Consider the following 57671-nt stretch of genomic DNA (forward strand, 5'->3'; position numbering starts at 1 on the left):
CGAGCCCGGTCTATGAGCAGGCGGACAGCGTCGAAGGACTCGATTGTCATACCTTCCGCGGCTGTATGGACGGGAGCTGCAAGAGGAGGCACGTTGTAGACCTGCTCCCCGAAGATGCCCAGAGGCTCCCGGCTCGTGGCCACAATCCTCAATCTCGCAGCTCGATCAAGGAGTCGGGCGGCCAGGACGGACACTGCATCGAGTAGATGCTCGCAGTTATCGAGAACGAGAAGGAGATGCYGGTCCTGGACATAGTCTGCGATCCTCTGCAGGGATGACCGGTTGGACTGGTCCGGCAGCCGCAGTGCAGCGGCTATGTGAGATCCAACCATTGCGCCGTCCTCCACCTCGGCGAGCTCCACGATGAAGACACCATCGCTGAATGCCTTGCGGACCCGAGAAACCAACTCCAGCGCCAGACGCGTCTTACCGACGCCGCCAGGACCCGCCAGAGTCAGAAGCCGGGAGCGTGACATCAGCTCACGGGCTTCAGTTAGCTCGCGACGCCGTCCGATGAAGCTCGTCAGATGATGGCCGTCGTGTGAACGGCCGACAAGTGCGTCGGTACTCATGTTCCTCCTGTGATGCACAAAACAATACAGGTATCAGATGGGGTCATCTGACCCGTTTCTGCTCCACCGAAAAAGACCACACTGGAAGCAGTTGCAAGGATGCAACAGCGGCCTCGATGGAAAGACTGATGAAACACATAGGGACCCTTAAGCGCCAATGCCCACGCCGAGTACACCTCCCAGCGGCGGTATGCCACACAGCACGGGCACATTGCGGGAAAGATGCAACCCGCTCTCACCAGGTAACCACGGGATACTGTCATGCAGCACACGTCTGGCCCTACGGAGCACATTCCCATGCTGCGGAAGTGCCTGAAGGTTGTGGCAGGCACTCGGCTTATCGCTGAGCTCAGTTCCGGGAAGTCGCCGGCTGATCATGACAGCGACGACGTCCATGGCCAATGCACTCGAAGCCAGTTCGCGCCGAAGACATGAACAGGGAGAGATCCTTGCAGGCCCCTGGTCGGAGTCGCGTGAGCGCTGAAGCTCGAATTATCGATCACCTATAAATGTCTCCCGCATCGGGGCACTTGTGCGATGTGTTCATCATCCGCGAACTGGTTAGGCGTCCCCACGTCCGGCGACAGCAGCGCGAACAACAGGACCGGCCCGATCCACGTAAAACGACCGAAGCCGCTGCTCGTGCCGCCATCTAATTCCTCGGACCGCTTTGTCCCCAAATTTTTCTACGAGCTAGGAGAACCCATGTCAGTCACTATTGAGCGACCAAATGAAGTCGATCGAATGCGCTTCTTCATCAACGGAGAGTGGGCCGAACCCAGCACTGTCCGCATCCAGCACCAGATAGAGGCGGCCACAGGCGAGGTCATCGGTGCCGCAGCGTTAGGCTCGGAAGCCGATATTGATGCGGCCGTAAAGGCTGCGCGGGGTGCCCTCGATAACGGTCCCTGGGGCAGGTCAACCGCCGCCGAACGGGCCGCAACGCTCCGCAAATTTGCCGAGGCGCTCGAACGCCGTGCCACTGATACGTCAAAGCTCGTCAGCAGGGAAAACGGCATGCCCATCGGGTTGTCGCAGATGCTCAATGGCGGTGCCCCCTCCGCCCTTCTGAGAATCTATGCCGATGTAATAGAAGCCCTCCCTTTGGAAGAGGTACGTCCAAGCCAGGCAGGTTCAACAATCGTCCGTCGCGAACCAGTGGGCGTGGTCGGTGCCATAGCACCCTGGAACTTCCCGCAGGCATTGGCGATGTTCAAGATTGCCCCTGCCCTGGCCGCCGGCTGCACTGTCGTTCTCAAACCATCCCCGGAAACCGCGCTGGACTCTTATGTATTTGCTGAGGCCGCCCGGGAGGCAGGACTGCCCGACGGGGTGCTCAACATTGTCCTCGGCGATCGTGATGCCGGCGCCGCACTCGTTTCACACCCACTCGTTGACAAGATCGCATTCACCGGATCAACCGAAGCGGGCAGGATCATCGGCGCAGAATGCGGACGCCTTATCCGCCGCTGCACACTCGAACTCGGTGGAAAATCGGCAGCCGTTTTCCTCGAGGACGGCAGTATCGAGACCTTCCTGTCCGGGCTGGACAATGCCTCGTTCCTGAACAACAGCCAGACGTGCACCACCCAATCCCGCATCCTGATCGCGCGTTCCCGGTATGAGGAGGTTGTGGATGCCGTTGCCAGTTTTGCCGACTCGTACAAGCTCGGGAACCCTCTTGATCCATCCGTAACAATGGGCCCGATGGCCACCCAAGGGCACCTCGAACGGGTTTTGGGCCATATCGAAACAGCGAAAAGTTCCACTGCCCGGCTCGTTGCTGGCGGCGGGCGCCCGGCCGCGTTGGACCGAGGTTGGTTTGTCCAGCCCACCGTGTTCGCCGACGTTGACAACAATGACCGTCTCGCTCGGGAGGAAGTCTTTGGGCCGGTTATGGCGCTCATCCCGTTCGATGATGACGAGGATGCCGTGCGAATGGCCAATGACAGCAACTATGGCCTCGGCGGGTCAGTGTGGAGCGCCGACGAAGATCGGGCGTTGTCGGTCGCACGAAGGGTGCGCACCGGGACGATCGGCCTGAATTACTACACCCTTGACCTCGGTGCCCCCTTCGGTGGATTCAAAGACTCCGGCATTGGCCGGGAGCTGGGCCCGGAAGGGATCAACGCCTACCTCGAATACAAATCGATCTATGGCTCTTCCAAGTACCTGTCTGCCTGAACAGCATCCATCAAATACCTGTCGTGCGCTACGGGCACAAGGTCCACTAAGGGAGTTCGAATCTTGATGACAAATCCGACCAAAGTTGTCGACGCCTACTTTGCGGGAGTGAAAGCCGGGGACGCCAGCGCCGTTGCAGCACTGTTTGCACCTGATGCCCTGCTGATCAACGCCAAAGGAACCATCCGGGGCGCAGACGCAATAAAGACGATGTACGAAAACGGACTAGCTCCAGGGGCGATGACGCCAAGCCCACGGCCGCCAGTGGTGAACGGCGACCACGTCGCTGTCGAAATAGAGCTGGATGCGAACGGGGTTCCTCTCAAACTCGGCGATTTTTTCACGATTAAAGACGGCAAGATCCAGACTTTGACCATTTACAGCCTCACCCCCACCGACGCCAGCCTGTTCGACAAGGTGGGAGTGGACCCGGCCCAGTAACCGGAGGCGGACACACGCTTTCACTGGAAACCAGCAGGTCCAGCTGCCGATACCTTCCAAAGCAGTTTCAGCAACATTGATGAGGAGAACACATGAAGGTCGCAATTTTCGGCCCTGAACGCAAAGTTGGCATCATACGGAGCGAATCCGTGGTCGATGTCAATGCCACCTATGCAAAGTATCTTGCAGAGACAACCGGGGCGGCGCGGGCGCAGGCACAAGCCGACCTTGTGGTCCCGCATGAGCTAAGTGCTTTCATCTCGGAGGGAACGCGGGCCCTTGAGGAAGCACAAACCGCCGTGGAGTATCTATGGTCCGCAGCAGAGGACGACCGCGGTCTGCTGGGCGAGCAGCTCTGCTTCAAGTTGGGCGAGGTGGAACTTCACCCCCCGGTCGCCAAGGAGGCCCGTATTTTCTGCGCCTTGGCGAACTTTTACGACCACATGGAAGCGGCGAGCAAAAACAGCTCGGCCGGAGACACTTCTGAAGTCCTGGAGCGTCTTGTCAAGGGCGGGCCGAAGTACTTCCTCAAGGATCACCGCGCGGTTTCCGCTGACGGACAAGAAGTACGCTATCCCGAGCGGACAAAGCGCCTGGATTACGAGGCGGAAGTTGCCATCATAATTGGCAAGCGCGGGCGGGACATCCGCAGTAATGATGCCCTCCCGTATATCTGGGGTTACACCCTGCACAATGACTGGTCTGTCCGAGACAACGTCTCTTTCGGTCCCGACTTCATGCACTCAAAGAATTTTGATACCTCCGCCACCATTGGTCCTTGGATTGTGGCGGGGGAAGAGCTCGACCCTCAGAACATCCCGATCGAGTGCCGTGTCAACGGCGAGATCAGGCAGAGCGGCAATACGAAATCGATGGTGCACGATTTCGCTGCGTTTATCCAGCATTTGTCGGCGGACACCACACTGTATCCCGGTGATCTTGTCAGCAGCGGCACGCCGAAGGGGACAGCTATCGATTCCAGCCAACAGCAGCCGGACGGATCTCACCCGGAAACACTGTTCGTAAAGCCGGGCGACGTAGTCGAAGTGTCCTCAAGCCTCATCGGGACTCTCCGGAACCAGGTCGTCAAGGCGGCCAACTAAATCTTCAGTTCACGCGAAGTGCCGGCACGCGCAGGCAAGCCGACGTGACCCCTACAGATGAAGGAAGACAAGAAATGACCCAGAAGAAACAACATTCGGTCGGCGGCGTCCTCTACGACCGACCATTCAAAATCCGCCGTCTCAACCACTTCGGCATCAGCGTGGAGGACACCGGCGCCTCGCTCTCGTACTACACCGAGCTCCTGGGGTTTTATCAGGCGGATGCCCTCGACCTTCAGAAGTACGACCCGGGAGTGTGGCTGGACGGTCTGTCTGACACGAACATCTATTTCCTGCGCCACAACAGCGATCACCACACGTTCGTCCTGATGCCGCGGCCCTGGGTTGAGCACATGGACTCTCCGGCACGTGGCGACCTCACCATCAACCAGATCACCTGGCAGGTAGGGAGTCTCCGCGAAGTTGTCGAGGCCCGCCTGTGGCTCGAGTCGTTGGGCAACAAAATTGAGCGGTACGGTCGTGACCCGGGTTCCAACTGGCACACATACTTTCCCGATCCCACCGGACATACCAATGAACTGGAATACGGGATCGAACAGGTCGGCTGGGACGGTCGTAGCAAACCTGAAGTCCTGTGGCCCTGGGCCAACGAGCACCCCTCACTGCCAACCAGCTCGGAGGCAACCGAGCTGGTTGCCGCTGAATCTGACGGAGTCGATCTGACTTCCGGCTACCGCTGGATGGACGAACTGCCCAAGACCTTTGACGTCGGCGGCGTCCTGCTTTCTCGTCCGTTCAAACCCGTTCGCATCGGCCCTGTCAGCATCTTCGTTGAAGACGTGGCGGCTGCTGAGCGGTTCTATACAGAGCGGCTGGGCCTGGTCAAAAGCGAAGAGACCACCGTCGAGGGACACCGGGTCGTGTTCCTGCGCGCCAACACGGAACACCACAGCCTCGGTTTATTTCCGCTGGAACTCCGCAAGGTGTTGGGGGTCAGCGAACATAGCACCTTGCTGGCCTTCGGCATCCAGCTAGGCTCCTACGAACAGCTCCGAGCAGCGCGAACTTTTCTCGAAGAGCGCGGAGTGAAACTCATTGACCTGCCACAGGAAGTCCACCCGGGCATCGACTACGTCATCCATGCAGTCGATCCGGACGGGCATGCCATGCAGCTGTACTACTACATGGAACAGATTGGATGGGACGGCCAGGCCAAGCCGGCGGCCCAACGGCGGACCGTGGACCCAGACAATTGGCCCGAGGCACTGGAGCCGTTATCCGACACATACGCGGGAGAGACGTTCTGGGGACCCCTCGGATAGGCCTTCAAGGCATCCTTGCGCTGCTGCGCCAGCAAGGCGCGGCTGAAAACCTGCGGCAGGAAGGTGTGATCTTGGAACACTATCCAGACTGGAAGCGGCTCATCGGGGCACACGTCGAAGTCCGCCGCCAGCAGCAACTTGTCAGGCATGGCGTCGTTGACGATGCCATGCCTGACTCCTCAATCGTCTGGCTCGCGGCCGACGGCATCAATCCGCGGACGATGTACGAGGCGGCCGAAGGCTACTCCGTTTGGGTCGAACCGCAACAGCTGAGCGGCGAAGCCAGCTATCGCATGACTTCATACCAGCTCCACCCGTAGACGCCTTGAACTCGGGTAGCCGTCCACCGCTATCCCGGAGTCAGGAGACTGGGCCTTGTGAGCACAGTCCCCTGACACCGCCCGGATAGCAGTCCCAAACCTGCAGGACAGGCTTCCCCGACCGCTTTTTACAGCGGAGGAGGACCCTGAAAATTTCGAAAAACTTCCACCTTGGCGGGCCGTCCAAGGTGCCTTTGAAAGGAACGGCATGAGCCGGATAGTCATTAGCGGAGCCTCAGGAGACCTGGGCCGCCGCGTCACGAAGCTGCTATTGAAGAACACAGCGCACGAAGACCTCACTCTCGTCACCCGCACGCCTGGGAAGCTGTCCGATCGGGCAGCGCAGGGCATTCGTGTCCTGCAGGGGGAATATCAGGACCGCGAATCACTCGACGCAGCCTATCTCGGCGCTGAGACGCTGTTTCTCATCAGCGGGCTCAACCTGGGCCGCAGAATCGCAGAGCACCGCAATGCCATCGCCGCAGCGCAGCGGGCCGGTATCCGCCACATCGTCTACACCTCGGTGAGCGGTGTCCAACCCAATAATCCAGCGATGTCGGCCAAGGACCACTACCAAACTGAACTAGACCTGCGCGCATCCGGCTTGAAATTCACTTTTCTCCGCAACGCGCTGTACTCGGAAATTGTCAGCAGCATCCAAATCGCACCGGCGGCGGCGTCCGGCCGGCTGGAAATGGCCACCGGCTTCGGCAGCCTCGCTCCCGCAGCAAAAGCAGATGTGGCAAGGGCAGCGGCGGCCGTACTTCAGGACCCCCAGGAACATGAAGGAGCTGTCTATGAAATCACGGGGCCCCAGCTGCTGAACTACGAAGACATTGCCCGTATCGGAGCGGAAATCTACGACGCCCCGATCGCATATACGCCGGTCACCCCGGAAGAGCGACAGGCGTTTTTCGACTCCATAGGGATGCCTCGAACCTACGATCCGAATATGCCCCTAAATCCAGACGGTCACCTTTGGGCCAGCGACGAACTCGTGACAGCAGACATGGCAGTTGCCCAGGGCTATCAGGCCGTCCTGTCCCAGCACGTGAAGCAGATTACAGGTCAGGAGCCTGAGACCCTGCGGTCAGTCATGGAGCGCGTGAAGTCAACGCGCTACGACCTCATCGAAGAACCGGTCTAAGAGCGATTTCCCGCTAGTACCCCCAACAATCAGGGCGGGCCCGACAACAACAGGCTACGCGCCAGGCCGACCGCTCAAAATACAGAAAGAAGTTTCATCATGGGAGACACCAACGGAACGCAAGGCGTAGCCGTCAACGACGTGCCGGCATACCCGGACGTTCCAACCTATCTGAATGTCCTGGGGAGCCTGCACATCTGGGAAGGGGACGGGTGGAAGGCTGAATCGCTGTCATGGAAAAAGGGCGCCTACATTGCATCCAACCTCAGCGGCCTCCCCGAAATCACTTTCAGTGGCCCCCACGCCCAGGAGTTCCTTTCACGCCTCAGCATCAACAACGTGTACAAGTGGCCGATCGGCACCTCAAAGCACCTTGTCATGCTCGATGAAAACGGATGCATCGCCAATCACGCCCTCACAGTCCGGGACAGCGAGGAGTCCTTCCGCCAATTCGCTTCCATGCCCTGGCCCATGTTCAAGGCTCCTGATCTGGGTATCGACGTCGATATCAGCCTCAGGAACATCTTCCTGTTCCAAGTTGCCGGCCCCACGTCGCTGCAGGTTCTGGAACGGCTTCTGGGCGACCAGGTACGAAGCCTCAACTTTCTGGACGTCAAAAAAGTCAGCGTCCCTGGCATAGATGAGGCCGTGGAAATCGAGCTGTCTCGAATCGGAATGTCCGGCACCCTTGCCTATGAATTGAGGGGCCCACTCGAGCACGGCCCGGCCATCTTCGACGCCGTCTACCAAGCGGGTAAGGATTTCGGACTCAAGCGCCTTGGCTGGCGGACCTACGTCGTCAACCACACAGAAGGAGGGTTCCCACAGCAAGGGTGCACCTTCTTACCGGCCGCCTATGCCGATCCCGCATTTATCGCCCACCCCGTATTCGGTGCCGGAACACCGGTTTCAAATACCCCCGGAGGTCTGCCAGGCAGCCTCAGTCCTTTGGATATGAGGGCGCGGCTGAGGACTCCATATGAAGTGAACTGGGGCTGGATGGCCAAGTTCGATCACGATTTCATCGGCCGTGAAGCCTTGGAGGCCGAGTCGGCGAATCCCCAGCGCAAAACCGTGGTGCTCAAGTGGAACAAAGAAGATATCCTCGATGTTTTCGCCTCCCAATTTGAGGTCGGGGAAGAGTACAAACACTTCGAGTTCCCAACAACACCCCAATCCCCCGCAGGGGGGCACGCTGACCTCGTCACCAAAGACGGTAAGCCCGTGGGAGTCTCATCGCTGGCAGTCTATTCGTACTACTACCGCGAAATGATCTCGCACACGACCCTGGACCTTGACCAAGCACACATCGGCAATGAAGTCATCGTGCACTGGGGCGACCACGGATCCCGGATCAAACCCATCCGTGCAACGGTCGAACGCTTCCCATACCTCGACCTGCCGACCAACAAGGACTACGACATCGACGCAATTCCGGCCAGCGTGCCTGTCCATGAGTAGAACAAGGTACCCCGGCTTCCAAACAACAAACCCTAGCAGTTACCCGCTGCACAGAAGGTAAGAGCAAAACAATGAAAACCTTGCCCATCAGTCGCCAGCCCGAGGCCCGATCAACGTCTGACGCAACTTTCGTGAAAAAGGAGACGGTTGGACGTCTCCTGATACAGTGCCCCGATCGACCTGGAATAGTCAGCGCCGTCAGCAGTATCCTGTCGGACTTCGGGGCGAACATCGTCTCCCTGGACCAGCACTCCACCGACCCGACCGGCGGAGTATTCTTCCAACGCACCGAGTTCCACCTGGAACACTTCGGCGCCAGGCGCGCCGAGCTGGAGGAACAGATACAAGCGAAAATTGAGGCGCCCTACACCGCGGAATGGCAGCTGACCAGCGCCGCACAACGAAAACGCGTCGCGATTTTCGTATCCAAGACCGACCATTGCCTCCTTGACCTGCTGTGGAAGCAACGACGAGGTGAACTCCAGATTGACATTGCGATGGTTATCTCGAACCACTCAGACCTTGCCGAGGACGTTCGCTACTTCGGGATCCCATTTGTGCACGTTCCTTCGAACGCCCAGGATAAGAGCGCCATGGAGCGGACGCAACTGGAACTACTTCGCGGAAACGTCGACCTCATAGTGCTAGCCCGGTACATGCAGATCATCTCCGACAATTTTCTTCAAGAAGTCGGAGTCCCGCTGATCAACATTCATCATTCCTTCCTTCCGGCCTTCATCGGGGCAGGACCCTATCAGAAGGCGAAAGACCGGGGAGTGAAGATGATCGGTGCAACTGCGCACTACGTCACGGCTGATCTCGATGAGGGACCCATCATCGAGCAGGACGCTATCCGTGTTGACCATGCGGATTCCGCTCAAGAGCTGATGAGAAAGGGCGCTGACGTCGAACGGCGTGTGCTCACCAGGGCTGTCGCATGGCACTGCGACGACCGCATACTCCGGCATGGTAACCACACCGTGGTCTTCTGATCCCGATAGCCTTCGTGCGGACAGAACGAACGAAATTCGCGCCAATCAAATGACTGAGTTCCCGAGGAGTGTGTCGCTAATTAATTTTCGGCACACTCCTGGGACCGAAGTTAACTGGAACTTAAAGCCCTGGCGATGTTGGGGAGCGGGAAACAAAGTGGYAAAGCCAACGCTTCCTGGTTACGACCGCGCACATAGTCCCCTAGACGAGTAGGGAGATTCCTTAAATGGGCGCGTGGCAGGCATCCTCGACGGGACTGACTCCTTGCTGAGAGGCGACAATGATTTATGAAAACGTTGAATTTCACGTCCGCCATGAAAACTTAGGCAATGTAGATACTTCCTTCGCCGCGACCAGACCCCTGCTGCTCGCGTCTGCCAAATGTCAAACGGCAGAGCTCTTTCAAAGTGTAAATGAGCCCGGGAGTTATCTACTTCGCCTAGGCTGGGAGAAGGCGGAGGACCGACCGGGCACGTTTCCCGGCCGTGTTCCAGCGACGGTGTTCACCCAGATGGTGACTACCTATGACATGTCACCACTACGGCAGTCAGTGCCTGGACCGGATCAGCAAGCGGCCGAAAGCTCCGGGAACGACACCATCCGCATAATGCCGTCAGCGAATGGCGAAGAAACGTGGGGCGCCCCCGCTCTGTCGCGAGTTCGAGAGGTTCTGATCTCCCTGGGGGAGGGCCATCTTAATCCAACCGAAGCCGAGAACTTCAGATATTTCTGCCGCCAACTTGCCCGTTACGATTCTACCCGCAGCAATCCCATCGTGAGCGTGGTGGACCATGTAGGCAATTATTGGCGCAACTGGCTTTTGATGATAACTCGCACAGGTCCTTACCGTCCTTCTACACTGCGGAAATTGCTAGCGGCCCTAGATCCGTCTCATCCCATTTCACAACGAATGCTCACACTCAACCTCAGAATGCTAGAGCGAGACGGCCTTATCGCACGCGATGTTATCGACGACGAACGTAGGCACGTGGAGTACTCATTGACCGTCCTTGGCCGAGGTTTATCCGACAGGCTCCTGTCGCTTATCGATTGGATAGACCAACACGCCGCGGAAATTGAAGCTTCCAACGCAGCATTCGGGGAATTACCAGTCGAAGCTTAGAGTCGCTTGATGACATAACAGCAGGCTCTACCCAACGAGGGACATCTCGTTGCGGCCCCCGTCTGATGGTCCGAACCGGAACTGCAGAAGCATAGTTCAGAAGCCCCTTCTGGAGCTCCTTCCCCTGCCCTTCTAAGGAGCCGATAATGAGGATTCCGTCAAGCTCCGGTGAAGTCCCGATGTGGCATAGCGAGGCCGGCTCACTCCAGCTTGGCGTGGCGCACATACTGGTAGACGGTCTCCCTGCTGATCCCGTAGTCACGGGCAAGGAGGGCTTTCGGAACACCAGTGCCAGCGCGCTGGACCAGTTCCGCGGCCCGTTCCGAAGTGAGGGTCTTTTTCCGCCCTTTGTAGGCGCCGCGCTGTTTGGTCAGGGCGATGCCTTCCCGCTAACGTTCCCTGATGAGGGAGCCGGCGAAGGCTCCCATTACGGAGAGCATGAGGTTGGCCATGGGGGAGTCCTCGCCGGTGAAGACCAGGCTCTCCTTGACGAACTCCACCCGTACGCCTTTGCGGGTGAGGCCTTGAACGAGGCCACGTAGGTCATCGAGGTTGCGGGCGAGCCGGTCCATGCTGTGCACCACTACGGTGTCCCCGTCCCGGGCAAACCGCAATAGCTCGGTGAGCTGGGGCCTGGCCGTGACCCGGCCGGAGGCTTTGTCAGTGAAGATCCGGTCCAGAACCTGGCCTTCGAGCGGGCGTTTCTCGTTCTGGTCCACAGTGCTGACGCGCACGTACCCGATCCGCTGTCCGGCCACCGATTGCCTCCAACCCTGAACCCGGCAGGTTGAGTTCTAGGCTCGTCTCAGAAAGAAGTCTAGATTAGCCTCGAATTTTGTCAGGTTGGCGTGTACCAACCTGACGTCAGAGACATCCGTAGATTTGCGGCGAAGTTGCGTGTTCCACGGGTACGGCCTATGTCAGGCAGGCACTACGACGACCCCTTCGCGATAGTCGAAGGCGCGGCGTGCACTTCCGATGGTTATCCATAGGACAGTCTTATCCTCGGTGAATTCGTCCACAGTGGCTGGATATCGAAGGGACGAGCTTTCGGCTTCAACGGATCCCGCGAAGCCGCACGGCGCATGGCCGGCGGCAACCGCGGCGGGGTTATCATCAACATCGTCTCCACTGCCGGATTCACAGGGACAGCCCCAGGCCTCTCGGCCTACGTCGGATCCAAGCACGCCGTCCGCGGCATGACGAAGCAGATGGCGCTCGAATTCGCACCCCTCGGAATCCGTGTCCTCGGCGTCGCACCCACCTTTGTACCCACCGAAGGCAACATGGCCGCCGCGGCGGGGCACCCGTCAACGGAAGAATCGAGCCAGACCATGGCGGTGATGACCAACAGCCTCATCGGCCGCGTCGGGACCCCGGACGACATCGCGCGGATTGTCCTCTTCTGCGCGAGCGATCTGTCCACCATCATGACCGGAAGCACCCTCCTAGCCGACGCAGGGCAAACTATCTGAGCGCAACCTTCCACCACGACCTCAGCCCCTGTTCTGGTGCAATCCCCGCTCGTTCAGAAGAGTCGATAGTGGATCTTCCGTCAACCAAAAACGCCCTGACATGCGTCAGGTGATCTGCGGCTCGGATACGGCACCACGGGCTTCAACAGTCGGCTGCGGAGTGGAGGACCCGTTTTGGAATCCGGGTTTGGCCTTTTGACTCATGTCATGTCAAAGGGCAGTGTTTTATATGCAGTTTCCCGGTTCATGTTCCAGCCGGCGACGAGGCCGGAGCCGATCATTTGGTCGCTGAGGCGGGCGAGGCGGTAGGCGGGGTCGGTGTCGAGGGCTAGTTGGAGGAATTGGTGGGCTTTGCTGCCTTTGCCTTCCCACCAGTTGATGTAGCCGATGGCGGTGAGGACGGGTGCTGCGTGTTCTGCGCTGGTGCGGGTGTAGGCGTGGAGGAGTAGTTGCTGGGCCCATTCGATGCGTGACCATTGTGGGGCTGTGTCGGTCTGGGCGAACAGGACGTGCTGCATGGGTTCGTCCACGCCTGGGATGTCTGCGATGAGTCGGTCGCGGATAGTGGGGAACTGCAGGTTTGCAACCAGGGCGTGGCAGTCGTCGTCGCTCGGGAAAGTCTTGGAATCGAGCATGTCGGCCCAGAGCCTCCTGCCTTCCTGCAGCGCCGTCTCAGACTGTTGGGACCTGATGGCTTCCATGTGGTGTTCGACGGCGGTGGCCTTGGCTTCTGCCTGGCTGGTGGTTGGGAGGGTTATGCGATCGGTGGGTTCGATGAAGCTGCCGCGGTAGATGAATTCTGCGTTGATGGCGCTGGTTTGGGTGGAGCTGACGGGTAGGGCGAGGCTGGTGCCTGGTTCGCCGTCGTACGGGGAGAAAGCTGTGTCTCCGACCAAGAGTCCGTCCCGGATTGTGATGCCTTGTTCTGCGAGGACCCCGGTGAGTGCGGCGATGGTGGCGGCGTGGGGTTTGGCTGACCCGAGCCTACAGGGTTCGCTGGTGTAGACGGCAAAGAGGATGGACGCGGCGGTGGTGTCGCTGGTGAGGTAGTGGGCGACGGTGCGTGCATAGGCGAGTTCCTGGCCCGTCTGGCGGGGGAGGTCGATGCGGAGGGTTGCGCCGATGCTGTTGTCGTTCAGGGTGATGCAGACAAGGCTTTCCTGGGGCCAGAAGCCGAGGGTGTGCCCGATGAAGCTGAGGACATCTGATGGTGTTTTGATGGTGAGCTTTTCCATGATCCGTAATTCCCCTTACCCGTGCGTTGTTGTGTTTTCTGCGGTTGGTCGTGGGTGCCGTTCTGGTAGGGGACCATCCGCTGGGCTGAGGGGCCGGAGTGCAACTTGGGGGACCGGCCCTGGGGCCGAAAACTTCCTGGTGGAGCGTGTGTCCTTCGTTCTGGAAGTTTTCGGTCGCCCGGGGTCGGCGCAGTAGCGCCCCGGTTGCGCGGAGGAACCGCCCAGCGATCATGGGACTTAGCAGAATGACAGGCAGAGGTGATGCGTTTGCTTATCCATCGCCGGGCAATCGGCAGACTGCATGACTCCTGGCCGGCCCTCAAGTACGTGAAGTCGGGCGCTCGCCGTGCAGGTCAACGGGTCCGATAAGAAGCCCTAAATTGTGTGCGTCTGATGACGCCCAAAGCAGAGAAAACGGCAACTAATGCGCCGATGACGGAGACATTTAGCAAAGGCGATCGAACGCGTCCACGGGAACGCACTGCGGACCGGAATAGCTCCCGTATTCCTGCGCTCATATCAGTTCCGGCGGTCGGGCTCTCTGGCTAGGCCCCTGTTAGGATCGACGGCGACCGCCCTCTCGGTTGTAGCCGACCCGTTGTCCGAAGAAGTTTCAAGCGGTGAAAACCAGCCTGTTGACAATGTCAACACCCTTCGCCCCTGACTGGGTCGAACAGCCCTCGGACTGCTTCGAATTCCGCATGTTCCTAGAGTTTCCAGTGTTCGCAAGGGCGGGAATGCAGTTCGAGTCCCACCTCGGGCACGTGTTTTCCCTGTTCAGGGGCTTGCGGGCCGCTGAATGTGTACAAATCTCCTTCTATGGGCCCCTGCGGGGGCCCATTTTTGTTGGTTGCGACTGGTCTGGCGGCTCCTTCTCTTGGCCGGGACGGCGGTGTTGCTCTGTACTCCTTCATGGCGGGGAGCGCCTGGAACTGCATGACTTGAGATCAAATCCTTGTGGCCATCCCTGTCGGGTATTGCGGGCGGGGTATATGCGAATCCCTGATACCTGTATCTGTATCGGATTTCTCGCAGCGCCATTGCGGGCGGATGGTGTCGCGGTGGGGGACCGGCTTGCGTGTGGCAGATTTAGCTGGAGGGGGCAGGCTGATCGGGGCGGGCCAAGTCGGCCTGGAGCGCGCGGATGAATCGGCGATTGGCCGACCGGGACGAGACGAAATCGGTCGGCCATGCCTCTCAAGGCATCTTCGGTTCCCGTCCCGAGGTCCTCTGACGGTGCGGGAAGGGTCTACTCTCGGACGTATGGGCAGCGATCCCGTGCCGGGGAGGAGGTTCCCGGACGCTCCGTCTTACGATGTGCACCGCCGCGTCGTGGAGACGTACGCTCGCGACCTCCTGAGTGGCAACAGCCTGCTGGACGCCCTCGCCAAGCGGACGAGCCGCGGGGGGCGCAAGGCCGAGTTCGATTTCACGGCCACTCCATACAACTTCTGCGAGGTCCTCTGCGTGGCGTCCCCGGAGACTGCCGTGGCCCTACTCGACGCGGGGATCACCACGGCGGACGAGGCCGTCGCGTTCCTCGAAGAGCAAGGGTTCGATGATCTCGTCGAGGACAACCACGACGCCGCGGAGGCCGCGCTCCGCTGGGCGGCGATGCCTTCGGAGGTGCTCGACCGCTTCCAGCACTCCCCACTGTCCTTCTATGAGGACCCGGAGGGCTTCGGGGAGAAGCTGGGGGAGGACCTGCTCGGCAAGCTCCGGAGGAACAAGACGGTTTGGGCCGCCGTGCAGGAGCGCAGGATCGATCTGCGAGACATCCTCCAGATCGGCATCTCACGGTTCCTCGACGCCGAGGACGACGAGGGTACCCTGAGTGGGCTGCTGGCCAGCCTGAAGTCGGACGCAGGCCAGCCAATCCGGGCCGAGGACATCAGCGGCTGGATCGAGCATTTCGGGATCGGCCCGGCAACCCCGAACGAGGTCAAGACAGGCGTCTACCGGCTCGCTGTACGGCACGGCGGCGACTTCGCCGCGCAGATCCCACGGGATGCCCGCACCATGAGGCTGGCCAACGGCCTCTCGCGTGCCGCCGACGGCGAGAGGCGCGGTCTCGACGTCGAGCGTCGCCTGATCCTATTCGGAGCGCAGGTCTTGGCCGGGGCCTCGCGTCCGGCAGGGCTGTCAGCCTTGCCGGACGAGCACGACCTGATGAGGCTTGTCGACGCGGGGATCACCGCCGAGCAGGCGGCCGAGGGGTACCTGAGGGGGATGAGCGCAGCCCAGATGGTAGCGGTGCACCGGGACGGCACAGTCCCGGGCGTCTCAGGCGGCTGGATCTGAAGCCATCCCCGCATGTGAAGGGGCCCGAGCGCCGTGCCCGGTGGTAGACAGGGGCCGCGGTGGGCACGTGAATGAGGGCTTCGAGCATTACATGCGCACGAAATAGTCGGCCGATGTCTACCTGACCCGGACCGGTCTGGACTGGTTGGTTGTCCGCCCCGGGCTTCTTCGCGACGAGCCTGGTGACGGCCGAGTCAAGGCTGGGCTAGCGGTCGAGTACGGCGATGTTCACCGGGACAATGTTGCAGCATTTATCGAGGCCGCGCTGAATAATCCGGCGCTCAACCGGACCATTGTTGAATTGATTGATGGGCAGACGCCCGCAGACGAAGCGGTCAGCCAGCTCGTGAGCGGGACCGCCCCGCGGCAAATCTAGGGATGCTCGGCAGGTTGAGGTGACAGTTCTGGAACCTGGGTACCCTCTTTGCCTATTTCTGCTGACACCCGTCCTGCAGCCACACGTTCAGTCGGACAAAACCCGTCCCGGGATGGGCGAGGACCAAGCCCGGAATCGAGGCCCGCCCAGCCTGGGCCCGACCACCGCCGCCCGTTACCCTGATCAAAGCATCACGACTACGGCCAAGGGAGTGAACGTGTCAGGAAGCAATCCAGACCCATATGAGGACAAGATCACTGGCTTGGAGCCGGGAGGCGGAGCCCCGCCAGGCGAGACCCCACCGGGCGAAGCCTCGACGGCCGGGCCGCAGGGTCACGATGAGAACGGTACGACGAAGGGTGCCCAGATTCTCTGGATGGCCGGGATCGCGGCCGTGGTCCTGTTGTCGCTACTGGACTTTGTCGGTTACATCGTGGGATTACTTGACTAGCGCGCCCTCGGGGCTGCCGGATCGATCACGGACAGATCACCCAGCACCGTGAAAGCGCCGATAATGGACCCTTCGACAACCTAGCTTGACGTAGTATCCGCTATCGGCCGCAGGAACGGACTCACAGACTCCGGTAGTGACAGACCCAGGTCCCTTTGTCAGGCCGGGAGAGCAGCTAAGCAGAACGATGGTGCAGTCAGTGCCTGCACAAAATGCCCCGTTCCTAACGGGGGGAGCGGTGCCGAGCATCAACTGTGAAGTGCGTCATTGGTGCGGTTAACGGGCTATGTGGTTATCGAACTTAAAACGGGCAAGTTCCAACCGGAGTACGCCGGCAAGCTCAACTTCTACGTAGCGCTCGTCGACGACACCCTTCGGCGCGGCCACCACAACGAAACCATCGGCATCCTCATCTGCGGCACCAAGAACAACCGCAGCGTCCGGTACAGCCTGGGACGCTCCACCTCACCCATGGCCGTCGCCACCTACACCTACGACAAGCTCCCGGCTTCCGAACAGCAGGCTCTCCCCAATGAGGGGCACTTCGTAGCCGCCCTGGAATGGGCAGAAGCAGGCTCTGACACCGACGACAGCCAATAATCGCTCACATTGGGAAACTCACACCCGCCACGGCGTGCTGACTCCGCCAAAGCAACATCAGGAATTGTCCAAAGCTCTTTGGACAATTAGGCCCGCGCCTACAGTACGAGGCCTTCCCCAGCGCCAACCACGCGACCGCGGAAATGAATCCTGTGCCCGTGATTCCAGCCCCGGCCGAAGTCCAGAATCCCGGTTTGGGACCAGACACCCAGGGCCGGTACGGCGAAGAGAGGTTGTAGCTTCCGACGGTCCAGCCCAATTGTCCAGACACAATCTGGACAATTGGGGCCGAATAGCCAGCAGTTTCCGGGGGAGAGGCCTGTCGGGGGTTTATGTTGGTCCCGGGGAGCCACGCCATCAAGACCGGTGCGGGTTTGGCCCGGCCAGGCTCCGGGCGGCCTCGGCGATATGTTCTGCGTCGATGCCTGCCCAGGACAGGAGCTCCTGCCCGGTTCCGGACCCGGGCATGCCGTGCACGGCCAAGTGCGTGATGGACAGGTCACCCGGCGGTGCCGTGAGCAAGGCATCCTTGACCGCTGATCCCAGGCCTCCCTCGGGGCGGTGGTCTTCGGCGACGATGACGCGGCCCTGTGTCTCGCCGGCGGCGGTGAGCAGTGTTTCTGCGTCTATGGGCTTGATGGAGTAGCAGTCGATGACGCGGGCCTGGATTCCGTCAGCGTCGAGGATGTCTGCCGCCTTGAGCGCTTCATGAAGGGTGACCCCTGCCCCGACGAGGGTGACGTCGTCGTTGCCGGAGGACCGCAGGAGCTTGGAACCGCCGACCGGGAACTGCTCTGAGGCGCCGTACAGGACGGGGTAGGCGCCGCGGGTGGTCCGGAGATAGCTGATGCCGGAAGTTTCCGCCATGCCCTGCACCAGGGCGGCTGTGCTGGTCGCGTCGGCAGGGTAGAGGACGGTCGAACCATGCACGGCCCGGATCATCGCGAGGTCTTCCAGCGCCATCTGGGAGGGGCCGTCGGCGCCGATCTCGACGCCGGAGTGCGAGCCGCACAGGCGAAGATCGGCGCCCGTGATGGACCCCATGCGGATGAAGTCGTAGGCGCGGGTGAGGAAGGCCGCGAAGGTCGACGCGAAGGCTTTATATCCCCGGCTGCTCAGTCCCGTGGCGGCGGCGATGAGCTGCTGCTCGGCGATGTACATCTCGAAGAACCGGCCGGGGAATGCCTTGGCGAATTCGTCCGCATGGGTGGAATTGCTGACCTCACCGTCCAAGGCAACAACGGCGGGATCGATGCCGCCGAGTGCTGCCAAAGCGTCGCCGTAAGCCTTTCGCGTGGCGACCTCTTCGCCCACTGCGTAGCTGGGGAAGGTTGCGCCGGGAGCGTCGATGCGTGCCTTTGACCCTTCTTCCGGAAGAGGGCCCCGCAAGGTCAGTGTCCGTTGACCGCCGAGTTCTGCAATAGCCTTCTCGGCCATGTCGGGCGGTAAGGGTTTTCCGTGCCAATCCGGACTGTCTTCGATCTGTGGGAAGCCTTTGGCCTTGATGGTCTTGGCGAGGATGACCACGGGCTTGCCTTCAGGTGCTTTCGCCGCAGTGGAAAAAGCCGTGTCAATCATGTCGAGATCGTGGCCGTCGATGATGATGGCCTGGGCGCCGAAAGCCTGGACCCGGCGGGCATAGGACTCCATGTCCCAGCCGAGTTCGGTCTCGCCCCGCTGTCCCAGCCGGTTTACGTCAACGACGGTGACCAGGTTGGTCAGGCCATAGTGGGAGGCCTTGTCCAGGGCTTCCCAAATGGAGCCTTCCGCCATTTCGCTGTCGCCACACAGCACCCACACCCGGTAGGGGAGCCGATCCAGGTATTTCCCAGCGAGGGCCACTCCGACGCCGTCGGGGAGTCCCTGCCCCAGCGAGCCTGTCGCGAAATCTACCCACGGCAGTGCCGGCGTCGGATGTCCCTGCAGGCGGCGGCCGATGCGGCGGTAGCCGGTCATGAGCTCATCGTCGGAGACGACGCCGACGGCCTTGAAGACTGAATACAGCAGGGGAGAGGCATGGCCTTTGGAGAAGATCAGGTGATCGTTGGTGTCCAGGTCCGGGTTGTCCCAGTCATAGCGCAGATGACGGCTGATCAGGACAGCCAGCAGGTCTGCGGCCGACATGCTCGACGTTGGATGGCCGGATCCGGCGGACGTGCTGGACCGGATGGAGTCCACCCGGAGCTGCGCAGCGAGTTCAGCGACCTGTGAGAGGTCCTCGCCGACGTTTTCGTGGTTTGCCGCGGGCATGGCGGTGTCCTTCGTCGATGGAACTTGCCGGATCCCTGCAGGGTCTCGCCGGAGGAAGAGTAAGTCAAGACTCTCCGCCCAACACCGGCGGGCCCCGCCGGCCCGGATGCGGCGGTGCATCCACGCAGATCGATCCCCCTGGCTGGACCGCGCGGTGCCATCCCTCCCGCCATGCGGTCAGGCAGGGCCACCCGGAGTGCAGTCAACGGGCCACTGCGCCATCAGGCCTACGACCGGCAAGCTCAATGCCGGGGCACCCTGGCCGTGCGCTGCTGCCCGTAACACCGTCAAACCCAACTTCTACGCCCGCCATATCAACGACAGACTGAAACGAGACCGGCGCAGCGACGCCATCGACATCCGCCTCCGCAAGGCCAGGAACGACCGCAATAACCAGCGCAGGCTGGGACGCCCCACCTCCCTCCGGGCGTCCGCCTGCGATAACCTTCCCGTCCAAGTAGCCAGTGCTGCGGGTCAGGCTGCCAGGACTGGCGACAGGGCCGCGGATACCGTGCGCGACTTGTTGGCGGGTTCTGCCCGGCGTGACTGCGGAACCTGGCCAACCGTCTGAACCAGCCGCTGCAAGCGGCGGCTTAAACCCCGGCGTTGCTCCGACTCCTTGACTTTGCCCCGGCAACGCCGCCGAATCTGATACCGCAAAGGGTACCTGGGTGCCGGGACGTGGGACAGAATGGGTCTATGGTCCGAATCGCAATCATAGGCGGCCACGGAAAAGTGGCTAGGGAACTCTCCAAAGTCCTGGCTGCGGACGGGCAGGAGGTCACCGCCATCTTCCGCAACCCCGAGCACGCGTCCGACGTCGCGGCAACCGGCGCCACCCCGGTCGTCCTGGACGTGGAGAATGCGACGACGGCGGAAATCGCCGAGGCGCTCTCGGGTCACGACGCCGTCGTATGGTCGGCCGGTGCCGGCGGCGGAAACCCGGGGAGGACCTACGCCGTGGACCGTGACGCCGCGATCCGCTCGATGGACGCCGCTGCCCAGTCCGGCGTCGGCCGCTATGTCATGGTGTCCTATCTTGGAGCCGGACCGGACCACGGAGTGCCCCGGGACAACCCCTTCTTCCACTACGCGGAGTCCAAGGCCGCCGCTGACTCCTACCTGCGCGGCACCAGCTTGGACTGGACCATCCTCGGCCCCGGCGCGCTCACGGACAAGCCGGGCAGCGGCCTGATAGACGTCCACGTCAACGAACCATGGCAGGCTGCCGAAACCGCCCGCGCCAACGTCGCCCTCGTCGCTGCGGCCGTCCTGGAGCTGCCCGCCGCAATCGGCCGGACTATCGGGTTCCGCGACGGCAGCCAAACCATCGCTGCAGCCCTGCAGGCGTTGGCCTAGCCCGTTCGGGGAAAGTGGGCACAAGGGGCGGCTGGCACTCATTATGGACTTCTGCTCGCCACGGTGGTCGCTGAAATGCATCACCGTCATCCACCACAACCTCATGGAGCCCGCGGAGAACGGCGCCTCAGGCTTGGCGATACGGCACGGTGATACGGCACGACGCAGGCAGCTTCGGCCGGGCACACAGGGTGGCTGTGTATCCGGCCGTGTACCGGATCCGCCCGCTGGCGGATCCGGAGGTGGCTTACGCCGCCAGCGGCATCGCCTCATGGCGGGCCTCGACGACGAGCGACTGCTCGTCGACCGAGACGGCCACTTGGCCGCCAGACTGAAGGTCCGACGCCACGAACAGATCCGCGATCCGGTCGTCCAGCTCGCGCTGGATCACACGGCGCATCGGCCGGGCTCCGTATTCGGGCTCGTAGCCGCGTTCGGCGATCCAGTCGACAGCCGTTTCGCTGACCTCGAGAGTGATGCCCTGGGACTGCAGGCGGGCTTCCGTCTGGTTCAGCATCAGCCGAACGATCCGGCGCAGCTGCGCCTGGTCCAGCTTGCGGAACAGGACGATCTCGTCGATCCGGTTGAGGAACTCCGGCCGCATCGTCTCGCGCAGCCGGCCCAGCACCCGGTCCCGCAGCGCCTTCTCTGAGCCGAAGCCGTTGCCCTCGTCGGCCTTGGATACAAAGCCCATCGCGCCGCCCTTGCTGGCCAGGAACTCCGAGCCGAGGTTGGAGGTCATGATGATCACTGTGTTGCGGAAGTCCACCATGCGGCCCTGTCCGTCGGTCAGCCGCCCGTCGTCGAGCACCTGAAGCAGAAGGTTGAACACATCCGGGTGGGCCTTCTCCACTTCATCGAGCAACACCACGGAGTACGGGTTTCGACGGACGCGTTCGGTCAACTGCCCGGCTTCGCCATAGCCGACATAGCCCGGAGGGGCTCCGACCAGCCGGCTTACGGTGTGCCGTTCGCCGAACTCGCTCATGTCGAAGCGCACCATTGCATTCTCATCCCCGAACAACGACCCGGCCAGCGCCTTGGCGAGTTCGGTCTTGCCCACACCGGTCGGGCCGAGGAACAGGAAGCTGCCGACGGGCCTGTCCGCGTCCCCCATGCCGGTGCGGCTACGCCGAACCGCCTTCGCGATCAGCGTCACGGCGTCGTCCTGCCCGACGATCCGCTGATGCAGTTCCTCCTCGAGCCTGGCCAGGCGTTCCCGGTCGTCTTCTGTGAGCCGGCTGGCTGGGATTCCGGTGGACCGTGAGATGATCCCTGCGATCTCCGCTTCGCTGACGACGGCCTCAGCGCCTTCGGAAGCCTCAGGTGCACTGGAAATCGAAGCGGAGAGCTTCCCGCTCACTGCGTCGATCTCATCCCGCAGCCGCGAGGCCTCTTCATAGCGTTCCGTGGCGACGGCGTCGTTCTTGGACTTTTCCAGGGTTGCGAGCTGTTCGCGAAGAACAGCCACGTCGGTCTGTGAGCCGAGTTTGATGCTCAGCCGCGCACCTGCCTGGTCGATGAGGTCGATGGCCTTGTCGGGTAGGAAACGGTCCGTCACGTAGCGTGCGGAGAGTTCGACGGCGGCGCGGATCGCCTCGTCGGTGTAGCGGACGCCGTGGTGTTCCTCGTACCGTCCGCGCAGGCCGTCGAGGATCTGTACGGCGTCTTCGATGCTCGGCTCGCCGACCTGTACGGGCTGGAAGCGGCGTTCCAGTGCCGCGTCCTTTTCCACCTTTCGGTATTCGTTCAGGGTGGTGGCGCCGACGAGATGAAGTTCACCACGGGCCAGGCGCGGCTTCAGGATGTTTCCTGCGTCCATGCCGCCTTCCCCCGCGCCGCCGGCTCCGACGACCGTGTGAAGTTCGTCGATGAACAGGATGATTTCCCCGGCGTGTGAACCGACCTCGTCCATCGCCTTGGTCAGGCGCTCCTCGAAGTCACCGCGGTACCGCGTTCCGGCCAACATGGCCGGCAGATCCAGGGCAATGACGCGCTTGCCGCGGAGCTGTTCGGGCACGGCGCCCGCGATGATCGCCTGGGCCAGCCCTTCGATGATCGCGGTCTTGCCCACGCCGGCTTCCCCGACTAGGACAGGGTTGTTCTTGGTGCGCCGGGCCAAGATCTCGATGGTCTGCTCGATCTCGGCGCTTCGGCCGATCACCGGGTCCAGGCTGCCTTCGCGGGCACGTGTCGTGAGGTCACTGCCGTAGGTGTCCAGGGTCGGGGTGTCAGACCCGGCGGCAGCTGCCTGCGGCCGTCCGGGCTCCGCGCCGGTCGGCGTGGCCCCACGCCGAGGGGACTGCTCGCGCGGACCGGACTGCAGGGACTCCGGCGTCACCCCGGCCGCGGCGAGCACCTGCCCGGCCGGGGCCTCCTGGTTGACGACGAGCGCGAAGAACACGTGTTCGGGATCGATGTAGGTTGAGCCGAATGCCCGGGCAACCTGGTAGGCGTCGAGTAGGGCGCGCTGGGCCGACGGTGTCAGGGCCGGCGTCGTTTCCGCCCTGGCGGTTGCCTGCTCCGGGAGACGCTCCTCGGCCGCCGCGGCGATGGCAGCAGGTTCCGCGCCTGCGTGCCGGATGTAGTCGGCGGCCGGTTCCGTCTCGACCATGACACGCAGGACGTGCAGCGCGTCCACATGGATGTGACCGTGCTGCGCGGCGAACTGTGCGGCACGCGCGAGCACGTCATGGGTGCGCCGGCTCAGCAGCCGGGTGATGTCCATCGGGTGCCCGGGGCCGGCCGTGCGCTGGCCCTGCAGGTAACGGGCAAGGAATTCGTCGAACGAGCCGTGGCCGGACTCGGCCGGTCCAAAAAATGCAGCCATGAAACCTCCGTATGAGAGTTGAGTGTACTTGACTCAACGCTGGGAAAACGGATTTATTCCCGGGTGCAGCAGTGGGCAGGGTACGGACCCGGGGAAATCGGGGCGCCCCGGTGCCTGGGCGCTGCTCAGCCTCAGGGCGAAACCCCGAGCGAGATCACTTCTGGCCATCGTCCCGGTGGGGAACGGCAGCCCTCCTGACCGGCCCCTTCGGCGGGTTGTTCGGACTAGAACATGCCTACTGGGCCATCTCCCCCTGGGTCCTGATCCCGCATCAGGGGCTAGCTCCGCCCCGCACTATCTGGCGTGGACTGGAACAACTGACCGGAACACGGGTGGGCTGGGCCCACGGCAATCGCCGAACCATCGCTTCGGCCGGCACCGCCCTCGCTGCCCTGAAGGCCGCCGCGGCCACAACAGCCGTCCTCAGAACGGCACGAACAATAGGCCGAGGAGCACGAAACAATGCTCTCTCCGCGACTGGGGGAGCACTAGAGGACGACTAGTGGTGCACTCTATACACAGGGAAGATATTCACGACTCGGCAGATACTCAACGTTGGTAGACGCCAGGCAGGAACTGAACAATGAGAGTGGGACTGCGGCTACAGGGAACCAGCTGCTGGACCGTTGTACTGGACGGGCGGACTGTAGTTTCCGCCGCTCGGGAGGTGCACGCGGGCAGCTTGTCGGATGCATTGGAGTCGTCCCTGTCCGGGCTCCGTCGGGAGTTCGGGTCAGGCATCACGGAGATCACTGCCGACGTCGGACGGGTCTTGGTGGAGCGGAAACTGGCAGACGTGGTCGCCATCCGTATTTCACCCCGTCCCCCCGCGGACGACTTTCACAAGACCGTGCTGCCAGCCCTTGTTGAACCGGCAGTGACCCGGACCGTGCATGTCCGCGGGGGTCACGACCTGCGGGGACGGCCTCTGGCCCGGTTGGACCTGGAGGCGTTCCTGGCCGATCTCCCCGGCATCCTTGCCGGTGACGTGCGGAACGTGGCCATCACTTCCGTCGGTTCGACAGCGTCAAAGGACCATGAAACGCGCATAGCCGATGCCATCCTAAGCAACGACAGAGATATGCGGATTAGTATTTCCAATGACTTCTATTCCAGCGTTTTCCGGGACCGCGACTACACGGCCATCCTTAACAGCGCCCTGATGGAAACGGGGGAAGAGCTGGCTGCCATGCTTGAGGAGGCAGGCCGGCGCCAGCTCCCGACCACCCTCTTGTCGTTTGCAAAGAACGACGGCGGCCGCGCACCTCTGTCACGGCTGGCCTTGGCGCCTGTGCACGGGTTGCGCGCCGAGCCCGCGATGGGAATCCTTGGCGCGGCCACGTTGGCGGGAATGCCCGAAGGGGAGGTCATTCTCTGCATGGAGGCCGGGGTCAACGTGGGCCACACCCGTGGAGGCCTGCCTGTCACCAGAAGCCTCATTCGCCAAGGATTTGACGCAAGCCTTGCCAGCAACGCCGCCATTCTGGAGCCGTACACCGTCCACCATCCGGTTCGCACCGACATCCCCTCCGTGATTGCCGACCTCCGCGAGTGGCAGCAGAGTGCGCTGCCCTTCGGGCTGGTGCCCACTCTGCCGGCGGTGCAGGACGCCGCACTGGAAGGATCTGCCGTGGCCCCGCTGACGGCGTGGATCGACAGGCTCGAGACCGTTAGCGGCCGGGTTGACTTGAAACGCGTGCAGAACCTCGCCGAAGAGGACGCCCACTCAGCGGCGGTCCAGTTGGGCGCCAGCCCCGGGCAGACCTACATCGTTGAATCGAACGTCTTTGCCATGCCCTACGGCAACCCCGGAATCGTTCGAATCCGGGTCCAGGCGGCAGGAGAAACGTCCGCCGCTGAGGAACACGTGCTGCCCGCAGCCGCGCGAGGAACCAACCCATGAGCACCGTACTCACTACCGAGGACGTCCGGAACCTCAGAACAGGTGCCCACTTCCTGGCCTGCACCATCGACCCGACGGCCATCTACGTCTACGCTGAGATGATCCAGCGGGCGATGGAGGACCGGTCATTGGAACTCATCACCGTCGACGAGCTTGCTCCCGACGATCTGGTTGTGGCGGTCGGAATGGTCACGCAGGGCCTTTTCATCGCCGACATGCCTCCCGTGGGCGATGAGTTCCTCGGCTGCATCAGTGCCATCGAGGCCAGTCTCGGCCGGAAGGTGAGGGCGATCTATCCGCTCGCCGCCGCCAACATCAATGGAATCGTCCCCCTCATGGTTGGGCTGCAGTCCTCGCTGCCCGTCATCGATTCCGACCCCATGGGCCGCGTTTTCCCCTTGATCAGCCAGACAACTCTGAACATTGGAAACGTGGCGATCGGCCCTATCGCGCTCATGGGGGTAACCGGGGAGCGGGCGGTGGTTGAGGTCGAAAGCCCACAGCGGGCCGAGACACTGGTGCGTGCACTGGTGACCGAACTCGGCGGTTGGGCAGCCACCGCCATGTATCCGTGTTCCGCACAACAGCTGAGGGAACATGGCGTTCATGGCTCCATCAGCCGGATGATCCGGATCGGGCAAATCCTCGACGCGAGCACCTCGGTTGATAGAAAGTTGTTGTTGCTCGCCGATCTCCTCGGCGCCACGCGCATCGCCCGGGCCCGAGTGAGCCACATCGAAAGCCTTTCCCGGCCCACCGATCTCGGCTTGCCGGCGCAGCCGTCCAGCGTAACGCTCGAAGACGAAACCACCGGACGCATCGTCCGTCTTGAACTCCAGAATGAGATCCTGCTGGTCCTCGTGGATGGTGAGATAACAGCCGCCGTCCCGGACATGGTGACGCTACTCAATTCCGAGCAGGGCACGGTGGTCAACCTCGACGACGTCCAGGTGGGCGACGTCATCGACATCGTGAAGATCACGGCAGCGGCGCAGTGGTATTCGGAGGAGGGGCTTGATCTCACCGAGCCCAAGGCCTTCGGCATTCCGATCGCCCACCCACGGCGGCGACATGCGTAGATCGAAAAATGAAACCCGGCTCGATGTCGCTGCGCTATTGGCGCACGGTTCCCTCCGTGGTGCCACGCCGCTATATCTCACTCCATCCAGCGGGTTGATAGAAAGTGTTGTTCTCGTCTCCCAGCTTGAGGCAATCCGGCAGGTGCGGCCCAACACTGTGGTGGTCCTCTCCTCAGAGATGGGATCAGGGGGTTGGCTGGTGTCCGCGGCGCTGCGCCATGCGTGGGAGCGGCGCGCCAGCGCCGTCGTCGTGGCCGGCAGCGCCTATGCAAGCGCGGCGGTCGGACTGGCGGAGCGGTTGGGCATCACGCTGCTGGCCACTGACGGGGAGCCTGCAGCGCTTGCCTTGGCACTGGCGGCCGAGATCGGCGCGGCCCTGTCGGTGGTCGATGCGGAACTGGCCAGGGTCGCCCGGACAGTCGCAAAGGACACCACCCTCGGTGACGTCCTCAAGACCATTTCCAGGGAACTGGACGGGGTCGGAGTTTCGCTGGAGTACGACGGCGTGGTTCTGGCCTCCGTCGGGCTGCCTCCACGGGAGACTGACGAAGTCATCAACGTGGAAGTCGGCGGGGCCAACAGCGTCGTCCGCTGCACCCTCACGGCCCGCGTGCCCACTTCCGGCATCCACAACCTGCGGCTAGTGCGCTCAATCCTTGAGGTGGCCACCCCCGCGGTGAAGGCTGCCTGGCTGTTGGAGGAGCTACTTGGTACTGCCCGGGCCGTTCCCACCGCGGCGATCGCCGGGTTGGATCAGGACCCTGCCGCGTCGGGCGCGGAGTTCGAGCAAAAACACCGCCATCTGCTGACCCAGTTGGGCTGGCGCGAAGGGGAGCCGTACGTGGCCGTGTGGCTCCGCAGCGGGCAGGTGCAAGACCACCGGCCCGAGTTGACGGCCGTGTTGCGCCTGCTCTGGCGCAAGGTCACAGCACGCAGCCCCTTGGCTGAAGTTCAAGGCGGTTGGCTGACGCTCGTACCCGCCGGGGATCAGGACGCCTCGACCCAGCTCGAAACCCGAATCAGGACACGTCTGGGGCCAGCTCTTGCCGAGCTTGGCCTGGTGGCGGGACTGTCCCGATGGCAGGAGGATGCCCCGGCGCTGGCGTTGATCGTGCGTGAGGCGCGGCTGGCTGGACAATCCGCCCGGTCAACGGGGCCCGGCACGGTTCTAGGCTTCGCCAGCCTCGGGGTGGTCGCGGCCACGACCTTCGTCGACATGGACGCCGTCGCGCTCGTGGCAGAACTATCACTGCCGCGACTGATGAATTCCCCGGACCGCGACGTGATCATTACGGCAGTGGCCGCCTTCCTCGATCACCGCGGCTCAGTCAGCCTCGCTGCCAAATCCCTCAACCTGCACCGGAACACCCTGCAGGCCCGGCTTAACCGGGCACGGGAACTCGGTGTCCCGCTTGATATCCCCTCTGAGCTGCTGTCCGTCCACCTCATCGTCAAAGTGCTGCGGCGATCTATGCGAGACAAAACGACTTCCGAAGACACCCTCGAAAACCAGAAAGAACTCCCTGAGTTCCCAGTCCGATTCCATCAATGATTGCGCCGAGGATTTCTGGCTTCGGCCAGCGCTTAAAACTGCCCCCATCGAACGCCGGGCACGAGCACGGCGCGCGTCTCCATCCGTCAGCAGTCAGTGACGGCGGTCCATGCCTGAGCCCGACCCCGGTCCGTGCCCCGGGCTGTTCCACGGACACGGACACGGGCCCAGACGCGGCAGGGCTAACTTATTTCGACGACAATCTTCCCTGACTGTTCGTTCGACTCCATGTAGCGGTAGGCATCAAGCACTTGGTCGACGTAGGTGCCGAGGGACTCTCCTCCGACAGGGTCGAAAGCGACCCGCACGCCCTTGCCATCGGTGGTGCGGTCGATGACCTCGCCGAGGTCGTCGACCCCCACGAGGGCTACTTCGTTTGCGCCGGCCTCGAGGAGGAGCGATCGCTTCTTCTCTGACCGTGTCGTCGCGACCACCTTCGCCCCAAGTGCGCGTGCGATCTCGATGGCACCAAGCCCGGCCGAACTGGCGGCGGCAGTGACGAGCACTGTGTCTTCGCATCCGAGATTGGCTGCCTCTGCGAAGGCGAAGTAAGAAGTGAGATATTGCATCCAAACAGAGCAGGCCTGGGCATCCGAAAGTTCCGGTGGAGCAAGGGTTAGGTAGTCTGCCGGTAGGACAGCTGTTGTTCCCTGCACGCCGTCGGTTGCGGTGAAGAAGGGAATGCTCGTGACGCGGTCACCGATGTTGAAGGCTGTGACGTTCTCGCCGATCTCGGTGACGGTACCCACTGCCTCGGACCCAATGCGCGAGGGGAACGCCGGGATGGTGTAGTGCTCTCCGTGGATGAACATTAGATCTGCCCTGTTGAGTGCGAATGCTGCGACGTTGATGCGGACATCGTTTTCCGCGACTTGACGTGGAGCAGCAGCTTCGACGGCCAGCACTTCGGGGCCGCCCAATCTGCGGAAGACAACCGCGGATTCCGGCCTGCTCATCGCTGGACCAGCGAGAGGTCGGGCTTGAGGGGGGACAGCAGTCCGATAGGGACATAGTAAGCGTGGGTCATCATGGGCTTGATACATAGGGTCCGTCTGGACATAGCCTTACCTCCGTTTTTGCTTGGTGCTATATGCCACGTTCGATTTTGATTGGGTTAGCCGGCGCTGATACCGCCGGGGTTATGGGAAGGATGCGGTTGCCCGTCCCCGCAGTGCTGGTGACCGCGGGGGTTCCCTCGCCTGCCTCGATCACGGAATGTCAAGGCAAGCGAGGGCATCGGGGTAACCTCCGGCCAAAGATGCCCTAGGGTGGAGGGGCTCTGTGACGCGCAAGCAGTCGGCGTGACGGGCAGTGCAATGTATTTACGAGGACACCGTGGTCATCGACACCATGTGCTTTGGCTCGAGAGCCGGGAAGAACCGCTGGCGTTCTTGGGCTGTGGGCCCGTCGTAGCCCAGGCGCTTGCTGTGCGTCCAACCGAACCGACGAACCGAATCAACGAGCTGCTCGGCGTGTTTGAGCGGGGCCACAGTCGCGTCGATCACGGGTACGCCAATTTCCTCTTGGACCGTTCGGAAGAATCCGAATTCGGCCGTGCAGCCGAGGATGACGACGTCTGCGCCGTCCTGCTCCACGGCCTTGCGGGCTTCGGTCATGATCCGCTTTTCCGTGAGCGCCGGGTTCTCCTGGAAGTCATCGACGCCCATCTCGAGCACGCGCCATGAGGCAAGACGCTCTGATGCGCCGCAACGATGGACGTTCTCGGCCATCTCGGGAATCCACTTTTTCCGTCCGACGAGAATGGAGAATCGCTCGCCCAGACTTCCGGCGATGCTCAGCGCCGAGTGCGCCGGGCCTACAACCACCATGCGATCGGTGATTTCGCGTGCCGCCCGCAGCGCCGGGTCGTAAAAACAACCGATGACGGCGGCGTCATAGCCTTCTTCCTCCGCCCACCGCACCGTTCGCAACAGCTGTGGAAGCATGAGTGCCTCGAAAGCGTTGTATTCAACGTGGGAGGGGCCCTCTCCGTCAAGGGAAACGACATCAACTTCGGTACCCGGACGGACTATCTGGCGGAAGGAGTCCGCCATCGCTCGATTGTACACATCGGTGTAGAGCGGGTTGATCCACAGGATTCGGGCGTTCTCCGAGAGATCGTCAAGATTGTCGGTGGGGGTGATCATTCCAATTCACTTCCTTCGGTTTCGGGCAAGAACAGGCTGAGGATGACCGTGACAAACAAGAACATGTTGATAAACAGAATTGTCGAGGTGACTCCAGTGGCGGAGGCTAGGAGGAACCCGACAAGACTCGGTGCGACCGTATTTGCGACGCGCTGACCGAAGATACCGAACCCGTAACCTGAGCCACGAAGGGCCGAGGGATAGAGCTCGCCCATCCACGTGTCCCAGACACCCCAGGCTCCCAGAGCGAAGAAGGCCAGAGAGAACATGCCCACATACATCTCGGTCTCGGTTGAGGCTGTCGCGAAGAAGAAACCGCCGCCAGCCGCGGCGAGGACATAGATCGTGAATATCCATTTGCGTCCAAAGCGTCCGGTCAGGTAGGAGGCCGTCATGTATCCCGGGATCATGAGGACCGCGCTCAGGGCAATGAAGGAAAAGCTTGATGAGGCGCTCAGTCCTCGCCCCTGAAGCAATGTTGGCATCCACGATTGAAGTCCCCAGTAGCCCCAAGAGAAGGTGAAGTTGATGAGGACTTGAATGACCGTGATCCGGCCCATTCTCCCCTTGAAGAGGCTCCAGATGGACTGCTTCTCGCCCTCCGACACGGTGAAAATGGTGCCACGGGAGATGGGGCCTGCTCCCAGACGGTCGAGGACATCGTGCGCGTCTTCATTCCGCCCCCGCCTCGCGAGCCAGTACGGGGATTCCGGAACGATCTTGTACAGAACGATGCCCCACAGGCTGGCAAGTGCGCTAACAGCAATGACCCAGCGCCAGCCGTGCCCGCCGATCAGAGCAGCGGTGCCGAGGGCGGCCAGGATACCGATCGGCCACCCTGCGGCAAGATAGACCGTGGCCTTTCCGCGGACCTTAACCGGGAGCAGCTCTTCAAAATAGGGGAAAGTCACAGTGAAGACGCCCGAGAACAACAGCCCGGAGAGGAAGCGAGCCACCGAAAGGGTCTCAAAGTTCGGTGCGAGACAACTCAGGAGCGTGAAGACGCCATAACCGGCGAAGCTCCATGCACACGTGGATTTCCTCCCGATCCGGTCAGAGATGGGCCCCCAAATTAGTGACCCGGGGATCATGCCCAGGAAGAGCGCCGAGATGGCGATTCCTACCTCCGTCATGCCGACCTGCAGGCTAGTAGCCAGATCACCAGCAACGTAGGTGAGCATGAGCATTTCCCAGGCTTCGATTGCGAAAGCGAAGAAGAGGACCGCACAGATTTTAAAGTGGATGGACCCGAAAGGCATGTCGCGGAACGCGTGCCCGACGGCCATGGAGCGAGGTGGGCTCGCCGTCCCGGGCGCTTGCCCTGAAATGAGTGGGTCGATACTGGACATGTCTTGACCTCCGATATTTTGGACAGGATAAGAAGTACACGCAGCGGTTCTGTGCACGGAGAACAGTCCGGATATCAAGGAATTCACCTCGGAGCAGCTCACCCAAGCCTCCACTCGGAGTAGGTCTCCTAATCCCCCGCCGAGTGATTGCCCTCACACTACAAACCAAGAGCGCTCAGACGGTGTTCACTTTGCACTTCTTTGATTCGCCCGTTTGGGCGGAAAGCACTGCTCTTGTAAACGCGCACCCTCTGCGCAGGTCAAAAGGGCTTTGTTTTTGGTGACATTGGGCAGGCTCTATCCGCCGTTATTGGCTTTCGGGCTGGTGCCAGGCGTCCTAGAGGTATCGCCAAAAGGGGGCGCCGGCCAGGTTCGTCTCCAGCACTTCTGCCTGCCCCGGGCAGAATGACCCGTGCCACTACAGCCCATCCGGGAGCGCCTTCGTTGTCGCACTGAGGAGGACAAGCGCCAATTCATAAACCTCACGCCGCCGGCGCGCCGAGCCCACCGGCCTCGACAGTTCCAGTGCCCGCACACCACTGCTATGCACTCTGCCCGTCCAGGTGCAGCCGAATCATGCAGTATGCCCATCATCTTGGTCGGCCCCGTCTGTACCGTGATCTCCCACACACAAAGTTCCATTCCAAGACCATGAGGAGATACACATGCCGAACTACAGGGTGTCGATGGATATCGGCGGAACCTTTACTGACATTGTGGCGTACGACCAGGACGCCGGAACCTACGCGGCTACGAAAGCATCCACCACGCCGGGGAACCTGAGTGCCGGCGTCATCGCAGGCCTGGAATCGATAGTTGATGATCTATCGGACATCGATTTCCTGGTCCACGGCACCACCCAGGGCCTGAATGCGTTCCTAGAACGTCGTGGGGTTCCCGTGCTACTGCTGGCCACGGCCGGCATCGAAGATACCTATCACATCGCCCGCGGCCCCCGTCTTGAGCTCTACAATGCCCAGTACCGCAAGCCTGCCCCGCTGATCGAGCGCAAGGACGTCATCGGCGTCGGTGGCAGGCTGGACAGTCAAGGCCAGGAACTCGTGCCCTTGGACGAACTGGCAGTCCGCCAGGCCGCGCGCCGGGCAGTGGAGGAGGGCTACGGCGCCGTCGCCGTTGCGTTCCTGTTCAGCTACAAGAACCCCTCGCACGAACTCCGGGCCCGCGAAATCTTGATCGAGGAACTCGGGGAACAGTTCACAGTCTCCCTTTCGCACGAAGCAGCCAAGGAATGGCGCGAATACGAGCGCACATCCTCCGCCGTCGTCGAGGCCTACACGGGGCCGGTCGTACGCAACTACCTCCTGGACTTGGAAGAGAAACTTGCTGACCGGGGAGTGGAAGCCCCGCTGCACATTATGCAGTCCTCCGGCGGCGTGCTTACCGCTGAGTCCGCCCGTAAGCGCCCGCTGCAGACACTGCTTTCCGGCCCCGTCGGCGGTGCCATGGGCGATGTCGAACTGGCGGGCGTCTCGGGAAACCGCAACCTCATCGGTGTGGACATGGGCGGCACATCCTTTGACGTTTCCTTGGTGGTTGACGGCAAGCCGGACGTCTCCATGGAGGCCCACCTTGAAGGTCTGCCGATGCTCATGAGCGTCGTGAACATCCACACAGTCGGCGCCGGCGGCGGCTCCGTCGCGTGGCTCGAAGCCGGCGGCCTGCGGGTGGGACCGCGCTCCGCGGGAGCCACCCCAGGACCGGCCTGCTACGGCCGCGGCGGGACGGAACCCACCGTTACCGACGCCAATCTGGTGCTCGGACGAGTCGACCCCGGCTGGTTCGCCGGCGGACAGGTGGCCTTGGACCGTGAAGCCGCGATCACAGCCCTGAAAACGGTAGGTGACCAGCTCGGCCTGGACCCCATCGCCATGGCCGAAGGCATCTGCGACGTGGCCAACTCGCAGATGGCCCAGGCCATCCGGACCATCACCATCTCCCGGGGTATCGAACCCCGCGACTTCTCCCTCGTGGCCTTCGGCGGAGCAGGACCCATGCACGCCGTCTTCCTCGCTAAGGAACTTGGCATCCCGGAAACGGTCGTTCCCCGCTTCCCCGGCGCTTTCTCGGCCTGGGGCATGCTRCAAACCAACATCCGTAAGGACTTTTCCGAACCGTACTTCTACCTCGACGAAGACATCGACGTGGCAGACATGGCCGGCATCCTGCGCTCCATGGAAGTCGAAGGCCTGTCGTCACTGATCTCGGAAGGCGTCCCGGAGGAAAGCCGCGCCACCACGGCGTCCGTGGACGTCCGCTACCAGTCGCAGGAGTTCTCCCTGAACGTTCCGCTGACGTCCGCTGACGAACCCGGGTCCCCGGACTTCGTCGCCAACCTCGCTGTCCGTTTCTCCGCGATGTACCACGAGCGCTACGGCCACTCCAATCTCGGCGCCCCGATCGAAATCGTCACGCTGCGCACGCAGGCCGTCGGCGACCTGGGACGGCTGGAAGCTCCGAGTTACGCAACCGCACAGGGCCCGGAGTTCAAGCACGAAATCCGCCGGGTGGTCTTTGACCACGTCGAACACGACACCACCGTGGTCCGCCGTGACGACCTCGGCGCCGGCCACACATTCGAAGGACCCGCCATCATCGTGGAGCAGACCGCCACCACCGTGGTGCCCCCCGGGTTCAACGTCAAGGTCGACGAGTTCGGCTCCCTGGTCATCCGCTCTGAAGACGTCGAAGGAAACTGAGGTACCAAAAATGACAATTACAGCAGTCAAAACCCTTGATCCCGTCACCGTGGAAATCATCCGCAACGCGCTCACCAGCGCCGCGGATGACATGAACGCCACCCTGATCCGCTCCGCTTATTCACCCATCCTCTACGAGGGCGGGGATTGCGTCGTGGCCCTCCTGGACACCGAGCACCGCGTGCTCGGACAGTCCGCCGGTCTGCCGCTGTTCCTAGGCAATCTGGAAACCTGTTCCATCGCCGTGGAGGAGATGTACGGCCGCACGGTCTGGCAGGAAGGGGACATCTGGATTCTCAACGACTCATACCTGGGCGGCACCCACCTGAACGATGTGACCATTTTTGCTCCGATCTTCGACGAAGGCGCGGTAGTCGGATTCGCGGCCACCCGAGCTCACTGGATGGACATGGGGTCCAAGGATGTCGGTGGTTCGATGGACTCGACGGACATTTTTCAAGAGGGCTTCAGGATGGGGCCGGTCAAGCTGGTCGAGGCCGGAGTTGAGACTTCTGTTGTGGACCTGATCCGGACCAACGTGCGCTTCCCTTACCAGACCATTGGTGACATGCACGCGATGATCGCCGCCCTCCGGATGGGGACCACCCGAATGAAGGAGCTCGTGGGCCGGTACGGGATGGAGCAGCTCGATGCCGCCCGGGATGAGATATTCCGCCAGACGGAGGAAATCGAGCGTGCGACCGTACGCAACATCCCGGACGGCATCTACGAAGCCGAGGGCTTCCTGGACAACGACGGCATCAATCTGGACACTCCCATTGCGATCAAGCTGCGGATCACCGTAGCTGGCGACACCGTTGACTTCGACGTCACCGGATCGGCGGACCAGACCATGGGGCCGGTCAACTGCGGCGCCGCCCAGGCCGTCTCGGCGCTGCGCGTGGGTTACAAGCTCCTCGTCAGCCCGGAGTCCAACTCCAACGGCGGATCCTTCCGGCCAATGACCACCCAGGTACGGTCCGGCTCAGTGCTCGGCGCCGTGACGCCAGCCCCGTGCCAGTGGTACTTCTCCCACCTCGGGCTTCTGATCGACCTCGTCTCCAAGGCAATGGCCCCGGCCATGCCGGAACGCGTCGCCAGCGCCAGCCACGGTGACTCAATGATCATCACCGCCGCCGGTTTTGACACCCGTTTCGGCCGGAACTTCGTCACCATGGAAGCCACTCTGGGCGGCTGGGGTGCCTGGCAGGGCACGGATGGTGAATCCGCCATGATCAACAACGTCAACGGCTCACTCAAGGACCTGCCCATCGAGATGCTGGAGACCCGCTACCCGTTCCGGATCAACGAGTACTCCATCCGCCCCAACTCCGGCGGCCCCGGCCAGTACCGCGGCGGCAACGGCGTGGTACGCGAATACGAATTCCTGGCCGACTGCGTGGTCGGGCTCTGGTTCGAACGGTCAAAGACCCCCGCTTGGGGGCTCTTCGGCGGATCGGACGCCCGGGGCCCCGAAGTTGTGATCAACCCCGGCCGCCGTGATGAGGTCCGCACCCTGAAGGCGAACGCCCACAAGGTCAAGGCCGGCGACGTCGTCCGCCTCGCCGTGGGAGGCGGCGGCGGCTTCGGAGAGGTCTCCAAGCGCTCCCGCGAGGACATAACCTACGACATCGTCAACGGTTTCATCACCGAGGACTTCGCCAAGACGCACTACGGCTACTAAGCACCGCCAGCGGATGGGTTCCCATCAAGAAAAGAAAGGACTCTATGAGTTCCCAATTTGAATCCTTTGACGACGTGTACGCTCACGCCCAGGTAGCAGTCGGTGTCACGCTCTTTACCGCCTCCGTCCTTGCCGATAATGGCACCAGTATGGCCCGCGTCTACACCACCCATCCCAATGTCTATCCGGTGGGCGGGAAGAAGACTCTCGCCGGGGACACGAACCGGGTGTGGCTGGAGCAGGTGCTCAATGGACAGCAGCCGTTCCTGGGGGCGGATAAGGAAGCGGTCCGCGCATTCTTCTTTGATTCGGCAACCATCGAGTCATTGGGCTGCGGGGCCATCGTCAACGTTCCGGTCCTAAGCAACGGCCGGACTATCGGTTCCATGAACTTCCTCGCACCTGAGGGCAGCTACGACCAGAATTCGGTGGACGCAGCCGTGGACGTTGCACGGCGGTCCGTCCATCTGCTCGAAAAATCCCTCACCGCAGCCAACTAGTTCCTTCACGGGCGGGCACCAATTGGGGGCCCGCCCGCGGGGGACAACAGGAAGGAACAGCACGTGACCACTCGGGGAAGCCTGACAATACGGAACGCCCTCATCTTCGACGGTGAATCACCCGACCTGATTGAGGGTTCTATCAGCATCCGGGATGGCCGGATCACTGCCGTAGGGCGGGAGGTGGAAGAGACCGGCGCTGTCCTTGACGCAGGCGGCCGAACCGTGATTCCAGGACTTATCGATGCGCATTTTCATGCCTACGCGCTGAGCCTGACGTCCGCCAGGAACGAGACGGGGCCACTGAGCTATTCCGCACTTGCCGGGGCACGGCGCCTCGCGGCTGCCCTGCTCCGCGGGTTCACTGCGGTTCGTGACGTAGCCGGTGGTGACGTTGGCCTTGCCAGCGCCATCGAGGAGGGTCTGTACCCCGGTCCGCGCTACTTCTTCACCGGCCCGGCGCTAAGCCAGACAGGCGGCCACGGCGATATCCGGGCCGCGAACCACGGAGGATGCTTCCATGGCGGGCACATGTGCGAAGTGGTGGACGGCGCCGATGACCTGCTGCGGGCCGTGCGTCACCGATTCCGCACAGGTGCCTCCGCTATCAAGCTAATGACCTCCGGCGGGGTCGTTTCACCGGTCGATCCGATTCGGGTTCCGCAGTACAGCGCGGCCGAAATCCGCGCCGTAACGGAGGAGGCTTCCCGCCGGGGCAGCTACGCCACGGCTCACGCATATTCGCCCGAGGCCATTCGCCATTCAGTACTTAACGGGGTTCGCTGCATCGAACACGGCAACCTGCTGGATGCAGAAACCGCCCAGCTAATGGCTGACAATGACGTCTATCTAGTCCCCACCTTGGTGACCTACGAAGCCATGGAACGGCGCGGCACGGAAGTCGGCCTCACCGAAGCGGGAGCGGCCAAGAACCGGGAAGTTCTAGAGGCAGGGAGGAACGCCGTGGCACTGGCCCGAGATGCTGGGGTCCGGATTGGGTTCGGAACAGACCTCATGGGTGAACTGGAGGATGAGCAACTGGCCGGACTCCGCCTGCAGTGTGAAGTGCTTGGCGTGTACGGCGCACTCCGGTCGGCTACATCAACCAACGCCGCCCTGCTTCGGCGCGGTGACCTTGGACGCATCACCCGAGGGTCCTGCGCGGACTTGGTGGTCCTGGACGGGAATCCCTTCCACGACCCCTCGATCCTCTGGGACGAAAGCAAGACGCGTACCGTTATCAAGGACGGCCAGATCATCTCCATGGGTGCCCTTTGGGGTGCCAGGGATTTGCCGCTAGACGTTCCGGTTGCCTAAGAAAGCGGCAAAATAACCGCTAATAGGCGGAGGGCTCGCCAAGGCTGAAAATCGGAGCAATGCGCCATAACCTCACACAATATCCGCTATCGGCCGTCAACTCGGTTGTGCGTAATGCTTGCTGGCGCCCTCATTTGAGGGCCGATAGCGGACCTTTTGTTTGGCGTGGCAGCGGTGCGCCTGATGCTGCGGCTGACCGGAATTCCGTTCCGAAAGCCTCCTGGCACAGAATTCAGAACAGCCATCTCGACTCGGGGAGTGGGGCCGCAATGATCTGAACTAGCCAATCTTGGGGTGTACACCGTCCACACTTCGGGCCCCGGATCGAGTCGTACATGGGTCGGATCGGGCCGGATTCCTCATGTTTTAGCGGGAGTCCAGTGTTTGCATGGGTTGGAATGCGGTTCGAGGCCCACCTAGGGCACGTGTTTTCGCTGTTCAGGGGCTTGTGGGCCGCTGAGTGTGCACACATCTCCTTTTATGGGCCCCTGCGGGGCCCATTTTTGTTGGTGCCGGGTGTTCTGCGGCTCCTTCTCGTGGCTTGGACAGCGGTGTTGCCGCGTACTCCTTCATGGCCGGGAGCGCTTGGAACTGCATGACTTGCTGCGACTTGTCGTCAAACCCTCATAATCATCCCGATCGGCAGCCGGAACTCCTGGGAACCTCTTGTCATGCCCTCGATGATGTTCTCGAGCATCGTGTAGGGCCGGGCGAACCTATCCGCTTTGGTGACGGGAAGAGCCTCACCGGGACGGACAGCCGGTAGGGTCTCCCGCAGTCCGTGCCGATGAGTGGAGGGCAGCACGCCGGGAAGCGCCAAGCAGATGCGTGCCGTTGACGCGCCCGCGGTCCGCCGCGCTGGGGGAACGGGTGTCAGGCGACGCGGCGCTTTCGCAGGGTCTTGAGCGTGGCGGCTGCGACTCCGCCGGCCGCCAGCGCCCAGGGGGCGCCGACGATGACGGGATCGATCCACTGATGGCTCAGGTCGGCGCGCTTTTTACCGAAGCGGGAGGAGATCCCGCGGCGCGAAAGCTCACTGAGCACCCCCGTCTCGGTGACCGGATTGTCCGGGCGAAGAGTGGCGAACGAGCTCAGGTGGTGTTCCCAGGCGTCCACCCTGTCCGCTGCGATGAGCAGTAACCAGTGCGCGGCTCGGCCCTCGCTGTACTTGTAGGCGTACTTCCGGATGGCACCGGATGCCCCCCCTGGGAGGGGTGGAGGTCCCAAAAACGGGGGTCATGAATGCGTGTTCGATGGACCGTTCCCGGGGCCACTTCGCTTCCTGGCGTTCAGGGAAGTCCCAGTGCGCACCGGTCTCGATTCCGGGCTGCTCACGAGGGTAGGAGGGTCTGTCCATCGGGTCGAGGTCTGCGCCCCATCCCGGGATCCGGGCCCGCAGGTCCTCCGCGGACTCCTTCAGCGCCGGTTTGCCGGCGGTGTAGGGCGTTGGTATCTCAACCATGATGCTCTTCCTTTCAGGCTGCGGTGGAAACGATGAGGGGTTTGATGCAGTCATCGAGCTTGGCGGAGAAGATGTGGTATCCCTCGGCGATGTGTTCCAGCGGGATGCGGTGGGTGACGATGTCGCTGGGCTTGAGGTACCCGTTCCGGACGTGTTCGAATAACCGCGGCCATTGCCGTTTGACCGGGCACTGATTCATCCGCAGTGTCAGGCCCTTGTTCATGGCGTCGCCGAATTTCACGGCGCTGAAGATCGGGCCGTAGGCGCCCACCACGGACACGGACCCGCCTTGCGGACGGAATCGATGGCCCAGTTCAGGGCAATGGGGGAGCCGCCCTGCCATTTCAGCTTGCTGCTGGTGACATGCTGGAGGAAGTTGCCGTCCGCCTCGGCCCCGACCGCGTCGATGACGACGTCGGCGCCCAGGTAGTCGGTTTCCTTCTTCAGGTGCACGACAATGTCGTCGTATTCCACGAAGTTGTACGTCTCGGCGTGCGCGAACGAACGGGCCTTCTCGAGCCGGTACTCCGGGTGGTCGATCACGACCACCCGGCCGGCGCCCATCAACCAGGCGGACTTGGCGGCGAACAGGCCCACCGGGCCGGCGCCGAACACCACGACGGTGTCGCCCTCAACGATGTCGCCCAGCTGGGCCCCGAAGTAACCGGTGGGAAGCGCATCGGTGAGCAGGACGGCGTCCTCGTCATCCATCTAGTCCGGAATCAGGCCCGGCCCGACGTCCGCGAACGGCACGCGCACGAACTCAGCCTGGCCGCCGTCGTACCCCCCGCAGGTGTGGGAGTAGCCGTAGATGCCGCCCACCGCCGTGGCGTTGGGGTTGACGTTATGGCAGTTCGAATACAGCCCGCGGGAGCAGAAGTAGCAGGAGCCGCAATACACGTTGAACGGGACCATCACCCGATCCCCGGGTTTCAGCCGCTCCACCGACGGGCCCACCTGCTCCACCACGCCGATGAATTCGTGCCCGAAGGTCATGCCCACCCGGGTGTCAGGCATCATGCCGTGGTAGAGGTGCAGGTCGGAGCCGCAGATGGCCGCCAGCTTCACGCGGACGATTGCATCATTGGGATGCTCCATCGGAGGCATGTCCTTTTCTTCCACGCGCACCTTGTAGGGCCCGCGATACACCATTGACCGCATCAGTACCGCCTCCGGGAAGTAGTTCGTTTCGGCATCGAGATTCTCCTGTCCGGGACCGTTCAGGCGTTGGCTGGGTGGAGGACGACTTTGGTCCAGCCGTCTTCGCGGCTGTCGAAGTTCCGGTAGCCGTCGGGGGCCTGATCCAGCGGCAGCTCATGGCTGACGATGAAGGAGGGGCTGGCCTTGCCGCCAGCGATCAAATCGCGCAGGGCCCGGTTGTATTTCTTGACCGGGCACTGTCCCGAGCCCATCGTTTGTCCCTTGAACCAGTAGTTCCCGTAGTCGAAGGCGACCTGGCCCTGCTGGGCGAGTTTGTCGGGAGCCCCCGGGTCCTGGGGCAGAAACACGCCGACGACGCCCAGGCCACCGACGAACCGGACGGAGTCTACGAGCCGGTTCAGGGTGAGGTTGGGCTGTTCGTTTCCGCCCGGATCGTGCGCCTGGTAACCGACGCATTCGCAGCCCCGGTCGGCCCCGAATCCCATGGTCTGGTCTTTGACGAATTCGACAGGGTCCACCTCGGAATCATTCACAGGGATGGCGCCGATCTGTTCGGCCAGCTTGAGACGGTCGCTTTGGCGGTCCACGACCATGACTTTGCCGGCGCCTTTGATAATGGCCGAGTAGGCTGCCATGAGCCCGACGGGTCCTGCACCATAGATGACAACGGAGTCTCCCGGGTAAACCCCGGCCAGCTCTGTGGCGTGCCAGCCGGTGGGGAAGATGTCGGCGACCATGACATAGTCGAGTTCCTTCTCCACGGCGTCCTCGCCCAGGCGCAGGCAGTTGAAGTCCCCGTACGGCACACGCAGATATTCGGCCTGTCCGCCCTGGTACGGGCCCATGTCCGCGAAGCCATAGGCTGCGCCGGCGAGCTTGGGCTCGGGCTGCATGGTCAGGCAGTAGTTGGTGAAGCCCCGTTCGCAGTTTTTACAGAATCCGCAGGCGATGTTGAACGGCAGCACCACACGTTCGCCGACTTTCACTTTGCTGACCGCCGGGCCGGTCTCGACCACTTCGCCCAGGTTCTCGTGTCCAAAAGTGCGCCCGGGCGCAAAGCTGGTGCGGCCCCCATACATGTGCAGGTCAGAGCCGCAGATATTCGACGAGGTGATCCGCACCAGCACGTCGGCGGGATGCTCAATTTTGGCATCGGGTACGTCCTCGACGCTGACGTCGTTGGGTCCTTTGTAGACTACTGCTTTCATTTTTCCGCTCTTTTCTTTATTCCATTCCGATCGTGACCCGGCAGTGGCAGCTTCCGGGCGCGCTGCAAAGCCAGGGGTCTGCAGGAGGGCGGCCCGGAGAAGGCGGCGAAGTGTCACCCGATACGCGTATTGGAGGTGGCAGGGGAATGGGTGAACTTGGATTGCGGCCCCTGAGCCAACCCAAGGCTTCGAGAGGCCAATGGTTTTCAGACGGCAGGCTGTCCGGGAAAATCCCGCCCGGCCGGTCTGTACGCAACAAGAAACTTAATGAGCCTTAATGCTAAGCACCCTTAGTGCCACTGTCGAGGGGTAATCTGAAAATATGTCAGGCATGGTCACCGCTTGGCGGCATCACCTTCTACCGCGGCGACGCCGTACACCCCAGCACGCTGGAAGACCCGACCAACGGACGCATCGCTACAGCCCACTCCAAGAGCCGCGCCCAGGTTATGCGCGCTGGCACCTGCAGAAGGCCGCTCGGTCATCCCGAAGTCGACCCAGCCGTACCGCATCGCCGAGAATACCGACGTCGTTGACTTTGAGCTCACTACTGACGAGCTGGCAGCGATCAAGGCTCTCGAAACGGGCAATCGCGCCCCCCGGCGTTTGATCCGGCCGATGCCGAGGTGGTCGAGTTGTTCAGTATGACTATCCCGGAGGCCTAGGCACCGCTAAAGCCAAGGGCCAGCTGGGAGAGTTCCTGGCCAGGGTCGCGGCTTTGCCCTTGGGATGGGGGACGCGGGCTTCCGTGCCCAGGTTCATGATGGCAGGATGCCAGTATGAGCGAAAGTCACGACGAGAAGACGCGAAAGCATCATCCTCAGGACGGTTTCGCCGGTTCACCTACTACGCAACAGATGCGTACCGTGGGCCAACGCCGACGTGATGCTGAAGAGAAGCTTGAGCATCATTTGGAGGAAGCCCGACACAAGGACGATCCCCGCGATGACAATGCTGTCAATGAGGCGGAAACCGAGCGGTAGACAGCCCTGATGTTTCTGCTATCCAGAACGATGATCGCCTAACGACAGCTGTCCGCTTGGACAAGTGATCGCCAACCGGGGCGTTGCGGGCCACGCTGACGGGTTAAACGGGGAGTATTCCCACGAATCGATTCGCCCCCTGTCCTTTCCCGACAGGGAGACTTAGTCTGGGGATCCCTTCCGTTTTGAGGCCAGGCCTTGGGGTAGTCCATGACTCTTCCGCCGCAATGCGAACCCGACCCGTTTCCGCCAGCTCGGACCGCTGCCCGACTCTCCGGATCCGTCATTCCCGTGCCTGCCCCGGGGTCTCCCGATCCGACGTTTCCTGGGCCAAGCCCTGTACCGGGTCCGAGTCCGTCCGGACCGGATCCCACGATTCCCCTCGCCACCCGGCCTCTTCGCAGTAGGCCTACGTAAACGTCGCTGAGACTCGCGCGATACCTGTGGCTCCGATAGGCCGCCCGGACGCGCACTACCCTGCGAAATAGCCGCAGCAATCAGAATCTCGCTCGCTCTTTGTTTCCCCATGGTTCCACCCTAGATGCGCCGCAAGCGGATGCCGTGTCGGTCTAGAGAGGCCTTCTGCAGGCTTGCCCGGGGGATGGGTCAGCGGCCCAGCCGGCGGCCGCGGGTCTTCTTGCGCAGTTTCCGGTACGCAGCCTCAGTTTTCGCGGCCGTTTCGACTTCCTGCCTGGTCAGGGCCGTGTAGACGGCGGCGGTTCCGGCAGCCATGTCCGGTGCCGTGGCGAGCCGGTGCAGGAGTTCTCGGGCGAGGACGGTGTTCTGGTGGTCGCCGAGAACGCCTTGGATTCTGCGGCCCGTATTTTCCAGCGCACGGGCCTGTTTCCCGTGGACGGCTGCGACGGATTCTGCGGCGTGACGCAGGCGTGTGGCGTCTTTGCAGACCTGATGGAGTGCGGCGTCGTATTCGGCGGCTCCGGCTGCCTTTCTGGCGGCCCTGTGGGCGCGGTCCAACTGGCGGGCGGCCTTGTTCACCAGCCGTGCGCTGGTTTTGCGGGCCGGCTTGGAGGCTTTGGATTTCGCGGGTGGGTTGTCGCGGAAGTGTTCCAGGGCGGTCAGGATCCGGTAGTACCGAGGCGAGTTGAGCGTTGCCAGGGCGTGTTGGTATCCGGTGTTGTAGGCGGTGCCGAGTTCGTGTTCGAGCTGTCCACGAGCGGGTCCTGAGGCCTGTGCTTCGGGCAGGGCGTGCAGGTTTGCGAGGATCTTCCCGCTCATCACTTCGGCGTCGCGGGGGCGGCCCAGGATTCGCCCGAGCCACTGGAGGTCCCTTTCCAGCCCGACGAGGGCGCCCCTGGTGAATAGGGTCCGGTAAGTCCGCAGCACGGACCGGGTCCGGCGGGCAGCAGAGTTCATCTGGTGCAGGGAGTCCGGCAAGCCTTGCCTGACTCCGGCGTCATGGGTGAGGAGTTCGTTGATCTGCACGCTCACGTAGGCGGTCACGACGTCACGGACGGGGCCCTTCTTCCGCGCCGGACCGGGTTCGGCGGTCGGGGCCCCAGGCCAGGACGTGCCGAGGGCGCGGGCGAGTTTGGAGGTGTGGGCCGCTGGTACGGCCCCGGCAGCCTCCAAGGCCGGCTGCGCGGCGGTGAAGAGCTCGGGGGTGGCGTGGACGAGCTCGAGTTCCCATTCACGCCAGTGCTTTTCCGGGCCCGGCCCGGGGAGGATGACGGCGTGGACGCGATCATCGGTGAAATCGGCGAGGTGTTCTCCCTCATGCCCGTGCAGCCGGTAGGTGCTGCGCCGGGTTGACAGACGGGCAACGGGCGAGAGGTTGTGACCACGGGTCAAGGCGGTCAGTTGTTCGAGCAGTTCGGCGGGGACATGGTCGGGCTGGCCGAGGGGAGCCTGGATTTCCCTGCGGCTGTCCCGTCCGCTTGGCAGTTTCAGATGCCAGCCCTGGTCCGTGCCGCCGGTGCGGCGGCGCAGGGTAACGCCCCGGGCGGCGAGTTCCAGCTCTGCGGTGTCATAGTAGACGGCCTCCAGAAACATTTCTGTGGGTTCGCCGGACTGTTCGACGCCGGCAATGCCCGCGAACACGGGGACCCTTGCGGTCTGGCCGGGGTCGTACTTACGCTCCGTTTCAGTGCTGTGCCGGGATGCCATGACGCTCAGACCTCTGACGCGGCCGGGTAACGGGCTGTGAGCTCGGCAGTGGCTGTAGGTGTGTTCGTCATTGCAGGTCCTTGCCTGGGCACCGGAGTGTGGCAGCGGCCCGGGTGAAATGCCGCCCCGGGCCGTGCATTGATTCTAGGGCCGCGTCGGCTAACGGGCCAGAGCGATTCGTCCAGTTTTCGGGGCCGGGGCGGACCGTCCACGCGCTGACGTGGTCGTCGTCTCCTTGGCTGGCCGGCCAAGCTGTACAAGGAATCACGTCCGTCGGCTGGCGGCCGTAATCGAGAGATGCCCCGACAGGCTCCATGTGGTCCGCTGGGCCCAAACAAGACTCAAGGAAAGATCAACCCAGGTCCACGCTGGCTAACGGCAAGGCCCGGGCCATTAGCACCAGGTTTCCGGGGTTTCCCCTATCCTTGCCGAGTGCCTCGGCCAGAGGCCCGGGGACGCTCCGGCCGCCAGCGACACGTGGGGCACAATGAGAATCCATTTGCGGCAGATACGTGATGTCCAAGGCCGCCGGGGATCTCCTCAGCCAGTTTATGGCTAAGGAGATTGAAGGCAGCCCGCCGCCGCCGAGTTGGAAGGTCGCTCCGAATAGACACGCCAAGCAAGACGGCCCTCTCGGCCGCTGGTTTCAGTATGGGGAGGGCTCCACCTGCCCCCAGGGGGCACAACCCGGGTGGGTTCGTTGCTGCTGCCATGGTTCAGGTTGCGCTGCGAATCTTCGCTGATCGCTCCACAGTGGAGGTTGGGCTAATTCGCTGGTTAGTAGGCGATCCGCGCGGGAACAGGACCTGCTCGAGGCCAGAGATTTTTCGGCCAATTTGGCTGGCCTCGTTCCGAGCGTGGTGAGCACCAACGAGCGTTTGTGTTTCGCCAGAAGTTGGGCTTGCCGGTCCCCATCGCGGACTAGCGCACCGCGGCAATGGACTGGGCCGGCGGACAGAAGGGGGCATAGACCGGCCGTCGACCGTGGACAACTCTGAGTCATCCGCCTCGACTCCGTGGCGAGCTGTCAGGCGACCGACCAGTCTGCGACCAGAATCCCTAAGTGGCAGGGGCCAGGGGCACCGGACTCGGAAGTCCTCCCTGAGATCGAGTCCACAGCATAGGGACGCACACTGACCCCAGGCTCGGTTGACGAGACTCCTGCACGAAGTGATCGGTCCGGGATTAAAGAATGCACACTTTGGAACAAAGCCGCACTTCTTTGCACGACCAACAACCGTAGGATTTTGAAAGCGGTCACACAGCTTTCGGCGGGGCAACTCCGGCCGGAAGGGCTGGGCCGTTTGTGCCGTCAAGGCCCGGCCCCGCGACCCATAAAGACCTTTCCGTGCCGCATGCGTGGCTCCGGTCCGGGGGATGCCGGCCGCGAGAGCGAACTGCATATGAGTGCTACCAGAACAGGAACGACCCATGATCACCGTCGCCACCGGGCCTACCTATCGTCACAGGAGACGAGCCCCAGTTGATCGCCGAACGCCTCGATGCCGCTGAGAAATTGGCTCGGGAAGGGGCTCTCAGGGAAGGCAACCACGGAATTCTCGTGACCCTCCATGGACCGACCTCGTTCACAGTAAATCTGAGCCCAGAAGTTCCCTACGGAATCACTAAGGAACGCGATCTCGCCTAAGACCGGGACAGTGCTGGCAAGAACGATGTCAGGGCAGCCTGATCCTGGATATGCCCTGCCGCGTCACGCCGGCCTTGGACGGACAACTGCCGATGCTGCCCCCAGCTGACCAATACCCGAATCGAGCACGGAAGAAGAAGACCCGCATGTCACCAGACGCGATACTTCACCACACTGCCCTCACGACTGATGCAGCGGCGTAACGCGTTCATGGGAACATCACTTCGTCGACGGCCGTTGTTCGCCTATCCAGCGTCGACTGACAGCGGCCAGCCCCGGACAACACCGGGTGGTCGATGGTTGCTGGCCGTTCTGTCCCTCGAACTGGTATCGGCGATGTCAGTGCTCCTGCCTCTCCTGCTTGGTCTTGAGCCGTGGGGCGGCCGTGAGGCCCCCGCGAGGATATCCACGATCGCCTCGGTCCTGCTCCTTCCGGTCGTCCTTCATGCCGCCTGGCGCCTTATTCGGCAACAGCGCCGCGATCGGATCGAGGCATCAACTACCGCCAGCTTCATGGAGACCGTCCTGAGCACATCCCGGGAGTGGCTTTGGGCCGTCGCAGCCGACGGCCGGTTTACCTTCTCCAGCCGCGCGAGTCGGGAACTACTAGGCTACGAGCCCTCCGAACTGGTGGGACGCCCGTGCAGCCTCATCATCGACCTTGCTGACCTCAAGGCCGCGCGGAACCCAGATCCACGCGCGGCCCGGGAAGGGTTTGTGCTGTCCGCCCGCCACCGGGGTGGGCGGAGTCTGAGCGTTGAGGTCGTCGGCCGACGCCGATTCGACAGGGAAGGCCGGGGATCAGGGTTCGAGGGAATCGCGCGGCCGCTGGATGTCTCCACGGCAGAGAGCCCGGCGGACCAAGAAGTCAGGGCGCGCCTCGATCGCCTGTTCGCCACCCGGACATTGATAACGGCGTTTCAGCCGATCCGTGTCTTGGGAACCGGCGAGATTGTCGGTGCCGAAGCGCTCACTCGATTCGTCAGCTCGCCCATCAGGTCTCCGGATCAATGGTTCGACGAGGCGGATGCAATCGGGCGGGGCCTGGACCTCGAATTCCTTGCCTTGGAAACTGCCTTGCTTGCCGCAGCGGAGCTGCCTGCCCATCTCTATGTTGCCGTGAATCTCTCGCCGACGGCCTGCGTTGATCCGAGGCTAAGTGACATCGTGAGGGATTCCGGTCTGAAACCCGGGCGAATCGTCGTGGAGCTGACTGAGCGCTCAGCCGTAGCTGACTATGCACCTCTCGCAGCAGCGCTGGCCCCACTTAGAAGCGCTGGGCTACGTATAGCTATCGACGACGTCGGCGCCGGGTTCTCGTGCATGCGCCACATCCTGAGGCTCAGCCCAGAACTGATCAAACTTGACCGGACAATCCTGGCGGGAATCGACAACAGCCCCAACCAGAGAGCCTTGTACGCGGCGATGGTCAGCTTCTCGTCACAAATCGGGGCAAGTCTTGTCGCCGAGGGAATCGAAACCAATTCAGAACTGGCCACGGTAACTGAACTAGGAGTCAACGCCGGGCAAGGCTACCTCTTGGGACGACCATCTGTGCTTCCGGCGGACTGGTCCCATTGGAGACAGCGGAACCGGTCGTCAACGAGTGGAAATGACGATTTTCATGAAATCTAAGGCCGATCCCTCGGAGCCGGCCCGTCTCCCGAGCAGTGTTCCCACGACTATACGGAAAGTATTCAGATGACATCAGCTCCCGAAACCGTCTCCTGGACGATGCTTACAGGTGCAGACGCCGCCCGGGACCACATCCGCGGTGCTGCGGTTGAATCAGGTTTCAGGGCCACGTCCTTCGATGAGGACAGTATCACTATCGAGATACCATCTTCCCTCCGCAAGCGACGCCGAGCCGCGAAGCTTACCGCTGCCGTGCGGCGGTCCGCGCGTGGGGCAGACGTAGCCTGGACAGGAGATTCCGGCCCGCTGAACCACGATCATCTCGCCAGTATCGAGGAAAAGCTGCCCGAGGGTGTCATGTATTACCACGGGCTTGAGGACGCCGCGTTGAGGGCAGGTCTGTCCTTGGGGGGACCAACCACGTTACGTGTCATCGTTCGCGCGCTGGCTCGAGACGAAACCGTCCGAGCTATCGGGATGGGGCACCTGAATGAGACCGCAGGACACGTCGTCCTCACGACCAGGCGCCTTCTCGTCATCGAAGCGTCCGGCCTCGGCTCGCGAGCACTCCTTGATGCCCCGCACGGATCCATCGAAGCACTGTCGCTGGGGAAGAGGATCACCGGAGAGATCCTCAGGGTCGCCCTGTCCGCAGGCCCGATCGTGATTTCACGGCTCGGCCATGGGGAAGGCCACGGCATCGTCAAGAGCTACAGGGATGACCAGAAGGAACGCGCCCGCTTCGTACCCTCCTCCGCGGGGCACAGTGTGGCCCCTGGTACCCGAAGTCCGTGACCGCAGAGTCCCCTTCGATAGGACGCTGGCCAGGCGAACGTGCCGTTTGTGCCGCGGGGCGGCCCCGTGTTTCCACCGGGGCAGATACGAACGACAGAAAGAGAACGACGTAAGTGGCAACCGACTACGACTAAGTACGCTCAGACCTCAAGGACGCACAGAACGGTTCCCTCGAGGCACTCCAATCCGCAAGCGCCCTGGATGCACGCAGCGTCATCCGTGAACTGGATGAGGCCGACGCCATGGACGACGCCATCGTCCCCGGGTGGGAATTTGTCGCCGAGGAATTGATCGTAGTGATTGTCCCCCAGGCCGAGGACGAATTCACCTGCTACTCCTGCTTTCTGGTCCGGCACCGTTCCCAAATCTTCCGCGTAACGAGTGGCCACGCTTACTGTTTTGATTGCGAAGGCTAGGCATTCGGTGTGTAGCGTTAGACACGCAATAGGCCTTTAAATTTCAGACAGAAGGGAAGACCGGCGAAAGCGTGCCACGGACTACATGCCAGGCGAGATTCTGTCCGGCCGGTTCACAGCTGATATGAGTTGAGTCTGTCCTTCACAAACACCTCCGGAGATGTCAGGACGGGATGTATCAGATTCCTTTGAGGACCTGAGGTTGATCCGCGGGATCCTCCCGACACCTTCGGAGGTGTTTGTTATGTCTGTTCAGGGCGTGGTGACCGGTGAATCACCCGTTGTTGTTGCTGTCGACGTTGGCAAGAGGACGGTCGCGTTGTCGGTCACCGATGCCGCCCGGCACCGCCTGTTGGGTCCGGTGGACTTCGATGACCGGACGGGGCCTGGACGGGATCCTCACTCTGATCAAAAGCAGGCTGGCCGGGATGGATGTTCCCGTGAGAGTCGGGATCGAAGCTGCCGGGCATTACCACCGGCCGCTGCTCACCCCGTCCGTGTGGCCCGCGGACTGGCAGGTTCTGGAGCTGAATCCCGCGCACGTGGCCGAGCAGCGCAGGGTCCAGGGACGCCGGCGCATCAAGACCGATGCCCTGGATCTGGAAGCGATCACCGAGCTGGTCCTCAGCGGCAGCGGCCTTCCTGTGACTGCGCGCGAGGCTGTGATCGGTGAACTCGGCGCGTGGGCGGCGCACCGGACCCGCAGGGTCCAGGCGCGGACCGCGACGAAGAACCAGCTGCTGGGCCAGCTGGACCGGGCCTTCCCCGGGCTGACGCTGGCCCTGCCGGACGTGCTCGGCACCAAAGTGGGAAGGCTCATCGCTGCTGAATTCACCGACCCGAAGCGGCTCGCCGCACCGGGCACCGCCCGGTTCATCCGGTTCGCCGCCGTCCGCGGCCTCCACGTTCGGCAGCCGCTGGCCGAACGGCTCGTCCGTGCCGCCCGCGACGCGCTGACCACGGCGGACGCAGCCGTGGCCCGGCAGGTGCTGGCCGCCGATCTGGACCTGCTGACCGAGCTCACCGCGCAGATCGACGCATCCGAGGCAGAGTTCGCCCGGTTGCTTCCGTTGAGCCCGTTCGCGACGCTCACCACGACCCCGGGCTGGGGTGTGGTCCGCGCCGGCAACTACGGCGGCGCCCTGGGCGACCCGCACCGCTGGCCCGGGCCGTCACAGATCTACCGGGCATCGGGTCTGTCCCCCACCCAGTACGAATCGGCAGGCAAACGACGCGACGGATCCATCAGCAGGGAAGGCAACGTGGCCCTACGCCGGGCCCTGATCGATCTCGGCATGGGGCTCTGGTTCAACGACGCGCCCAGCCGGACCTACGCCGCGGCGCTCAGGACCAGAGGCAAGCACGGCGGCGTCATCGCCTGCGCGATGGCGCACCGTGCATCACGGATCGCCTACGCCATGGTCCGGGACCAGGCCACCTACGACCCCGGCCGCTGGAAGTGACAAGCCGCGGCACACCATGATGCCAGCCGGAAATCCCCCTCACGGAACCCACGGAGGTGCCCGCAGGATCCCTTCACAACCCAGGCCGGCGGTGAGACGCTGGAACCGACGAAGGGCCGGACCAGACGCCGATACAGCTATGGCGGACGCTTCCCGCGTTACGCCGCACCTAGCTTGGCGCCCGGCCCTTCGCCCTTGGGCAGCCCGAACGACGCCAGATGACCCGGCAACCGCCGAGGTCGAATAAGTCAGCGTGGGCGCCCTTGGAATCACGCCGGGCCAGCCAACCAAACCGCCACCCCACAGTCACGTCAGAACGCCCGGCCAAACATGCGGCGCGCACTGTCATGCCCGGAGCATGCACTTGACACGACCTATAGCCAGCTAGGTCAGATTCCTTAATTCGGCGGCTCGAATCCGCAGTAGTTCCGGGTTCTCCTGAACTTCGCTAAGCGAGAGACCCGTAAATTCCCTAATGGCACGCCGCATGGCTTGCAGGCTTGCGAACCCGCTGGCGCTTGCTATGTCCGTCAGAGAGCGTTTCCAGGCGGTTGCTTCGGCGAGGAGCTCTAGGGCTTCCAAGGTCCGCAGGGCGCGAATGTGCCCGCTGACTTGGAGCCTTTCGTCTTCGAAGAGGTAGTAAAGGGCTCGGCGTGAAAGAAATGAGTAGGCCACGACCTCGTCAACAGTAAGGGCAGGATTTCTGAAGTTCTTGCGCACGAACTTCTTGATCGCCACGATGCGGGCCAGTTTAAGGTCGCCGGGATCAGCCGGGGTCTCGAGCAACGAACTGACCAGGGCCGTCATCATCGACCGGGCGACCGTTTGGAGACGCTGCACCTCCTGCGCTATGCCCGACCGCTGCCAGCCGGACAAGGCCGGAAGAATCAGCCCACGCATAATCGGGTTTTCTCTGATGTCGGCCAACCCCTGCAGCCGTTTAGCCGATCTTTCGCCCAAGCCCAGCAGCCCTCGGTCGAAGTGCAGCCGCACCGCGCTGAAGCCGGCTGGCGCATAGAAGTTGCCCGGCAAACGAAGATCAAAGAACCTGACTGTACCGGGAGAGACGGCCTCGGAGCGCCCCGAGAAGCTGAACTTGTCACACGAAGTCCTGAAATACACGAGCCAGTCGCTGGGCTCCGGATCTCCGTTCCAGTAGCAACTGGCGGGTTCATTCGTGACATCAACAAGGCTGAACCCGGGACCGTCGAGGCTCAGTGCGGTTGGATTGAAACCCGGTCGCACTAGCTTTTCGGTTTTTTCCAACCGAACAGGAGCATCAATAGCGCTGGCGTACCAGCTCCGCCAATGTTCGAATTTTTCGTCGGGACTCAACCCGGCCGGAACACTGTAACGTCTGGTCTGGTCCTGCGGTGACCCGTCCGGACCGCGGGCAGCGACGTTGTCGCGAGATATGTTTTCCATGGCGTTGGGACCTTCTGGCTAAGCCGAGATTCAATGTGCCCGGTCTGCAACAGCAAGAGTGCTCGTGTTGTACGGAACCTAGTTTAGGCGCTCGCTATTGCCCCTCAAGAAGAACAATGACCTTCCAAGACAGCCATGTGAGGTCGGGCGGCCCAAGGGGAGGACTTCGTGCTTCGGAGCCCGCGGGCCCGGCCCTAGTCCCGGATCAGCCACTCGCCGATCAGCTTAGTTTCGCCGTATGGCGATTCGGGAAGAGTGGGGGTGTCCTCGGTGAAGGTTTACCCGGCCGGCGTTCCGTAAACGGCGGCCGATGAACACGATCCGGCGGAGGCCGGCCCGGTCCATCGCCTTGAGCAGAAGGGCCGCCCCCGTGACGTTGTATTCGTAGGCGACCAGACGCTCTTTGACCGACTTTCCGGCGTATTTGTAGCCGGCCAGGTGGACCACACCGCTCACGCGGTGATCCTCCAGCGATTGCGTGACCTTGTCGCAGTGCAGGGTGCTGGCGTGAATAAAGGGAGCGGCCACCGGGACGAAGTCACGGTCGCCGCTGACGAGCGAGTCGAGCGCCACCGCCGGGATGCCGGCCATCGTGAACGCTTCGAGGACACGGGCGCCGATGTAGCCGGCCGCTCCGGTGATCAACAAAGTCATAGCCGCTGGGCCCCGTCGGCGGGAAGGACGGCGAAGACATCAGGGGTCCTCAAACGGTGCGCGGCGAATCCGTCAAGGACCGCGTCCACGACGCGTCGGGCGGCGTCGGCGGGAACAAGCGCAATGGCGGAGCCGCCAAAGCCGCCGCCAGTCATCCGGGCGCCGATAGCGCCGTTGGCCCGCGCGGTGTCGGCCGCGAGGTTCAATTCGGGGCAGGAGATCTCGAAGTCGTCCCGCATCGATTGGTGGCTCGCGTCCAGTAGGTCACCGATGGCGTGCGGACCGTGAGTTCTCAGTAGGTCAACGGTCCGGGCGACGCGCTCGTTTTCGGTGATGATGTGGCGGACGCGGCGGAACGTTTCCGGGTCCAGTGTGCGCTCGGCGCGGGGGAGATCGGTGCTGTCGAGGTCCCGAAGGGCCGCGACTCCCAGCTGCTGGGCTCCCTGGGCGCAGGATGAACGGCGGGCTGCGTAACCGCCGTCGGCGTGGGCGTGTGAAACCTTGGTGTCGATGACCAGGCAGACCAGTCCGGACTCTTCGAGTCCAAGGGGGACCGGCACGGACTTGCCATCGCGGCAGTCGAGATAGACGGAGGAATTTTTCGTGCCGAGCATGGAGGCGTACTGGTCCATGATGCCGGTGGGGGCGCCGACCACGTTGTTCTCGGCCCGGCGACCTATGTCAGCCAGTTCGGTGCGTTCCAGTCTTGCGCCGCTCAGCTCGGACAGGGCCAGGGCGACGGCGCATTCCAGCGCGGCCGATGAGGACAGTCCGGCCCCGACCGGCACGTCGGAGGAGACATAGAGCTCGAAGCCGGGGACCTGCACGCCGGCCTGTTCCAGTTCCCAGGCCACGCCGGCCGGGTAGGCGGACCAGCCGTGGGCATCTTCGGGGGCGAAGGTGTCCAGATCGAACAGGACCGCTTCCGCCTCTCCGAAGGATGAAACCAGCCTTACTGTCCGGTCGGCCCGGATGGAGACGGCGACGGTAGTGGATCGGTTGATGGCGAACGGCAGGACGAGGCCYTCGTTGTAGTCGGTGTGCTCGCCGATGAGGTTGACCCGGCCCGGTGCCCGCCAGAGGCCGTCGGGTTTGTGGCCGAAATAGTTGGCGAAGGCACCGGTCACCTCCGCAACCTGTCGGTCTGTCTCGGGTTTCGTCGTCGTCATGGTCTTCCTTTGCTGCTGCAGTACTTGGCGGTTTGTGCTGGTTCTCAGGCCGTGGGCAGGGCTGCTGTGGGGACGTCCCGGAGCAGCCGGGCGACGTGCTCGGGGGTGGTGTCGTTGATGAAGGCACCCATGGCGGCTTCGGATCCTGCGAGGTATTTGAGTTTGTCGGCGGCCCGCCGGGGTGAGGTGAGCTGCAGATGCAGGTAGCCTGCCCGCCGCATCTCCGGATCCACCGGGGCCTGGTGCCAGGCGCTGATGTACGGCGTGGGGCTGTTGTAGAGGCCATCCAACCGGCCGAGGAGGTCTGGGTACAGCACCGCGAGTTCGTCACGTTCCGGCCCGGTCAGGGCAGCCAGGTCCGGCACCTGGCGGTGCGGGACCAGGTGGACTTCCAGCGGCCAGCGCGCCGCGAAGGGCACGTAGGCGCTGAAGAATTCGCCCTCGGCGACCATGCGGGACCCGTCAGTGCGTTCTTTCGCCAGGATGTCTCCGGTCAGCGTGCGGGCCCCGCCTGTAGCTTCATGGAAGGCACCTGCGGCGGCGGCCATTACCGCGGCCCGGGGCGTGACGTACGGATAGGCGTAGATCTGCCCGTGCGGGTGATGCAGTGTGACTCCGATGTCCTGGCCCCGGTTCTCGAAACAGAACACCTGCTGCACCCCGGGAAGCGCACTCAGGGCCTCGGTCCGGTGGGCCCAGGCGTCGATCACGGTGCGGACCCGCCCCGTGCCCAGGCCTGCGAAGGTGCCGGTGTGTTCGGGGGTGAAGGCCACCACTTCGCACCGGCCCCCCGCTATCCCGCGGGTTCCCCACGCCGGTGCACCCGGTGCCGCGGCGAAGTCGGGACCGAGGGAGGGGAACCGGTTTTCGAACACGACCACGTCGTAGTCCGATGCCGGGATCTCCGAGGCCCTGCCGGGCGTGCTGGGGCAGAGAGGGCATTCATCGGCCGGTGGGAGGTGGGTCCGGTGCTGCCGGTGCGCGGCGACAGCCACCCATTCCCCGGTCAGAGCGTCGTAACGGACCTCCCCGGACGGGCCGCGGACCGGCAGTTCTCGACCGTCGGCTGCGGCTTCCCGGTCCGGCGATATGGTGCCGCGGTCGTCAAAATAGAGCATTTCGCGGCCGTCGGCCAGTAGCGTCCGGGTTGCCGACGCGGCTGTTCCGAGAGCGGCGGTTGGACTGGTGATGCTGGTCATGAGTGGTCCTTCGAGTTTGTAGTCATCAAGGGGGTCCCCGCCGGCACCGGCCTGCCGGGTCCTGTGCGGAAACTCCAGCGGGGAGATGCGGCCGTTTTCGAGAACAAATCGCCCTTCGCTGGCCCCGACGTCGGGCCAACTAGCACACCTAGGTTTACGCCGAAGAAGGCGGCGGGGACACTTTTCCGGTTCGAAATCGACACCGTGGCCATGGTCTCCATGATCCGGCGCACCGAAACGCTCGCGCTTGCCCAGGTTGTCAGCGCGTCCCGCCTCCAATGCCATGGGGCAGCAAGGGCTCACCCTCGCCAGGTCACTGACGTGCGCATATTCTCGATCATGCCCTGAACGTTGACCCGCGGCGGGGTGGTGGCCCGATGTCATGGATCATTGCCGGTCAGGTCAGTCCGACCTTTGGCTAGCCCAGCTCTCCCGTACCGGCGTTGGCCAGGGGAAGGAGCCGGGACCAGAGTTCAGCCGGAATGTCCCATTCGGCCAGACGTGCTGTTTGGTCGACGCGGCTGGGTTCGGACATGCCGACGATGGTGGATGCTACACGGGGATCGCGGGTGGAGAACTGAAGAGCGGCGGCAGCCAGCGGCACCGAGTACGTCTCACACAGCTTCTGCATCTTTCGCACCCGCTCGATGATGGCCTGGCTGGCCGGCCCGTAGCAGTAGTTGGGAACGGCATCGGGGCCTTTGACGAGCATTCCGCCACCAAACGGTGCGGCGTTGACGAACGCCACGCCCCGGGAGGCTGCGTCCTGAATGAGCGGTTCGGCTGTTTGATCCACAAGGGTGTATCTGTTGTGGCTGATGACGACGTCGAACGCGTCGGTTGCCAGATACTTCAGCTCAAGGTCGATGGGGCCGCCGGCGACGCCGAGGTGTTCGATCACGCCCTGGTCCCTCAGTTCAATGAGGGCCTCGAGGGGACCGCCGGCCGCTGTGCCTTCTTCGAAGGTAATCTTTTCGGGATCGTGGAAGTAGACGAGCTGAAGACGGTCCAGGCCGAGCCGTTCAAGGCTCTCCTCCACGGACCGGCGGACACGGTCTCCCGAGAAGTCGGTGGTCCCGACGATCGGGTCTACCTTGGTGGCCACGACGAAGCCTTCCGGCAGACCGCCCGCTTCCGCGAGGGCCTGGCCGATCCGGCGTTCGCTGTCGCCCCCGTGGCCGTATTCGTTGGACGTGTCGACGAAATTGAATGGACCTTCCATGACTTTGCGGATGGTCGCCACGGCGGTGTCAGAGCTGACTTCGTAACCGTACTGGCTGGGGTGGCTGCCCAGAGCGCTCGTTCCCACGCAAACGGGTGAGACTGACAGCCCGGTACGGCCAAGAGTTCGGTTTTTCATGCTTTTTCCTTTGGTTATGGGTGGAGTGATCGCCCCTAGGCATTTGCCAAGGTCACGGCTGCGCGGTCAGGACCGCGTCGCCCCGCAGCGCTGAGCGTGTGCCCAAGGTTGACGGATGGAGTGGGAACTCCCTTCCGATCCAGCGGCTTCATGAATCAGAAGGGAGAGATAGTGATCCTGGCAACCGTCAGCGAGGGAGTATCCCTCGGAACGGTTTTCTGGAAGGGTGTTCAACAGGCAGACGGCCATGGCGATCTCCTCGTCAGAGAGCCGCGCGCCCGGGAAGGGGTTACGGTAGATGACCCGGCCCCCGACGCTGAGCGTGTCCAGGTCGGCGCCCTCGAGGTTGCCATCGATGCCGAGTTGACGGCGCACGATCGGGGCGCTGACAGGTGCGCCGTCGTCCGCCAGCCACGTGAGCTGGTCGCCCACCAGTTCCGCTTGGCTTCCGCGTACCTGGATCTGCCGCCGACGCAGTGGATTGAACCACTGCGTGTCTGTGAAATCGTAAAGACCTGTCTTGCTGCCGAAGCCGAGAATGGCGAGGGTCTGGCGTTCGGTCCCAAGGTTCTGGTTTTCGGGCCATCCGGTTCGGTCCGGCCCGGACATGATAGGAACGTCGTGGGCGGTCGCGAGGACACGTACGGGATCGCTGCCAGTGTCCATGAGCGCCCGGAGGATGGCGACGGCATGGTAGTCATGGGTCCAGGAGACGGACGCAGAACTGACCTCGCCGAAGACTCCGTCTTCGATCATGCATAGGACGCCGGCAAATGTCGGCAGGTAAGGGTGCTGTTCAGCTACCTGGACGAGTCCTGTGTGGCCGACGTCGTTCCACAACTCAGTCATCGAGAAAACGTCAACCGCGGGCGGGGTCTCGGTCAGGACAGGGATGCCCAGCCCGACCAGGGTCCGCAGCACGCCCGGGTTGGCTTCCCGCGGAACACAGGTCACGGCTACGTCAGGCCGCAAAAGCTCGACAGCTTCATCGATGGTGCGGAAAGTCGGCAACTGCCACTGCAGCTCGATCTCCGCTCCGCCTTCGGCGGTCCGCGTGACCGCGCCCACGCAGGTGAGCAGCTCCGGCAGTTGCCGGGCGATGCGGAAGTAGAAGTCGGCGCGCCAGCCGCGTCCGACGACGAGAAACCGGTGCGGTTGCACTTTGGCGTCGGTGTTCATGCGCCCGGAATCAGCACGGCTCGGGCCAGAAGGTCACC

Annotated in this window: 42 protein-coding genes and 4 pseudogenes (2 of these 46 cut by a window edge); 27 read left to right on the forward strand and 19 right to left on the reverse strand. The window is 62.8% G+C overall.

Going from position 1 to position 57671, the window contains the following annotated elements; all coding sequences use genetic code 11:
* Positions 1-572, reverse strand: partial view of a LuxR C-terminal-related transcriptional regulator gene (locus AC1DZQ_RS15240; protein WP_476964297.1) — the 5' portion only. Its footprint begins 1879 nt before the window's first position; the window shows 572 of its 2451 coding nt (coding positions 1-572); its start codon is at positions 570-572; the stop codon falls past the left edge of the window.
* Positions 573-1277: 705 nt separating this feature from the next.
* On the opposite strand from AC1DZQ_RS15240, the gene AC1DZQ_RS15245 reads away from it, so the two are divergent.
* The 9 genes from AC1DZQ_RS15245 (at position 1278) to AC1DZQ_RS15285 (ending at position 10627) form a co-directional block, all read left to right on the forward strand.
* Positions 1278-2756, forward strand: a complete 1479-nt coding sequence (locus AC1DZQ_RS15245; RefSeq protein WP_476868235.1) for an aldehyde dehydrogenase — start codon at positions 1278-1280, stop codon at positions 2754-2756.
* A 66-nt stretch (positions 2757-2822) separates the two neighbouring features.
* Positions 2823-3197, forward strand: a complete 375-nt coding sequence (locus AC1DZQ_RS15250; RefSeq protein WP_476946730.1) for a nuclear transport factor 2 family protein — start codon at positions 2823-2825, stop codon at positions 3195-3197.
* Positions 3198-3289: 92 nt separating this feature from the next.
* Positions 3290-4300 carry a fumarylacetoacetate hydrolase family protein gene (locus tag AC1DZQ_RS15255; RefSeq protein WP_476964298.1) on the forward strand — a complete coding sequence of 337 codons (1011 nt, stop codon included), beginning with the start codon at positions 3290-3292 and terminating at the stop codon, positions 4298-4300.
* Positions 4301-4374: 74 nt separating this feature from the next.
* Positions 4375-5583 (forward strand): VOC family protein, encoded by a 1209-nt coding sequence (locus AC1DZQ_RS15260; RefSeq protein ID WP_476946731.1) that lies wholly within the window; start codon positions 4375-4377, stop codon positions 5581-5583.
* A gap of 65 nt (positions 5584-5648) precedes the next feature.
* Positions 5649-5903, forward strand: a complete 255-nt coding sequence (locus tag AC1DZQ_RS15265) for a hypothetical protein (protein WP_476946732.1) — start codon at positions 5649-5651, stop codon at positions 5901-5903.
* 208 nt (positions 5904-6111) lie between these two features.
* Positions 6112-7050 (forward strand): NAD(P)H-binding protein, encoded by a 939-nt coding sequence (locus tag AC1DZQ_RS15270; protein WP_476946733.1) that lies wholly within the window; start codon positions 6112-6114, stop codon positions 7048-7050.
* Between the two features lie 99 nt (positions 7051-7149).
* Positions 7150-8511, forward strand: coding sequence for a hypothetical protein (locus tag AC1DZQ_RS15275; protein ID WP_476946734.1), 1362 nt, complete (start codon positions 7150-7152; stop codon positions 8509-8511).
* Between the two features lie 71 nt (positions 8512-8582).
* Positions 8583-9503: a formyltetrahydrofolate deformylase gene (gene purU, locus AC1DZQ_RS15280; RefSeq protein ID WP_476946735.1), complete on the forward strand. Its 921-nt coding sequence runs from the start codon at positions 8583-8585 to the stop codon at positions 9501-9503.
* A 608-nt stretch (positions 9504-10111) separates the two neighbouring features.
* Positions 10112-10627, forward strand: a complete 516-nt coding sequence (locus tag AC1DZQ_RS15285; protein ID WP_476946742.1) for a winged helix-turn-helix transcriptional regulator — start codon at positions 10112-10114, stop codon at positions 10625-10627.
* 200 nt (positions 10628-10827) lie between these two features.
* Here the strand turns inward: AC1DZQ_RS15285 and AC1DZQ_RS15290 are convergent.
* Positions 10828-11385 (reverse strand): annotated as a pseudogene (locus AC1DZQ_RS15290) (recombinase family protein).
* Positions 11386-11658: 273 nt separating this feature from the next.
* Here AC1DZQ_RS15290 and AC1DZQ_RS15295 point away from each other — a divergent pair.
* A complete protein-coding gene (locus tag AC1DZQ_RS15295; protein ID WP_476868303.1) occupies positions 11659-12102 on the forward strand; it encodes an SDR family NAD(P)-dependent oxidoreductase in 444 nt (147 codons plus the stop codon).
* A gap of 200 nt (positions 12103-12302) precedes the next feature.
* Here the strand turns inward: AC1DZQ_RS15295 and AC1DZQ_RS15300 are convergent, their stop codons facing one another.
* Positions 12303-13337, reverse strand: a complete 1035-nt coding sequence (locus AC1DZQ_RS15300) for a DUF4192 domain-containing protein (RefSeq protein WP_476964299.1) — start codon at positions 13335-13337, stop codon at positions 12303-12305.
* A 1263-nt stretch (positions 13338-14600) separates the two neighbouring features.
* Here AC1DZQ_RS15300 and AC1DZQ_RS15305 point away from each other — a divergent pair.
* The 4 genes from AC1DZQ_RS15305 (at position 14601) to AC1DZQ_RS15320 (ending at position 17065) form a co-directional block, all read left to right on the forward strand.
* Positions 14601-15638, forward strand: coding sequence for a hypothetical protein (locus tag AC1DZQ_RS15305; protein WP_476964300.1), 1038 nt, complete (start codon positions 14601-14603; stop codon positions 15636-15638).
* A 121-nt stretch (positions 15639-15759) separates the two neighbouring features.
* Complete coding sequence (locus AC1DZQ_RS15310; RefSeq protein ID WP_476964343.1) at positions 15760-16014, forward strand: NAD(P)H-binding protein; 255 nt, start codon at positions 15760-15762, stop codon at positions 16012-16014.
* A gap of 217 nt (positions 16015-16231) precedes the next feature.
* The gene (locus tag AC1DZQ_RS15315) at positions 16232-16465 is read left to right on the forward strand and encodes a DUF6480 family protein (RefSeq protein ID WP_476964301.1); all 234 of its coding nucleotides are present in this window, start codon (positions 16232-16234) and stop codon (positions 16463-16465) included.
* A 270-nt stretch (positions 16466-16735) separates the two neighbouring features.
* Positions 16736-17065 carry a PDDEXK nuclease domain-containing protein gene (locus AC1DZQ_RS15320; protein WP_476964344.1) on the forward strand — a complete coding sequence of 110 codons (330 nt, stop codon included), beginning with the start codon at positions 16736-16738 and terminating at the stop codon, positions 17063-17065.
* A 357-nt stretch (positions 17066-17422) separates the two neighbouring features.
* On the opposite strand, the gene AC1DZQ_RS15325 is transcribed toward AC1DZQ_RS15320, so the two are convergent.
* A complete protein-coding gene (locus AC1DZQ_RS15325; RefSeq protein WP_476964302.1) occupies positions 17423-19315 on the reverse strand; it encodes a transketolase in 1893 nt (630 codons plus the stop codon).
* Positions 19316-20014: 699 nt separating this feature from the next.
* On the opposite strand from AC1DZQ_RS15325, the gene AC1DZQ_RS15330 reads away from it, so the two are divergent.
* Entirely contained in the window at positions 20015-20674 is a 660-nt protein-coding gene (locus AC1DZQ_RS15330; protein ID WP_476964303.1) for an SDR family oxidoreductase, read from the forward strand.
* A 247-nt stretch (positions 20675-20921) separates the two neighbouring features.
* Here the strand turns inward: AC1DZQ_RS15330 and AC1DZQ_RS15335 are convergent, their stop codons facing one another.
* On the reverse strand, positions 20922-23504 hold the full coding sequence (locus tag AC1DZQ_RS15335; protein ID WP_476964304.1) for an ATP-dependent Clp protease ATP-binding subunit: 2583 nt from the start codon (positions 23502-23504) through the stop codon (positions 20922-20924).
* A 682-nt stretch (positions 23505-24186) separates the two neighbouring features.
* Between AC1DZQ_RS15335 and AC1DZQ_RS15340 the strand changes: the two genes are divergently transcribed.
* Genes AC1DZQ_RS15340 through AC1DZQ_RS15350 form a run of 3 tightly spaced genes read left to right on the forward strand, consistent with a single transcriptional unit; the run spans position 24187 to position 28038 of the window.
* Entirely contained in the window at positions 24187-25407 is a 1221-nt protein-coding gene (locus tag AC1DZQ_RS15340) for a hydantoinase/oxoprolinase N-terminal domain-containing protein (protein WP_476964305.1), read from the forward strand.
* Complete coding sequence (locus tag AC1DZQ_RS15345; protein WP_476964306.1) at positions 25404-26486, forward strand: DUF917 domain-containing protein; 1083 nt, start codon at positions 25404-25406, stop codon at positions 26484-26486. Before AC1DZQ_RS15340 ends, AC1DZQ_RS15345 begins: the two co-directional genes overlap by 4 nt.
* Positions 26479-28038, forward strand: coding sequence for a PucR family transcriptional regulator (locus tag AC1DZQ_RS15350; protein WP_476964307.1), 1560 nt, complete (start codon positions 26479-26481; stop codon positions 28036-28038). Before AC1DZQ_RS15345 ends, AC1DZQ_RS15350 begins: the two co-directional genes overlap by 8 nt.
* Before the next feature lie 182 nt (positions 28039-28220).
* Here the strand turns inward: AC1DZQ_RS15350 and AC1DZQ_RS15355 are convergent, their stop codons facing one another.
* From AC1DZQ_RS15355 to AC1DZQ_RS15365, 3 genes are all read right to left on the reverse strand, one after another.
* Positions 28221-28943: an alcohol dehydrogenase catalytic domain-containing protein gene (locus AC1DZQ_RS15355; RefSeq protein WP_476964308.1), complete on the reverse strand. Its 723-nt coding sequence runs from the start codon at positions 28941-28943 to the stop codon at positions 28221-28223.
* Between the two features lie 417 nt (positions 28944-29360).
* Positions 29361-30185: an aspartate/glutamate racemase family protein gene (locus tag AC1DZQ_RS15360; protein WP_476964309.1), complete on the reverse strand. Its 825-nt coding sequence runs from the start codon at positions 30183-30185 to the stop codon at positions 29361-29363.
* Positions 30182-31534: an MFS transporter gene (locus AC1DZQ_RS15365; RefSeq protein ID WP_476964310.1), complete on the reverse strand. Its 1353-nt coding sequence runs from the start codon at positions 31532-31534 to the stop codon at positions 30182-30184. The genes AC1DZQ_RS15360 and AC1DZQ_RS15365 overlap by 4 nt, the downstream gene beginning before the upstream one ends.
* Positions 31535-32199: 665 nt before the next feature.
* On the opposite strand from AC1DZQ_RS15365, the gene AC1DZQ_RS15370 reads away from it, so the two are divergent.
* From AC1DZQ_RS15370 to AC1DZQ_RS15385, 4 genes are all read left to right on the forward strand, one after another.
* Positions 32200-34251 (forward strand): hydantoinase/oxoprolinase family protein, encoded by a 2052-nt coding sequence (locus AC1DZQ_RS15370; protein WP_476964311.1) that lies wholly within the window; start codon positions 32200-32202, stop codon positions 34249-34251.
* Between the two features lie 10 nt (positions 34252-34261).
* Positions 34262-35935, forward strand: coding sequence for a hydantoinase B/oxoprolinase family protein (locus AC1DZQ_RS15375; RefSeq protein WP_476964312.1), 1674 nt, complete (start codon positions 34262-34264; stop codon positions 35933-35935).
* A 44-nt stretch (positions 35936-35979) separates the two neighbouring features.
* Positions 35980-36435, forward strand: coding sequence for a GAF domain-containing protein (locus tag AC1DZQ_RS15380; RefSeq protein ID WP_476964313.1), 456 nt, complete (start codon positions 35980-35982; stop codon positions 36433-36435).
* A gap of 63 nt (positions 36436-36498) precedes the next feature.
* Positions 36499-37752, forward strand: a complete 1254-nt coding sequence (locus AC1DZQ_RS15385) for a metal-dependent hydrolase family protein (protein ID WP_476964314.1) — start codon at positions 36499-36501, stop codon at positions 37750-37752.
* 873 nt (positions 37753-38625) lie between these two features.
* Here the strand turns inward: AC1DZQ_RS15385 and AC1DZQ_RS15390 are convergent.
* The 3 genes and pseudogenes from AC1DZQ_RS15390 to AC1DZQ_RS15400 form a co-directional block, all read right to left on the reverse strand.
* Positions 38626-39214: pseudogene (locus AC1DZQ_RS15390) on the reverse strand (hypothetical protein).
* Between the two features lie 13 nt (positions 39215-39227).
* A pseudogene (locus tag AC1DZQ_RS15395) lies at positions 39228-40375 on the reverse strand (zinc-dependent alcohol dehydrogenase).
* 59 nt (positions 40376-40434) lie between these two features.
* On the reverse strand, positions 40435-41583 hold the full coding sequence (locus AC1DZQ_RS15400; protein ID WP_476964315.1) for a glutathione-independent formaldehyde dehydrogenase: 1149 nt from the start codon (positions 41581-41583) through the stop codon (positions 40435-40437).
* A 779-nt stretch (positions 41584-42362) separates the two neighbouring features.
* Here AC1DZQ_RS15400 and AC1DZQ_RS15405 point away from each other — a divergent pair.
* Positions 42363-42566: a hypothetical protein gene (locus AC1DZQ_RS15405; protein WP_476964316.1), complete on the forward strand. Its 204-nt coding sequence runs from the start codon at positions 42363-42365 to the stop codon at positions 42564-42566.
* Positions 42567-43172: 606 nt separating this feature from the next.
* Here AC1DZQ_RS15405 and AC1DZQ_RS15410 read toward each other — a convergent pair.
* Positions 43173-44690 (reverse strand): CYTH and CHAD domain-containing protein, encoded by a 1518-nt coding sequence (locus AC1DZQ_RS15410; RefSeq protein ID WP_476964317.1) that lies wholly within the window; start codon positions 44688-44690, stop codon positions 43173-43175.
* A 1984-nt stretch (positions 44691-46674) separates the two neighbouring features.
* Here AC1DZQ_RS15410 and AC1DZQ_RS15415 point away from each other — a divergent pair.
* The 4 genes and pseudogenes from AC1DZQ_RS15415 (at position 46675) to AC1DZQ_RS15430 (ending at position 50647) form a co-directional block, all read left to right on the forward strand.
* Positions 46675-47973 (forward strand): sensor domain-containing phosphodiesterase, encoded by a 1299-nt coding sequence (locus AC1DZQ_RS15415; RefSeq protein ID WP_476964318.1) that lies wholly within the window; start codon positions 46675-46677, stop codon positions 47971-47973.
* A gap of 66 nt (positions 47974-48039) precedes the next feature.
* Entirely contained in the window at positions 48040-48768 is a 729-nt protein-coding gene (locus tag AC1DZQ_RS15420; RefSeq protein WP_476964319.1) for a hypothetical protein, read from the forward strand.
* A 113-nt stretch (positions 48769-48881) separates the two neighbouring features.
* Positions 48882-49184: pseudogene (locus AC1DZQ_RS15425) on the forward strand (DUF4193 domain-containing protein).
* Positions 49185-49555: 371 nt separating this feature from the next.
* Positions 49556-50647, forward strand: a complete 1092-nt coding sequence (locus tag AC1DZQ_RS15430) for an IS110 family RNA-guided transposase (protein ID WP_476964320.1) — start codon at positions 49556-49558, stop codon at positions 50645-50647.
* A 384-nt stretch (positions 50648-51031) separates the two neighbouring features.
* On the opposite strand, the gene AC1DZQ_RS15435 is transcribed toward AC1DZQ_RS15430, so the two are convergent.
* The 7 genes from AC1DZQ_RS15435 to AC1DZQ_RS15465 all read right to left on the reverse strand — a co-directional run.
* Positions 51032-52072, reverse strand: coding sequence for a helix-turn-helix domain-containing protein (locus AC1DZQ_RS15435; protein ID WP_476964321.1), 1041 nt, complete (start codon positions 52070-52072; stop codon positions 51032-51034).
* A 225-nt stretch (positions 52073-52297) separates the two neighbouring features.
* Positions 52298-52726, reverse strand: a complete 429-nt coding sequence (locus AC1DZQ_RS15440; RefSeq protein ID WP_476964322.1) for an NAD-dependent epimerase/dehydratase family protein — start codon at positions 52724-52726, stop codon at positions 52298-52300.
* Positions 52723-53895: a galactokinase gene (galK, locus tag AC1DZQ_RS15445; protein ID WP_476964323.1), complete on the reverse strand. Its 1173-nt coding sequence runs from the start codon at positions 53893-53895 to the stop codon at positions 52723-52725. The genes AC1DZQ_RS15440 and galK overlap by 4 nt, the downstream gene beginning before the upstream one ends.
* Before the next feature lie 44 nt (positions 53896-53939).
* A complete protein-coding gene (gene galT, locus AC1DZQ_RS15450; protein WP_476964324.1) occupies positions 53940-55094 on the reverse strand; it encodes a galactose-1-phosphate uridylyltransferase in 1155 nt (384 codons plus the stop codon).
* 418 nt (positions 55095-55512) lie between these two features.
* Positions 55513-56454 (reverse strand): aldo/keto reductase, encoded by a 942-nt coding sequence (locus tag AC1DZQ_RS15455; RefSeq protein WP_476964325.1) that lies wholly within the window; start codon positions 56452-56454, stop codon positions 55513-55515.
* 66 nt (positions 56455-56520) lie between these two features.
* Positions 56521-57633 (reverse strand): Gfo/Idh/MocA family oxidoreductase, encoded by a 1113-nt coding sequence (locus AC1DZQ_RS15460; RefSeq protein WP_476964326.1) that lies wholly within the window; start codon positions 57631-57633, stop codon positions 56521-56523.
* On the reverse strand, positions 57630-57671 hold the final stretch of the coding sequence (locus tag AC1DZQ_RS15465; protein WP_476964327.1) for an alcohol dehydrogenase catalytic domain-containing protein. The gene runs 972 nt beyond the window's last position; 42 of the gene's 1014 nt are visible here — the last part of the coding sequence; its start codon lies beyond the right edge, outside the window; the stop codon is at positions 57630-57632. Before AC1DZQ_RS15465 ends, AC1DZQ_RS15460 begins: the two co-directional genes overlap by 4 nt.

It is taken from the genome of Arthrobacter sp. P1_C12_2 (genome assembly GCF_056406415.1).

Coding starts and splice junctions, on each gene's coding strand:
- AC1DZQ_RS15300 (WP_476964299.1), bottom strand. CDS start 13,337: ATGGAAAAGCTCACCATCAAAACACCATCAGATGTCCTCAGCTTCATC.
- AC1DZQ_RS15365 (WP_476964310.1), bottom strand. CDS start 31,534: ATGTCCAGTATCGACCCACTCATTTCAGGGCAAGCGCCCGGGACGGCG.
- AC1DZQ_RS15460 (WP_476964326.1), bottom strand. CDS start 57,633: ATGAACACCGACGCCAAAGTGCAACCGCACCGGTTTCTCGTCGTCGGA.
- AC1DZQ_RS15305 (WP_476964300.1), top strand. CDS start 14,601: ATGGGCAGCGATCCCGTGCCGGGGAGGAGGTTCCCGGACGCTCCGTCT.
- AC1DZQ_RS15275 (WP_476946734.1), top strand. CDS start 7,150: ATGGGAGACACCAACGGAACGCAAGGCGTAGCCGTCAACGACGTGCCG.
- galT (WP_476964324.1), bottom strand. CDS start 55,094: ATGACCAGCATCACCAGTCCAACCGCCGCTCTCGGAACAGCCGCGTCG.
- AC1DZQ_RS15330 (WP_476964303.1), top strand. CDS start 20,015: ATGGTCCGAATCGCAATCATAGGCGGCCACGGAAAAGTGGCTAGGGAA.
- AC1DZQ_RS15375 (WP_476964312.1), top strand. CDS start 34,262: ATGACAATTACAGCAGTCAAAACCCTTGATCCCGTCACCGTGGAAATC.
- AC1DZQ_RS15405 (WP_476964316.1), top strand. CDS start 42,363: ATGAGCGAAAGTCACGACGAGAAGACGCGAAAGCATCATCCTCAGGAC.
- AC1DZQ_RS15270 (WP_476946733.1), top strand. CDS start 6,112: ATGAGCCGGATAGTCATTAGCGGAGCCTCAGGAGACCTGGGCCGCCGC.
- AC1DZQ_RS15410 (WP_476964317.1), bottom strand. CDS start 44,690: ATGGCATCCCGGCACAGCACTGAAACGGAGCGTAAGTACGACCCCGGC.
- AC1DZQ_RS15245 (WP_476868235.1), top strand. CDS start 1,278: ATGTCAGTCACTATTGAGCGACCAAATGAAGTCGATCGAATGCGCTTC.
- AC1DZQ_RS15360 (WP_476964309.1), bottom strand. CDS start 30,185: ATGATCACCCCCACCGACAATCTTGACGATCTCTCGGAGAACGCCCGA.
- AC1DZQ_RS15325 (WP_476964302.1), bottom strand. CDS start 19,315: ATGCCCGCGGCAAACCACGAAAACGTCGGCGAGGACCTCTCACAGGTC.
- AC1DZQ_RS15350 (WP_476964307.1), top strand. CDS start 26,479: ATGCGTAGATCGAAAAATGAAACCCGGCTCGATGTCGCTGCGCTATTG.
- AC1DZQ_RS15430 (WP_476964320.1), top strand. CDS start 49,556: ATGACCGGACGGGGCCTGGACGGGATCCTCACTCTGATCAAAAGCAGG.
- AC1DZQ_RS15440 (WP_476964322.1), bottom strand. CDS start 52,726: ATGACTTTGTTGATCACCGGAGCGGCCGGCTACATCGGCGCCCGTGTC.
- AC1DZQ_RS15420 (WP_476964319.1), top strand. CDS start 48,040: ATGACATCAGCTCCCGAAACCGTCTCCTGGACGATGCTTACAGGTGCA.
- AC1DZQ_RS15285 (WP_476946742.1), top strand. CDS start 10,112: ATGCCGTCAGCGAATGGCGAAGAAACGTGGGGCGCCCCCGCTCTGTCG.
- AC1DZQ_RS15250 (WP_476946730.1), top strand. CDS start 2,823: ATGACAAATCCGACCAAAGTTGTCGACGCCTACTTTGCGGGAGTGAAA.
- purU (WP_476946735.1), top strand. CDS start 8,583: ATGAAAACCTTGCCCATCAGTCGCCAGCCCGAGGCCCGATCAACGTCT.
- AC1DZQ_RS15435 (WP_476964321.1), bottom strand. CDS start 52,072: ATGGAAAACATATCTCGCGACAACGTCGCTGCCCGCGGTCCGGACGGG.
- AC1DZQ_RS15335 (WP_476964304.1), bottom strand. CDS start 23,504: ATGGCTGCATTTTTTGGACCGGCCGAGTCCGGCCACGGCTCGTTCGAC.
- AC1DZQ_RS15400 (WP_476964315.1), bottom strand. CDS start 41,583: ATGAAAGCAGTAGTCTACAAAGGACCCAACGACGTCAGCGTCGAGGAC.
- AC1DZQ_RS15455 (WP_476964325.1), bottom strand. CDS start 56,454: ATGAAAAACCGAACTCTTGGCCGTACCGGGCTGTCAGTCTCACCCGTT.
- AC1DZQ_RS15415 (WP_476964318.1), top strand. CDS start 46,675: ATGTCAGTGCTCCTGCCTCTCCTGCTTGGTCTTGAGCCGTGGGGCGGC.
- AC1DZQ_RS15255 (WP_476964298.1), top strand. CDS start 3,290: ATGAAGGTCGCAATTTTCGGCCCTGAACGCAAAGTTGGCATCATACGG.
- AC1DZQ_RS15380 (WP_476964313.1), top strand. CDS start 35,980: ATGAGTTCCCAATTTGAATCCTTTGACGACGTGTACGCTCACGCCCAG.
- AC1DZQ_RS15260 (WP_476946731.1), top strand. CDS start 4,375: ATGACCCAGAAGAAACAACATTCGGTCGGCGGCGTCCTCTACGACCGA.
- AC1DZQ_RS15345 (WP_476964306.1), top strand. CDS start 25,404: ATGAGCACCGTACTCACTACCGAGGACGTCCGGAACCTCAGAACAGGT.